This window comes from Proteus sp. CA142267 (assembly GCF_003336825.1).
GTDB classification, from domain to species: domain Bacteria; phylum Pseudomonadota; class Gammaproteobacteria; order Enterobacterales; family Enterobacteriaceae; genus Proteus; species Proteus terrae.
In genome coordinates, this window is sequence record NZ_QPMG01000010.1 from 1 (window position 1) to 57,671 (window position 57,671).

A 57,671-nucleotide genomic window follows, 5' to 3' on the forward strand; every position below is an offset into this window, starting at 1 on the left:
ATACAATAAATGAAGAACCTATATATGATACAATAAATGAAGAACCTATATATGATACAATAAATGAATATTTTTTAGATTTAATAATAAAACCTTCTGAGTCAAGGAATGAAAATAAATCATCAGCAGTTGAAGAGGAATATAGTAGTGTTATTGATAGTATAGCTGAACCTAGTGAAGATATTTATACTTTGCCTTACGATCATGTTCTTTCTGATAAAGATCTTCGTGATACTCTTCCAACGGGAAATGAAAATATAGAATTAGGGAGTTTTTCACCTAAAGATAAAACCAAATTTAATACCATTTAACTGGTGGTGATTCTATTTTTAATAAAAAACAGCAGTATAAAGATATAATGATCCAGATGAAAAAATAAGCGTAATTAAAAATAAAGAAATTAATTAGATATTGATTTCTTTATTTTTGCTAAATTGGTTTTTTAATTAAGATTATAAACATATTTGTTTTTTGATAAAAATCAAATTTTAGATCCCTTTAATTTTTAAATTAATTATTTAGATCAATCTTGTAAAATAAGTTTAATTTTTTAAATTAAATTTGATTGGGAAATAAAGGAATGTGAAGTCAACTGCATTATTTACATATAATAAGCCTCAGTCGAAATCAGATTGATTTCGATCAATAAGGAACATACCGACTGGTCGGTATCATCCTGTGCATGAATACAACTGCGCATCACCGAAAAAAAGACCCTATCCGAGTTCAAGAGCAATTATTGGAAGCGGCAAGTATTATTGTGGCTAATGAAGGAATAGCTTCTCTCTCTTTAAATGCTGTAGCAAAAGAAGCGGGTGTAAGTAAAGGTGGTCTACTTCATCATTTCCCCGGAAAATTAGAATTAGTGCAGGCAGTATTTAAACGGCTATTAGGTATTATGGATAGTCGCATTGCAGTTATTATGGAAAATGATCCTATTGAAGCGGGGCGTTTTTCTCGCGCATATTTAACTTATATTTCTGATTTAAAACAGTCAGACGAAAGTCGCCAATTAGCTATACTGTCTTTAGCAATGCCAAACGAGCCTATTATGCGTAAATGTTGGCGAGATTGGATGTTAGATCATTTAGCCAAAGGCGATAAATTAGATAATAGTTATTTAGGTACATTAATTCGTTATGCTGCAGATGGTCTTTGGTTATCTGAATTAACAGAAGGCCCTACGATTTCACAAGAAGAGCGTAACGCATTAGTTGAAAGATTATCTGAGATGACATTTGACTATATGGCAAACACAGCAAATCAGTAATTTTAATCAGGATGAATGAGGGCACAATGAAATACAAAATAAATGCCTTAATTTATTACGACGCAACGGATGGCGCGATATCGTTAGAAAAAGAGAGTGTTGATACACATCTTTCTATTACCGCAAATGCGTTACTGTTTTATTTTATTCAGCATCCAGGTGTTGTTAATCGTGACGAAGTATTAAAACGTGTTTGGGATGATAATGGGTTAGTCTCATCAAACAGCAATTTAAACCAATATTTGAGTTTATTACGAAAAACATTTCGCCATTATGGTATTGAAAATATCATTGTCACTATTGCAAAAGGGCGATTAGAATTTAATCCAGATATTTCAGTTGAACTTATTGATGACTCAACGCTGTTACCTTCAACTCAAACAAATGAAGAAGCACCTATTTTAGTTAAAGATGAAAATAAAATAGCTGTTGAAACAACGACACCTTCATCTTTAACGCAAACACCTTTAGAGTCTATACAAGAAGAAGCATCGCAACAAAAACAGAAACCAGAAATTTGTTGGTATTTAGCCAGCATTGGTTTTTTATTAGGTGCGGTATTTCTTGCGGTGATCATCTTTTTTAATCAACATCAATCAAAGCCAATTTCACTGACACCATTAACACATAATGATTGTGAATTACTTTCTAATGAAGCCATGATTAATTCTACGGTAAGTGATAATTATGTTCGCAATTTTGACGCAGTAAGAAAGAAGCTTAATTTACAGTGTGTGAAAGGTGAGCGATTTGTTTTCTTCTATGGTGATAAATTACAAACAAATGGATTGGGGCGAGTATTTTTAGCGCACTGTGCAAAGAATGAAGATAATCCATTTAGTTATTGCGACAATTACTTTTACTATTCTTGGAAATACTAATGAAAATCTCAGGGAAACTTTTATGTTTTTTATCGGCCCTGATTTTTATCTTGGTCGCCACTTATGCAGCAACAAGATTATTAACCATTAAAAATGAAGGTGTCATGGTTTGTTCAACCAAAGGCATTATGCGTTTTGAAAATATGGAAGATGAAAATGTAAATGGCAATATTCATTTTTCATTTGGTGCCAATGGTAAAGGATCAATTGTTGTTGAAGGCTATACCACCTCAAAAGCAGGATGGTTGTATTTACAACGCTATGTGAAATTTGATTATACGACCAAACGTGTTTCACCGACAGAACGCCACTATTTTGTTAGCCAATGGGATGCTAGTGCATCATCAATCGATGAATCTCCAGACGTTATTTTTGACTATTTTATGCGTGAAATGTCAGACAGTCATGATGGGTTATTTATTAATGCACAGAAGCTAAATGAAAAAACGTTACTATTAAGTTCGCTCAATTCACCGCTCTATATTTGTACCTTAAAACCGGGCAGTAAATTCGATTAATAATCCTGATTATCTGATTCTATTTTTGCAAGGTGGCTTCTATATAGTCACCTTTTTGTTTATCTAACACGCAATACATCCCATCCTTTTAATTAACTTTCTATTCTCACATAGCCTTAGGTTTAGCTCTTAGATTTAGCACTTTGCTTATTGTGTAATTTGAACGGATTGTCTGCATGACTTTTTATAGCGTAAGAGTGCCCACCTTTATTTTTTATACACCGCAGTGAAGGTTTAGATTTAATAAATACGTTATCAACAAAAAAATAGCACGATTTGTATATAGACTCGATTTAGCCTTTTTCAATTATTGATCTCATATTGAAATATCAGTGATATCTCGCACATCTTTTCCTCCAATATGTACTGCCTTTTTGCACCTTTTCAACATCTTCCTAACAAAGTTAATTCGCCTATTTTTTCATCTTTTTTTTGTGGTAAGCAATAAATTTATAACGATGAAAAAAGTAAATTAACAGCACGGATGTGTAAATAACGACATAAAAAACACTAAATAGTAGAGTTAAATTCTATATATCGCAATATTATGGATTTATATTTTGTTTTCGTTTTTACGCGTTATAGTGATTTTGAAACCAACGTCTGCGTTTAAAAAATCACCACGCAGACACAATGGGCAAACGTAAACCGTTAAACGGCTTCTCGGAGGAAATGAAAATGGGTGATGCATTAGGTCTGATTGAAACCAAAGGTCTGGTGGCATGTATTGAAGCCGCTGACGCTATGTGTAAAGCCGCGAACGTTGAACTTATTGGCTATGAAAATGTAGGTTCAGGTCTCGTGACTGCGATGGTGAAAGGCGACGTAGGCGCAGTGAAAGCTGCAGTAGATTCAGGTGTGGAGTCAGCACAGCGCGTGGGTGAAGTTGTTACATCGCTTGTGATTGCTCGTCCTCACAATGACATCAACAAGATTGTTATCAAACACAAGGCATAGTTTTGCCTTAGGAGAACGTATGGGTGATGCATTAGGACTTATTGAAACTCAAGGGCTGGTTGCTTGTATTGAAGCAGCTGACGCGATGTGTAAAGCGGCAAATGTTGAGTTAATCGGCTACGAAAATGTAGGTTCAGGTTTAGTGACTGCAATGGTGAAAGGTGATGTAGGTGCCGTTAAAGCCGCTGTGGAATCTGGCTTAGAAGCTGCTCAACGTGTTGGTACTGTTGTGACTTCATTAGTTATCGCTCGTCCACATAACGATATTCAAAAAATCGTTGCCCAGTACAAAGTGACTGAATAACGAAGGAAATAAATATGAAAGAAGCACTAGGTCTAGTTGAAACCAAAGGTCTTGTCGCTTGCATTGAAGCTGCTGATGCAATGTGCAAAGCAGCCAATGTTGAACTGATTGGTTATGAAAACGTCGGTTCAGGTTTAGTGACAGCAATGGTGAAAGGCGATGTCGGTGCAGTAAATGCAGCGGTTGAATCAGGTGTTGAAGCGGCAAAACGTATCGGCACTGTGGTGACTTCTCGTGTTATTGCAAGACCGCATAACGATATCGAGAAAATCGCACAGCAGCACAAAGCCTGATTTTTCAGGCGTGCTGTAAAGCAAAGAAATAAGTTATTCAGCTAAATTTTTTAACTCCTGTATGGGGGAAGACATGGTTGCATTAGATAAAGATTTGCAATCCAGACAACTGGCTCGTGAGCTAGTTCGTAACGCGAAAAATGCACAACTTGTTTATGCTAAATTTTCGCAGGAAAAAATCGACAGTATTGTAAAACACATTGCATTTGAAGCTGCTCGTCATGCAGAAGAGCTGGCAAAAATGGCGAACGAAGAAACAGGCTTTGGTAAGTGGGAAGACAAAGTTCTGAAAAATACCTTCGCGTCATTGCGTGTGTATGAACATATGAAAGACATGAAGACCGTTGGCATTATCAATGACGATAAAGTGAAAAAAGTCATGGATGTCGGCGTACCTTTAGGTGTTATCACGGCGTTAGTTCCTTCAACTAATCCAACATCAACCATTATCTATAAAACCCTAATTGCACTGAAAGCGGGTAATGCGATTATTTTCTCTCCGCATCCAAATGCAAAACAGTGTAGTTTCCGTGCGTTAGAAATTGTTAAAAAAGCTGCGCTAGAAGCCGGGGCGCCAGCTGGGATCGTTGATGGTGTGACATTACTAACACTGGAAGCGACGAAAGAATTAATGCACAGCAAAGATGTGTCATTAATTTTAGCGACTGGTGGTGAAGGTATGGTGCGTGCAGCTTATGCATCAGGCACACCGACAATCAGTGGTGGCCCAGGTAATGGCCCTGCCTTTATCGAACGCAGTGCCGATATCAAAAAAGCAGTTAGCGATATCATCACCAGTAAAACATTCGACAATGGGGTTATCTGTGCATCAGAGCAATCCATTATCGTTGAACGTTGCATTTATAACGAAGTTCACCGCGAGCTATTAGCGCAAGGTGCTTACTTTATGAATGACGAAGAAGCAACAAAAGTGGCTTCAATGTTACTGCGTGCTAACGGCACAATTAACCCAGCGGTTGTGGGTAAAGATGCGATTTATTTAAGTCAGCGTGCAGGTTTTAGCGTACCCACAAATACGCGTGTATTAATCGCATTACAAGATACTGTTTCACCAAAAAATCCGTATTCACGTGAAAAACTATGCCCAATCTTAGGGATGTATATCGAAGAAGATTGGAAATCAGCGTGCGATCGCGTGGTGCAATTACTGACTAACGAAGGTTTAGGTCATACCTTAGTTATTCACACCAAAAATGAAGATGTTATTCGTCAATTCTCTTTAGAAAAACCTGTTAACCGTATTCTGATTAATACCCCTGCGGCATTAGGCGGTATCGGTGCAACAACCAATATTACTCCTGCACTTACTTTAGGTTGCGGTGCTGTTGGTGGCGGTTCTAGCTCTGACAACGTTGGCCCAATGAATCTACTGAATATTCGTAAAGTAGGTTATGGCGTGCGTACCGTTGAAGAGTTGAAACAACCTTGTCCTTTAGCACAAGAAGTTGCTCAACCTGCTGTTTCTGCTTGTGCTGTTTCTAGCGCAAATCACCAGACCAGCATTCTTGATGATGATCGTTTTCGTTCACCTTCTTTAACTCCTGTTCATGCTGAATGTGCAACTGCACAACGTCAAACTCAAGGTGATGATCGTTTTGGTGCATCTCCTTATGCAGCAACGACGGTTAGTGCTTGTGCGCAACAAGTGATTGAACAAGGTGATATTACCGAAGAAAACGTGGAACGCATTATCAAGGAAGTTCTCGGACGTCTGAGTAAATAACTCATTGATATAAGGCGATATAAACCATGATCCTCGCAAAGGTAATCGGACACGTAGTAGCGACACAAAAAAGCCCAGAACTTAAAGGGAGCAATTTATTAATGATAGCGACCTTAGATGATGAGCTTAAGCCACTGAAAAACAAAACGTATGTTGCAGTGGATAGTGTGGGTGCAGGTATCAACGATGTTGTGTTGGCTGAAGAATACTTCGCACTGAACAAAGAACGTTACAAAGCGATGTCAGTGGTTGCCATTGTTGAGAAGGTTTATCGGGACAGTAAGGAGTAATAACGACATGAGTGAGTTTCTGATAAAACCCAAAATTCAGTTTGGCACCAATGCGCTGGATTTTCTTTCTGGGTTAACTGCCTGCCGCGCATTTGTGGTGACAGATAAAGCAATGGTGAAGTTCGGCTTTGCAAATAAAGTCACTGACAAGTTAATGCAACGGGGTATCGAGTTCCAAGTTTACGATGATGTTGCTTCAGATCCGGATATTTCAGCCATCGTAAGTGGTATGAAGATGATGGATGCGCATTATCCAGATTTGGTTATCGCACTCGGTGGTGGATCAGTGATTGATGCCGCAAAAGCCGTTATGTACTCCCTCTGGCATGCCCGTAAAGAGAGCAACAGAACAAAACCACAATTTATTGCTATCCCAACCACTAGCGGTACGGGCTCTGAAGTGACCTCTTTTTCAGTGATCAAATCACGCAGTGAAAAATTGGTCTTGGTTGATGAGTTTATGTTGCCTGATGTCGCCATTCTCGATCCTGAGTTGGTGAAATCTGTCCCCCCTGCAATTACGGCAGATACAGGTATGGATGTCCTTTGTCATGCACTAGAAGCTTATGTTTCTAAAGCGGCATCTGATTTTTCTGATGCGATGGCAGAAAAAGCCGTCAAGTTAGTATTTGGTCATCTTATTGATTGCCACCATCAAGGTGACAACTTATCTGCTCGCGAAAAAATGCATAACGCATCTTGTATTGCAGGCATGGCATTTACTAACGCTTCGTTGGGTATTACTCACAGTCTTGCCCATGCATTAGGTGGTGTATTCCACGTACCTCACGGTCGTGCAAATGCGTTATTGATGACACATGTCGTCGCTTTTAACGCCAATCTTCATGGTGATTGTAATAGTGAAGCAGCAAAACGTTACGCCTATCTTGCTCAAAGCTTAGGACTTCCAGCTAACACAGTAAGAGAAGGGGTAACCAGTTTAATCGTCGCCATTAATGTATTGAAAGATGAAATGGGTATGCCGAAGAGTATTCGCGATACCGGTGTCAGTGAAGCGGACTTTTATGCCCGTTTAACGGAAATGGTCGGACAGGCTTTACGAGATAGCTGTACGCCGACAAATCCACGTGACGTGAACACACACCAATTAGAAACATTGTATCGTCAGGCATTTGCCGGTGTATCACACAGTTAATGCTCAACCGAATTAATACCGATTAGGTCAAGTAAAGAACATCAGGAGAGCCTCATATGGCCAAATATTCTTTGACGCCACGCGTAAAAATGCTGGCAGAACGTTTAGTTTCACGTAATAGCTCAATCAGTACAGAGCGTGCGACAATTTTTGATTCATTAGACAACAGCATTGCAGGTGTTCCACAAGCGATTAAGCCGGCACAACGTTTTTATGAGTTTATCCGCCATTTTCCAAGCTATATTGCACAAGATGAACTGATTATCGGCAGCCAGTCATCAACACCACGCGGTGCGATTTTCCATACTGAAGAAGAAGTACGTAGTGACTCTATCTACCGTTTCTTAAGTATTAATAATAGCGTTGCATCACCTGATTACATGCTGGTGGTAAACCAAGGTTTCTTAGCCATCAAAGCACAGCTTGAAGACAGAATTAGAAGCATTGGTAGTGCCGTAAATCGTAGCAGTATGGATGAAGCTAATTACTGTAAATCAGCTATTTATGCATGTGATGCAGCACTGTATTTTGCACAAATTCTGTCTGCAAAAGCAGAGAATTTAGCTGCAATGGAAGGTAACCCATATCGTAAAGCAGAATTATTAGATAGCGCAGCGGTATTACGTAAAGTACCTGCAAAACCAGCAGAAACCTTTAAAGAAGCGGTTCAAGTATTCTATTTACTGCAATTAGTTTTACATCTGGAAAATGGTAGCTATGCCATTAATCCAATGGGATTCGATAAAGCACTTTATCCATTCTATCAACGTGATATCGACCAAGGTCGTTTAACACAAGCACAAGCGTATGAAATTGTTGAAAGTGTATGGCTGAAATTAGCTGAGCTTTCAGAAGTGCGTGCGACCAAAGAAGTTGATGGTTATCCAATGTTTGATGCTATGACGCAAGGTGTTGATATCAACGATCCACGTGTCAGCATTAACGAATTATCAGAAATGTTGCTATCAGCTCGCGCTAACTTGTCAACTTTGCACAGTTCACTGCAAGTGCGTTTATACAATGGCCGTATGAATTCACAGCCTCAATATGCCGCACCTTCTGCAAACGTTGTGGCACCAAGCACTGATGCGGGTGAATTTAAAGTGATGGAAGGCTTAACACCGCGTTTGCAACGCTTACGTAATCGCTATTTAGAAGCTCGCCCAAGTGTTTCTATCTACAGAGCATTAGCATTTACTGAAATTGTCCGTAATAACCCAGGTTTACCACCGATTTTACTGCGCGCTAAAGCATTCCGTCGTGCATGTGAAACTGCACCTATCTTAATTCAAGATGAAGAACTAATTGTTGGACACCCTTGTGGAAAACCGCGTGCGGGTGCTTTCTCTCCTGATATTGCGTGGCGTTGGGTTCGTGATGAACTTGATACCATGAGCACACGTCCACAAGATCCATTCCAAATTTCAGAAGAAGACAAAAAAGTTATTCGTGAAGAGATTGTTCCATTCTGGGAAGGACGCTCACTGGATGAGATCTGTGAAGCACAATACCGTGAAGCGGGTGTGTGGGAATTTAGTGGCGAAACTTTTGTCAGTGATCTTTCTTATCACCAAATCAATGGTGGTGGCGATACTTGCCCAGGTTATGACGTACTACTTTTCACCAAAGGTATGAACGGTATTAAAGCTGATGCGCAAGCAAAACTGGCTGAATTAAGCATGGAAAATCCTGCTGATATCGACCGTATCTACTTCTACAAAGCGTCTATTGAAAGCTGTGAAGGTGTGATTGCTTACGCCCATCGCATTGCAGAACATGCACGTGAATTAGCATCAAAAGAGAGCAATCCACAACGTCGTGAAGAGTTAATGACGATTGCTCAAGTTAACGAAAACGTACCTGCTAATCCACCAAAAACACTGCAAGAAGCACTGCAAAGTATCTGGACGGTTGAGTCACTGTTTGAAGTTGAAGAGAACCAAACGGGTCTTTCTTTAGGTCGTTTAGACCAATACTGCTTCCCAATGTATGAAAACGATATCAAATCAGGTCGTTTAACGCGTGAACAAGCACTGGAAATGATGCAAGCCTTTATCATCAAATGTGCTGAGTTAATGTGGATGTCGAGTGAGCTAGGAGCGAAATATTTCGCAGGTTATCAGCCATTTATTAACTTAACCATTGGTGGACAAAAACGCTCTGGTGGCGACGCGTGTAACGACTTAACTTACTTGATTATGGATGCAGTGCGCTTTGTGAAAGTGTATCAACCCTCACTAGCATGTCGTATTCATAACCAATCACCACAGCAATATATGGAAAAAATTGTTGATGTAGTTAAAGCGGGTATGGGTTTCCCTGCATGTCACTTCGATGACTCTCATATCAAGATGATGCTACGTAAAGGCTTCGACTTTGAAGATGCGCGTGACTACTGCTTGATGGGTTGTGTTGAGCCACAAAAATCAGGTCGTATTTATCAGTGGACATCAACAGGCTATACCCAATGGCCTATCGCGATTGAGTTTGTATTAAACCGCGGTCGTATGGTGTTGTTCGATAGCTATCAAGGTCTAGATACTGGTGATTTACGAGATCTACGTACTTATGAAGATTTCGATCGTGCCGTAAAAGAGCAAGTAGCACATATCGTTCGTTTATCCGCAATTGGTACTGTGATAAGTCAACGTGTTCACCGTGATGTTGCACCAAAACCATTAATGTCTCTGCTGGTTGAAGGCTGTATGGAACAAGGTAAAGACGTGACCGCAGGTGGTGCAATGGTAAACCATGGCCCAGGTCTGATCTTCTCTGGTTTAGCGACTTATGTGGACTCAATGGCCGCTATTCGCAAACTTGTTTATGAAGATAAAAAATACACCTTAGAACAAATTCGTGACGGTCTATTAGCGAATTTTGAAGGCCAAGAAGAGTTATTACGTGACTGCTTGAACGCACCGAAATTTGGTAACGATGATGATGTTGTTGACCAATATGCGTTAGATATTACGGAATGGACTGAGCGTGAATGTCGTAAATACAAGATGCTCTACTCCACATTCAGTCACGGTACGCTGTCTATCTCTAACAATACGCCAATTGGTGAGTTAACAGCAGCCACACCAAATGGTCGCTTAGCATGGAAACCATTATCAGATGGTATCAGCCCAACACAAGGCGCTGATAAACATGGCCCAACTGCGATTATCAAATCAATCAGTAAGATGAATGTTGAAACTATGAACATCGGTATGGTTCATAACTTCAAATTCCTGAAAGGATTGTTAGATACCAATGAAGGACGCCAAGGTTTAATTACCTTATTAAGAACGGCTTCAATTCTGGGTAACGGCCAGATGCAATTTAGCTATGTTGATAATGAAGTACTGAAAAAAGCACAACTTGAGCCTGAAAAATACCGCGATTTGATTGTTCGCGTTGCAGGTTACAGTGCTTACTTCGTTGAATTATGTAAAGAAGTTCAGGATGAAATTATCAGTCGTACTGTGATTGAGAAATTCTAATCATAGCCATAGGGATGGCTCAGGCTATCCCTTTAAATCGACAAGACAAGATTTAAATTTATCGAACAGGGATGTTTGATGCAGATTTGGAGGCGTAAAGATGGAGACGGCGGCAGAAACAAGAGGTCGGATATTTAATATCCAGAAATACTCTATTTATGACGGTGATGGTATTCGTACTCTCGTTTTTTTAAAAGGCTGTAATATCCGCTGCCCTTGGTGTTCAAATCCAGAAGGTCTTAGCAGTGAATTTCAGGTGATGTACTCTCACGACAAATGCGTAGATTGCGGTAAATGCGTTGATGTTTGTCCAGCAGGTGTGCATTACATGACAACCAATGAAAGTGGTAAACAAGTTCATCGTGTTGATCGCGCTGTTGATTGTATTGGTTGTCGTAAATGTGAAGAAGTCTGTATCTCTGATGCCCTTGATATTATGGGAAAAGATGTTTCAGTCTCTGAGCTAATGAAAATCATCATGCAAGATTATGACTTTTACATCTCTTCAGGAGGTGGTGTCACAATCGGTGGCGGTGAAATGAGTTTACAAACTGATTTTGCGGTCGCGCTTTTACGAGAATGTAAAAAAATGATGATCAATACTGCAGTGGAAACACAAGCGACCACTAATGTGGCGAATTATGAAAAATTAGCGGAAGTGGTTGATCAATTTCTGATTGATATCAAACACATTGATACCACTCAGCATAAAGCACTGTTTGGTATTGGTAATGAGAATGTTCGTCGTAACCTAGAACGTTTGATGGATCTTGGTGCAAATGTGGTGATCCGTATGCCTTTAGTGCGAGGCTATAACGACTCTTATGACGCGATCACTGGGGCGATTAACTACGCAATGGAACTCTCAAAACGTGGCAATATTCAGCGTATCGATATTCTTCCTTATCACCAATTTGGACGTAACAAATACGAAAAATTGGAAATGATCTACCCGATAAAAACCGATCCAAGTTATACGCCAGAAGAGTTAGACAGTTTAGAAGCCTTCTTTAAGAAATTTGATTTCGATATCCGTCTTGTCCGTCACTAAGTAGGAGAGAAAGATGAACAGTTTAGGTGTAATTGAAACGCGAGGATTAACCGCAGCTATTCAAGCCGCAGATGCTGCTTGTAAAGCGGCAAATGTAGAAATTATCGGATACCGAAAAGTGGGATCTGGCTTGGTATCAATCTGTTTTCAGGGAGAGATCAGTGCAGTAAGAACAGCAGTTGACCATGGCGTTGATGTGGTGAGTCAAAAAGAGCTGGTGATTGGTTCATTGGTTATCGCAAGACCAGAGCCAAGCGTTATTACTAAACTGCTTACAGTTAAAGGTAAGAAAAAAGCCCCTATTGTTGCTGAAAAAGTGCAAGAGGCGACTATTGAAAAAGTTGTTGAAACCACCGTTGAAACAGTCGTTGAGACAAGAGCTGAAGCTCCTGTTAAAAACGAAATTGAGCACATTGAAGCCACAAAAGAAGTTGCGGATTTGCAGGCTCAAAATATTGCTTCTGAAACTAAAGCAGTAACAGATAAAGCACAAAGCAGTAAAAAAGAGCTCAAACCAGAAAGCCGTAAAGGTAAAAAATAATGATTAATCAACAACTCATGGGAAAAATTCTCTCTCGTTTACCTACACATGGTGTAATGTTGGGAGAGACGCAAGGAATGGCTATCCCTGTTGGTATTTCTAATCGTCATGTACATCTTTCACAGAAAGATGTTGAAGCGTTATTTGGTAAGGGTTATCAGCTCACGCCGTTTAAAGACTTAAAACAACCAGGTCAGTTTGCAGCAAAAGAGTGTGTGATGGTTGTGGGGCCAAAAGGCTCGATCAGTAAAGTTCGTGTTTTAGGGCCGGTTCGTCCACAAAGTCAGTTAGAAATTTCAAAAGCAGACTGTTTTGCATTAGGTGTTAAAGCGCCAGTACGTGAGTCAGGTGATTTGGTTGGTTCTGGTCAAGCTGTATTAATGGGCCCTGCGGGTCATGTTGAATTACAAGAGCAAGTGATCTGTGCTCAACGCCATATTCATATGAGTGAAATTGACGCCAGAATGTTAAATGTCACCAATGGGCAAAAAGTACAGGTTAAAACAGAAGGTGAGCGTAGTCTGATTTTTGATGAAGTTGTTGTTCGTGTTAGTGAAAAATTTGCTTTGGAATTTCATATAGATACTGATGAAGCTAATGCTGCAGGACTTCGTAACAACGATAGCGTATTTATTGTCAGCTAAGACAATGAGGTGACGTAATGGACAATCAGTTAATTGAAAGGATAGTGGCTGAAATAGAAAAAAGAATGAAAAAGTCGGTGTTGTTGGCACTTACACCTGCGCCGGGATATCAAGATGAAATCTGTCAGCGTATTAACACTTTTTCTCATATTCGATTTTCTCTTTTTGTTACAGCATCGGCACAAGTCAGTCATGATTTGTCGAAATGGCGTCATCTAGGGGAAATATATAATGCGAGTGAGTTCGATTGCCAGCAGTTATCGACTTATCACGCACTGTTTGTTCCTTATTTTGATAAAAAGCTGGTGGGTGAAATTATTAACGGATTATTTATAAGTGAAGAAGGAAAGCTAATTCATTCTGCACTTGCTCAAAATATTCCTGTTATTGCATTACCTTATTTTTGCCAACCAGAAAGTGAATTAAATGAGATTTTAGGTTTAAATAAAAATAAAGAGTACAACCTGCTTATTCAGGAAAATATTAGTCGATTAAAATCAATGGGTATTATGTTTCACTCTATAAATGATGTTGAAGCTAATTTAATAAACCATGATGTTAAGCATCAAACTAAATCTGAATATAAACCTAAAATTAAACAAGAGAATAATAATCGCTATATTACTTTGAAAGAAGTAATGAATAAGCCTGGAGAATATCATTTATCGCAAGATAAATTGACGGATTCTGCTATTGAATATTTAAAAAGTTTGAAAAATTAATCTTAAATTATATCTGATAACTCAGGAGTCTTATTATGTCACCAAAAGCTAAATCATGGCTTTGGATGCTGGCGGTTATTATTTCAGAAACCTCAGCAACCTCTACTTTAAAAATGTTTGATAATAGCGAAGGAACAACCAAAACATTATTGTTAGGCTTAATTGTTGTTTTATACGTTATTTGTTATTACTCATTATCGCGTGCAGTGAAAAATATTCCTGTTGGTCTGGCTTATGCAACATGGTCTGGTACAGGTATATTAGTGGTTTCTTCTTTAGGTATGTTGTTTTATGGTCAACATCCTGATACTGCTGCAATTATCGGTATGGCTGTTATTGCCAGTGGTATTGTGATTATGAACCTCTTCTCCAAAATGGGATCAGAAGAAGAAGAGACAACTGAAACTCCGAATATTAAACAGGCAGTATCGCCAGTTAATAAATAAATCTATTTCTTGATAAATCTATTTTTAATAAAACTATTCTTTGATAAATAAGTATTTATTAAAATAAATAAGGATAACAATTATGTTTACCGGATTCTTATGGCTGGCGCTGTCTATTGGTTCTGAAATCACTGGTACTTCAATGATTAAAAAGACCAACGGCTTTAGTAAATTAGCCCCTTCTGTTTTAGTTATTGCTGCTTACTGTATTTGTTATTTTGCTTTAACACGTGCAATGGGATATATCCCTGTTGGTGTCGCTTATTCACTTTGGTGTGGGTTTGGTATTGTGGGTGTAACGTTAGTTGCGATGATTTTATATAAACAAAAACCAGATTTACCAGCTATATTCTCTATGGCATTGATTATCTCTGGTGGGATAATTATGAATACATTCTCTACCATGTAGTTGCATATTAATTATTTTTAATAGAAACACTGAGTTTTAGGTAAAATAGATTCAGTGTTTCTATTTTTTGAAATATAAAAATCACAATATGTTATTTTTATACAATGATTTCAGTTAACGATTTTATTTCAAAACGGATCTGAGTTTATCTTGATAACTTTAAAGATAAAATCCCCATTGCATTCACAAAGGGGATGGTTTATGACATTACTGTTTATTATTTATCTAAATTTAAAGATGAAATACACGACCTTCACCAGTAGGTAATTCAATCGTTAAGCTAAGTTTACCGCCTAAAGCTTCAACATAGCGTTTTAATGTTGCCAGTTTTAGATCGTTACCTCTTTGCTCGATTTGGGTAATCGCAGGTTGAGAAATCCCTAGGTGAGTAGCAAGTTCTCTTTGTGAAATATTTAACTCTTCTCTTAAGATTTGTAGTCCTGTTTCTAGTATCAATTCATCAGCCATTTTTTTTATACGCTCTTGGCTTTCAGGAGAACGTTCAGCGATAGCTTGTTGAAGTGTTTTCATTGTCTTCTCTTATTGATAAAAGATATGAGGTAAATTCTCGATCCGCTATATGGATCATCGTTTGGTAAAATTTCTTATTGTTAGTTTTATTTCCTGCGCACAGTACAACGGCTTTTCTAGTTGGGTCAAACGCAAAAAATATTCGTATAGGCTTCCCTATGTGTTGTATCCGGAGCTCTTTCATATTGAGATATTTTGAACCTTTAATGGTATCAGCATGGGGTCTTGGTAACCTAGGCCCATAAACTTCTAGATTCTGTAAGGCTGCTAAAATTCGTTCTTGTAACTCGCTACTTTGTTCTGATAACCAAGAATCGAAATTATTTGTAAATAATACATTCCACACAGTTCACCTCATATAAGTTATAGCTTATTTTTAGAGTAATAAGCTACAACTTATATTTCAATGCTCGTCAGAGTAGCAAGGTAGTGTTTATTTTTCAAAGTATTCCTATTAATAAATAAAATCCCCATTGCATTCACAATGGGGATGGTTTACGACATTATTGCTTTTTATTTTTTAGTTTTACGGCTCACTAACTTGCTGTAACTGCTTTTGACGCTCAGTTTGAGCGCTGATTTGATGGTTTCGAGCCAAGAAACTATACATCGTTGGTAACACAAACAGGGTAAACAGTGTGCCGACTAACATGCCTGACACAATAATCAGCCCTAATCCATAGCGACTATTAGCACCTGCGCCACTGGCAAATAACAATGGAATAAGCCCAATAACCATTGCTGCCGTGGTCATTAAGACAGGACGTAAGCGGATTTTTGCTGCTTCAATAATGGCATCCCGACGGTTTAGATTTTTATGAACTTGCAATTCATTAGCGAATTCCACCATTAAAATGCCGTGCTTACTAATAAGTCCTATTAGTGTGACTAAACCAATTTGAGTGTAGATATTTAGCGTCACCATCCCTAAAGCGAGAGGGACTAATGCGCCACAAATTGATAGAGGTACAGTAATTAAGATAATCAAAGGGTCAACCAAACTTTCATACTGTGCAGCTAACACTAAATAAATAATGATAAGTGCTGCAATAAAAGCAAAGACTAACGTATTTCCTTCTTGGGTAAATTGGCGAGAATCAGATTGCCAATCATGACTAAAGCCCGCTGGTAATGAATCTGCTACAGTTTCAAGAAACGCGACTGCTTGTCCCATCGTGACACCTGGCGCGGGGATCGCTTGAAATATGGCGGCATTTTGTTGATTAAACTGTGTCAGTTTATTGGGTTCAACTTGAGTTGTGATATTCACAACTGTTGATAATGGGATCAACACGTTATCTTGAGTTCGAATATAGTGCCCAGCAAGAGCTGCAGGCGTTAAACGTTGGTGACGTACACTTTGTGGAATAACATCATAAGAGCGACCATCCATACCAAAACGATTGATATAGTGTTCACCGACTAATAATGAAAGTGATTCACCAATATCCTGCATGCGAATACCTAAACTATTGGCCTTAGCTCTGTCTATGGCAACTTGAACGACAGGATTGTTGTAATCTAAATCGCTATCCACCACGACAAACAAACCACTTTCTCTCGCTTGCTGTTTAATGTTTTCCATTGTTTCAAATAAAACGGGATAACCTAACGGGCTACGTAAAACCATTTGTACAGGTAATCCACCTACCGAGCCGGGTAAAGAGGCTAATTGGAAAGCAAAAATACTAGTGCCTTCAACATTATTGACGCGGTTTTGTAAGTCGGCTTGAATTTGATCTGCATTGCGATCGCGGAGATCCCAACCATCAAAGTTAATACCACCAAAGCTGGCTGAAGGCCCATCTGTACCGTTAATTATCCACGTGCTGTCTGTTTCTGGCAGACTCATATAAATTTCATCAAGCTTCTGATTAAAGCGTTCAGCATAAGCAAGATTTGCATGTTGCGGTGCTTTTACGGCGGTTAAGACACTCGCTTGATCTTCTGAAGGAGCCAGTTCTTGTTTTGTCTGACTATACAAAAACGGTAAGCTGACAAACACAGCTAAGGCAAAAACAATGGTTAACCAGCGATTAGCTAAAGAAAAATTGAGTACGTAACCATAATAATGAGCCAGTTTATCAAAGACATATTCGGCTATTTTAGACATTCTGCCTTCATTTTCTTTTGGTTTTAGCATTAACGAGCTCATCACTGGCGACAAGGTTAATGCCACAATACCGGATACAATCACACTACCTGCCAATGTTATGGCAAATTCTTTAAATAATGCCCCCGTTAATCCCGCCATTAAACCAATAGGAGCATAAACGGCGGCTAACGTGATCGTCATTGCAATAACTGGGCCGGCAACTTCTCTCGCACCGACTAAAGCGGCTTGAACAGGCGATAACCCTTCTTCAATATGGCGATGTACGTTTTCAACAACCACTATCGCATCATCCACAACTAATCCGATTGCTAAAACCATTGCCAGTAGAGTGAGCAAATTAATACTAAAACCAAAGGCAAGCATTAAACCGGCAGCACCTAACATTGATAATGGAATGGCAAGTACAGGAATAAGAACAGAACGGAACGATCCCAAGCAGAGATAAATAACCGCAATAACAATTAAAATAGCTTCAATTAAGGTTTGTACGACTTGGTTAATAGAGGCTTTGATAAAACGTGAAGTTTCAAATGCCAGTTCTACATCGACACTAGGGGGTAAGGTCTTTTGAATATCAACAAGATGTTCACGAATACCATCAACAATGACTAATGGATTACCCGTCGGTGTCGGAAACAGACCTAAGAATACGGCTTTTTTACCATTCATAATACCGCTGGTTTCAGTAGCTGCAGCACCTAATTCGACAGTACCGACATCACGTAAACGAACAAGATTATTGCCATCATTAATGATAACCATGTCTTTAAATTCTTCGACATTAGTGAGATCAGTATTGACATAAACATTGGCAATCACAAACTCGCCTTCGACTTTCCCGGGGGCAGCTTGATAGTTATTACGGCGTACTGCATTTGCAACATCGCTTGCCGTTAAGTTACGACCAGCCAGTTTGTCTGCATCTAACCACAAACGCATCGCTAATTGTTGTCCACCAAAAACTTGTACTTTGGCAACGCCATTGATGGATGAGAACATTGGTTCAACAACACGAGAAAGGTAGTCAGTGAGTTTAGGGATAGAAAGCTGTTCACTTGAAAATCCGACATAAGCCACCGCAGTAGATTCACCAGATGAAAGCTCGATAACGGGATCATAAGCTTGCTCAGGTAACTTATAACGTACCTGATTCACTTTCGCCATTACCTGCGTTAAGGCTTGAGTTGGATCGCGATTTAATTCCATTCTGACGGTGACTAAGCTTTTCCCTTGAACAGAAGAAGAGGAAATATAATCAACGCCCTCAACAGAGGAAACGGTTTGAGTGATCGGTTGTGTCACAAATCCTTGCATCAGTTCAGATGATGCTCCGGGATAGTCTGTTGCAATCGTAATAGTTGAATTTTGCAACATAGGGTACTGGCGAATAGGCAGTTTACTGAACGCAAATGCGCCCAGTAAAAAAATCAGTGTGCTAACAACTAATGCCAAAACAGGGCGCCGAACAAAAATATCGGTAAACTTCATTATTAACTCCCGTTATGGTTTAGTTGTCGCTGATTGAGCTAACGTTAATGTATCTTGCTCAATAGGTTCAATTGAGATCCCATCACTTAACTTAATTTGCCCTGATGAAACAATTTGATCCCCAAGGGCTAAACCTTCTTTTATTTCGATCATGCCGTTGTAGCGCAATCCAACTTTCACAGAGACACGCTTAGCGATAAGGTTTTTTTGATTGTCAGATTGCGCTACAAACACGGTATCTCCATAGGCAGTATAAGTGACTGCCGTTTCCGGTACGGTTAATACCATAGGACTATCAGGAGAAGTAACTTGAACGCGAGCAAACATGCCCGCTTTTAATTTATTGTCAGCATTTGGTAAAACAGCCTGTATTTGCACTGTACGAGAAGAGCCAATAAGAGGATCAATCGCATTTATAGAGCCTGTAAATACCATTTCTGGATAAGCATCGACCTCGATATTGATAGGCTGTTTTGTGGAAATTTTGGGTGCTGTTTGTTCATCAAGTGAGAAATTGAGTTTTAAATGGCTCGCATCGACAAGTGAAGCAACACGTTCACCCGCATTTAGATATTGACCTTCATGAACCAGCTTTATCCCAACGATACCGTCAAAGGGGGCTTTAATTGCTTTTTGTGCAATTCGCGCTTTCACTTCTCGAATAGAGGCCACAATCATGTCGCGCTCTGATAAGGTGCTATCTAATTGCGCGGCAGCTGCGACATTTTTACTATAAAGTTGTCTTGTTCGAGAATAGAGTTTTTCTGCATTGGTTAATTGCGCTTGTAAGCGTAATAACTCGGCTTGTTCAGGCTCATCATTTAATTTAGCTAAAACTTGGCCAGCTTTAACGGTTTGCCCTGACTCAAAATTAATCACAGCAATTCGACCATTAGTTTCTGCTGCTAAATAGACTTGGCGTGCGGCTTCTAATTCCCCAACACCTTGCATATTGTTGGGTAATTTTGATGATTGTACAGTTGCCAATGCGACTTTTGTCGGTGGATAAGCAAATTGCTGTGTTTCATCATCTGATGATGTGGTTGCGTAAACCATTGCACCTGCACTGAGTAAAAAGAGTGAGGCACATACTGTAATAGTCAGTTTTTTATTCATTTTATTGTCGATCCCATAGTGAAAGTTTTTATATTTCTTATCGTTTTATGCGTTAGTTTTTATCCATAACGCTCTGAAATGACTTGCTATTGCCGTAGTGATTAATCCACCAATAACAGCGAGATGTTCTATTGCGAAATACATCGACAACATGGCCTTATCTCCCGTCATATTCCAAAAAGTATGAACAATCACGATAGTTAAAAATAAAAAGAGAGCTAAAGCGCCTGCACCTAGCCATAAATAGCGATCGAAAAGCACTAAAAGTGAGCCACAAAATAAAATGATCGCGGTGGCAATATTAAAAAACCAATCCGGATTTAATCCTGCTGCACGCATTTCAGCCAAACTATTTTGGTAATCAAACACCTTGGCAAAGCCAGAGGAGAGAAACAAAACAAGAATAAGTAATCTGGCGATAAGCCACATAGAGCGACTTTCGAGAATACGTGCAATTGAATTAGGCATTCATCTGATCTCAGCATTCTTAAAAAATAAAAGTCAGCATCCCACTGACTTGACTTAATTTGAGGAGAGGACTATAAAACCTCAAGTTAAGTTGAGGTCAAGAGGAAAAAATGAAAAATGAAAAAAGAAAAAATAGATTTCAATAGAGCACTTACCGTCGGAGAGGTAGCAAAACGAAGTGGTGTTGCAATTTCAACGTTACATTTTTATGAAGAAAAAGGGTTGATAGAAAGTTATCGAAGTGCAGGTAATCAGCGTCGTTACCCACCAGTTGTATTGCGTTACGTGGCGATTATAAAAGCTGCGCAAAGTACAGGTATTCCGTTAAAAGAAATTCAGGAAATACTAGGAAAATATCCACCAAATAGTAAATTGACCGCAGAACAATGGCACGAAATATCAACGGATTGGAAAGTGCGATTAGATGAACGTATTCGCCGTCTTAAGAGACTACGTAATGGGTTAGATCACTGTATTGGTTGTGGTTGTTTATCGTTAAGTGACTGCCCATTACGTAATCCTGATGATATTTTAGGTGAGAAGGGTGCGGGAGCTCAGATCCTATAGTTTCCGTTAAAACGAAAACGAAGCGCTATCAGGTTTAAAAAATTCCTCATAGTCTTCTTGGTTATCGTTCATGCCTAATAAATCGAGAGTAAATTGATGATAAAAACCTTGATAAGAAAGGATTGAAACTAATGCCTGATTAATAGCCTCTTTATTATCGCTATTTTCCAATTCACTTGCTTGGCGCGCATAGATTAATAGTGCAACTTGACGCTTCTCTTTTAAGGTTTGGTTATTTTCATTTTTGACATCAAATTGGTTTAATAATGCTAATACATCTTTAGCACTATTAATGTTGTCCCCTTTTAAAGATTGATAAAAAGAAGAATTTAATATGGGCATTAGAGGATCGGATACTTTATTGTCGAGCTGTTTTGGTTCGAGCAAAGAAGGTTGTGATCCATATAACGCTTGTGATTTTAAAGTATCAATCTTCATCTTCATTATTCTCACTAGAGATGTCACTTTGAGAGGAAATATTATTGAATACATCGAATGTATTAATGTATTTCAGTAGAATTTCTTTAATTTCTTGAGTAAAAACAGGTTGGTAAGATTCAGTATAAGGGCGATGAAATTGAGCCTTGAGATCATCAATTAATAGAGTGGGATCAAAAAAAGTAATTTGATCACCAGCATGAACAGCAATTGTTTTACTTTCATGAGAGATCAATTCAATATCAAGCTTATTGAGCTTATTCTCAATATAACGGCGTAATGTTATAGGGATATCGAGCGTAATTTTTTTTTCTGAAGGTATTGTTGAAATTAAACGGTGTGTAAGTTCAGTTTGAATTTCAGGTGAATCAAAAAGTTGAGCGACAACTGCTATTAATTGTTCTCTTTGCTGAAACTCATATTGTGTCAGTTTCTCTTGATATTGAACTACAAAATTTAAGATATCCCCTAATAATACCCTTAATCCTTTGCTATAGGCTTGGTTTGCTATCTTCTTATCATGCTCTTCTAGTTTACTATTAAAATCTCTAATTATTTTTTTTGCCGCGTGTTTGGCAGCTAATTCTGTTTTATAAATATTATCAAGCTGTCGAACATAACGAGTTCGTATTAATACACCTTCACAAGTGTATGTTAAAAGATCTTTAGGCAGAGAGCGCAGCATAATCTAATACCAAAAGGAAAAGTGAACGAGATAAAAAAAGTGATTGAGGTAGCTTAACTGATAAGGATTGTGGTGCAAAAAGTAGTGTAAAGCGTTGAGAAAGTGCAATTGAAATTGAATTAATAAAATCAAATAACAATTGATAGCCGATATTTATTGGTGCGATATTTTTCTGTAGGGGAGTTATCTTCTTATCTATATTTAAAACAGGGTAGAGTGATAAAAACGCTTTTAATTGTGGCTCTAGTTGATAGTAATCACCCGATAATAAAAGCGCTTCTCTAGAGTGCAAATAACCTAAAAATAGAGCACAACGAGGAAGTAATGCCCAATGGGTGAAAATTTTTTCTACAATGATATCGATATCACAATCAAGCTGATTAATAATTTGATATTGTTGAATTAATTGTCGATTAGCTAATTTCTGCCAGATTACACTATCTTCTTTTGAAGCCAATACGTTGTAATCTGTATGAAGATAACTAAGGGGGTCATACATCACATTAGATATCATTTCGAATTGCTCAGACGTCAGATTTGTCATTATTCTCTTCTTTCAGTGTTTTTTTGCGTCGAAATATTATCAATGAAACTGTAATGATAGCGACGATCACAGCCAATACTAAACTTAGAAATAACCAAGAATTAAAGAATGAATCAGAATTATTTTGATAACTCTGATTATTTATCATATTGAATTTATTTATGTTTCTTGGATATGACAAAACGGTAATATTATCCTCATTCATATCGTTAAAGGCATTATGAATAAAAGCACGAACATCATCAGTTAGCTGGTTATTATCAAGCATACCCTCTTCATAAAAAACCAATGCTGAAGCATGAGGTGTTGGAACAATACGTTCAGTAGGAGAGATGGGATAACTCACATGAACTCTAGCATCAATAATATGATCAATAGTGAGTAATGATTGTTCTAATCGTTGCTCAATCGCTGAAATTAAACGTGCTTTTTCGGCTTGTGGCGATGATACCAATGCATCTGATGGAAATAGCTGTGTCACTTCAATTCGAGATAGTGTGGGTAATTGATATTCTTCTAGAATTTGAATCGCAATTCCCATATCTTCTTTTTTAACAGAAACATCAAATAATCCTTTTCCTAACGCTTTACGCGTGCTGGTTATTTGGTGCTTCTGTAGAACAGCTTGAATTTCTGTTGCTTGCCTCTGATCCAAATTAGTGAGTAGCGATTGATCTTTACAGCCACTTAATAATGGAAATAGGCAACATAATAACGCCAATAACAAACATCGCATTTTCATTACTATTGAGCCTTGAGTAATGTTTCAACAATGTTTAGTGACTTTCTGGCTAAAGTACTCGCCAAATTCATTGTGATTGTATAGTCATTAAGTGTGGTTTGTAGCTTGGTATAACTTTGAACATCACTTAATTGACTTAATGTTGTTAGTTTTTCTTGGATCTGTTTTTCATACTGAAAGCCGCTTGTCACAGTGTTAATCATCATTGAAGATAAATTATTATCACTATCACTGTTATCATTTTGCAGTGTTGCTAAATGCACTGGAACAACAGGGGTAATCGCCATATATAATCTCCATTATATAAAAAATTAACGCATATTCCCGATAATGCTCATTGCTAAATCTTTCACAACTTTAATCGATGTTGATTGTGCATTACGCGTAATATTATATTCAGCGAGCTTGGCTTGATAATCAGCCAATGCCGCAGCATTTGATGTATCGGCTTTTAATGCATCTAGTGCAGTTTTTAATGCATCACTTTGGTTTTTAACAGGCTCTTGAAAATAGTCATCAACTTTCTCAATGGAGCTTACATCGTCGGCAACTGGATAGGCTGGCATAATATTATTCCTCTAATTTCAATTCTAAGTTATTGCTTATAAATACCACTATTAACCCTGAGGAAAATAACGGTGTTGATTATCAAGAAAGATATATCCACGATCTTCTTGTAAGGTTGCTTTATTTTTTAATATTGGATTACTTATATTTTCACGGTAGAAGATGAATTTTCTTCCAAAAATAGCCGTTTGTTTTTTGATATAAGTATCAAGTTTTGCTTTGTTTTTCGTATCTAATAAATCATCAAAAATAAAGGTTAAACCATTGTTTTTTTCTTCAATGGTATAACTTATTGTTTTTGTTAGTTCTAATTTATTTATATCATTAATGATGCTTGGAATTGAAATTTCGTTAATTGTTGGGTAACAATTTTCCGAAAAATAATTCTTTATAGCACCAATAATCTTTAGTTTTTCATTATCATTATGATAAATGAAGTTAACAATGGGTTTGGTTTTATCTCTCAAAATTAAATTTATTTTTTTATGGCTATTTTCAATCACTAAATTTTCTATTTTTCTTTTATCTATGTAAAAATTTTTACTTTCTAAATTAATGTCTTCTTTTGATATGATATATGAATCATCAAAAATGCAATAATACCCATTTTTCCCTTGAAAACCTTTAAAATTTAGACTTTTTGATACAGTAGGTGTAATTATTTTTTCTTTTGGTTTATTTATATAAAATATAAATACCATGATAAATGAAATTACTAGTATTAATGATATAAATATTTTTTTACGAGTCACTAACTTCATCTTATTTTTTTTAAAATGAGATGAGTTAAGAGGAAAATCGCTTCTATTACTGACTAAAAAGATAGGAATATCATTGGAATATACGGGTTTGTTTAGTGGTAATGTATATTCCTTATCCACTTCTTCTGATATAAAACTACTCTCAATTATATATTTATTACTTTCACTATTATTTTCATCAAGTATAATAGCGAGCTTTTTTTTACATTCCTTATTATCACAAGGAATGTAAAGTGCCGTTTTTTCATTTTTTTCTTTATTATCATTGGGTTCTTCATTTTGTAAGAAAAATGAATAATGATTAGGCGGCAAAGGAACAATAGCTCCTTTTAATGGGCCAGAAAGAATATAAATGTAATACAGCATAGATTTAGCCTAATGATAAAATGTTATTAATTCATAATATAAATATAGTTTAGTGAAATAGTCATTAAAATTCTTTTAAAAAAAAGCACATGTTTTTTATTTGATAGTGGGTGTTGATATATTACTAGTACTTTTTTTAAATAATAAACAGAAAAAATTTGCTATTCATCTTTATAGTTAATAATTAGTAATATTATTGTAGTGTTATATAAAATGAAAACATAAGAATAAGTTTGTTGATAGTTTTCTATCTTTAACTTTTTATTATTTAACAAGATAAAGTAAGGTGTTTTTTATGTTAATAAATGATATAAAAATAAGTGGTGATAAAAATATATTACTGGGAAATTCATTGTTCTTTTGTATTCCCTTGAAGAATGATTTTCCAGTAATAATATATGATGAAAAAAAGACTAAAATTATAAAAGGAAAGGCTTTTATTTATAATTCAAAAAATAAAGATGTTATTTTCCAATCTGAAAATCAGTCATGGAAAATTGAGAAACGATCATTTTTTATTTGTGCAAGATTATTAGCATTTATTGATTATGCTCGTGATTTTTCCAAAATGACGGCAATAGGATCTGAATTTGATATTAATCAGCAGATTTTTTATATAGAAGATACTAATAAATCCCTAGAATACGTACTAATAAATGAAGCAATAAAAGCAGAAAGCCAATTAGAACCTCTATTTGTCACGATAAGACATAGTGAAAGTTATTGGCTTATTTTACATCTCATCAGTTATTTAGATGAGAAGAAAAGTAATATTGCACAAATTGGAGAGCGATATGGGGTATCAGGCACACATTTTAGACGACTGTGTAAACGTTATTTAGGTAATTGTGGAAAAAGTCAATTACGTTCATGGCGTGCGGCATCTTCCATTTTAACCACGCTATCAACTGATGAATCATTAACACAAATTGCCGTCGATAATGGATTTAGTTCAGCGTCACATTTCTCAAATGAAATCAAAACGCTATTTGGTATTACACCAACAGAATTTCGTCGAATTGGTCAGCATCTTTATGAAAATAAAAAATAAGATTTATTGTGTCCTTGGGCTAGTACTTTATTGTAGTTTTTCTTTTCAAATCCAAGCTACGCAAGGAAAGGTTATCTATACACATCAGGTAAAAAAACCTGATGTGTTTATCGCTGTTGATACTCGGGTAGAACAATTCTTCCTTGTGCTATCAGATAAATTAAATAAACCTTTTATTCTGAGTAGTGCTGTAAAAAAGGAGAGAGTAACTGGAAATTTTGATATTTCCTCACCAGAGGAAGCATTTGAATTGATGGTGAAACGTTTGTCATTACTCTATTTTAATGATGGAAAATCAATCTATATTTATGAGAGTAGTGAGATTTTACAAGAACTCTTTCAGGTAAAAAATATAGGTTTAACCGAGCTAAAAGAGTATTTACAAGATGTAGGATTATATGATCCGCGTTACCCACTACGCGCAGGTCGAGATCAACGTACTTTTTATATTTCTGGCCCTCCTGTTTATATTAAATTAGTCAAAGCCGCGGCTGAGTTTTTAGATAATGATGTACAAGATCAAATTAACGAAAATACAAATAACCAAGTACCAGTGGGAAGTTCTCGTTATGGTGATGAATTTGTACAGATATTTCCATTAAAAAATACTTTTGTACAAGACAGAACTTATACCTTACGTGATGAAAAAGTGGTATTGCCTGGAATTACTTCTGTTTTACAGCAGTTATTTATGACATCTAAAGAAATAAGAAGAACAGCAGTGGAGCCTCGTCAAACGCTAGAAAATAGCGATAGTCAGAAATACGATGAAGCGATAGATGGTATTGACGAAACTAATGCTCCGATTATAACTAAAGTAGGGCAATATAATGTCGAATTAGTACCATTACCGGGTTCAAATAGCCTTTTAGTGAAAACAAGTCGAGAGGGATTGGTATTAATAGGCTCTCTTATTGCTCAATTAGATAAACCTAAAAGACAAGTCGAATTGTCATTATGGATAATCGATATTTCTAAAAGTAAAGCAGATAGTTTAGGTGTTAATTGGCAAGCAAGTTATGGCTCAGGTAAAGGCAGTTTCTTTTTTAATACAGCAAGTTTGAGCGCCGCATCTGGCTTTAGTTTTTTAGGTAAAATTAAAGCATTGAGTGAAGATGGCGAAGCTCAAATGGTCTCTCGTCCGATCTTATTAACACAAGAAAATACTCCCGCTATTTTTGATAACAATACGACTTTTTATACTCAAATAAAAGGTGAGCGTGTTGCTTCATTAGAATCAACAACATTTGGCACGATGATCAGTGTATTACCACGTATCGGTGATTCAAATAAAGATATTGAGATGATCATTAATCTTGAAGATGGCGCAGAAAAAAAAGATGACAACGGCAATGATGAAAGTGTTGAAAAACTACCTGTGATCAATCGTACCAATATTAGCACCGTTGCTCGTGTTTCTGAGGGTGGAAGCTTGTTAATTGGTGGATATACACGAGAAGACAACGTGAAAGCAGAAAGTAAAGTTCCTTTTTTAAGTGCAATTCCTTTAATAGGTGGAGCATTCAAATACGAGTCTGACAATAATAAAAAGATGATCCGAATTTTTATGCTACAACCCCGTTTATTAGAAAAAACACAAATTGAATCGTTAGGATCTGTCACTGAAAATCCCTTTGAACCGATGGATAAAAAAACATCTCAGGCATTAAAGCAACTTCAAGCTTTTATGAGGTAATGTCATGATTGGGCCAATTAATACCTTTACTTCAACACATTCTACGTCTGGCAGTATTGGTAAAAAAAGCCAACAAGAAACCGAATATAAACAACCTAAAGTCAGTGAAAATCAAAACTATCAAAATCAATTAATAGAGATATCCGATGATATGTCTATGGTTGCCACTCTTTTTTCGCAACGTTTTGGTCAAAGATTAGAGCAAAAAGCAAATAGAGGACAAAACACATTATATGTTGCAGAAGAGGATGCTGATAAAAAGCTAGATAAAGTCATGATGCTGTTTAGAAAATCAGGACGAAGTTTGCAAGAATTGCTTCAATATTTACGTAAAATGTTCCCCGATGAAAGTGATCTCGTGATGGTTTTACGAGAATTACTGAGGAAAAAAAAACTAGGTGCACAATTAAATGCCGGAATTGAGAATGAGATAAATAATCTACTTGAAGGTGAAAATGGAAAGCAAATTCGAGCGGGTATTAATATTGCTTTGCAAGCAAAAGCATTCGCTAAATTACTCTCTCTTGATGCTTCAACATTAAGAAATATTTATCGTAGCTATATCAATCTTGATCTTGAACCTATTTATTTTTTTCAAATGTGGATTGAAGAATATGACCTTAAACAATGTATTATCATTTTAAATTTTTTAACACAAAGCTTAATTTGTGATATGCAATCATTAATGCCAAGTTGTTCTCAAAGTTCAGAGTTTGGTTATTTTCTAGAGAGAGTTAATAAGTTACGCATTTTATATAGCTTTATAGAAATAAATATCAAAAAATTAGAAAAAAAAGATTTGAAAAATACAATAAATGAAAAAGATCTTTATCAGTTGATTTTTTATGGTGTGACATTTCCTGATGAAATGGAAAAGTATTTAATGTCTCTCTTAGAAAATAAATGGCGTAATTACTTAACTAATATAAAAATGAAGCTATTACAAGGGTTAAAAACAATGTTTAATGAATATCCAGAGTCATTGTATTTATCTTATGACTTTAGAGATGAGTGCCAAATAATCATACAAAAATTTATAGATAATTATCTTCGACTAGAACAATATCAACAAAGAAAATAATTCACGGGTAATTTCTATGATTTATAGATTTCTTTTGGCAATAAAAAATAGACCAGAGTTAATTGTATTATCGGTTATGGTTTTGGTTATCATGATGTTAATTATACCTTTGCCAACCTATATTGTGGATTTTCTTATTGGACTCAATATTACTATTTCCTTACTTATTTTTATGAGTTCATTTTATATTACTCGTATATTGAACTTTATGACTTTCCCTGCATTATTGCTTATTACGACACTTTTCCGGCTTGCTCTTTCTATTAGTACAAGTCGATTAATATTATTAGATGCCGATGCAGGTGAAATAATTACTTCATTTGGTGAATTTGTTATCGGTGAAAATTTAGTGGTCGGTTTTGTTGTTTTCTCTATTGTTACTATTGTGCAATTTTTAGTTATTACTAAAGGTTCAGAGCGGGTTGCAGAAGTAGCAGCTCGTTTTTCTTTGGATGGAATGCCAGGAAAACAAATGAGCATCGATGCTGATTTAAAATCTGGCATTATTAATAACGAAGAAGTGAAAATAAGAAGAAAAGAATTAGGACAAGAAAGTCAATTATATGGTTCATTTGATGGTGCAATGAAGTTTATTAAAGGTGATGCAATTGCCGGTATTGTGATTATCTTTGTTAATCTAATTGGGGGGATCTCTGTCGGCATGGCTCAAATGGATCTCTCTATTTCACAGGCACTACATACTTATACACTTTTAACTATTGGTGATGGACTTGTTGCGCAAATTCCAGCATTACTTATTTCTATTAGTGCGGGTTTCATTGTCACTCGTGTGGGAGGGGAAAATAATAATCTTGGTTTTAGCATTATGAACGAGTTGCTTGCTCAAGATTTTGCGCTATTAGTGACAGCGATCCTTGCTTTTACCATTGGTTTTCTACCTGGATTTCCAACACCTGTATTTCTTATTTTATCTGTAATATTAGGTGGGTATTTTTTTAAAAAACAATGGAAAAATAAGAAAAAAGAAACGATAACAGATAAGGATGAAGATAGTGATACTGATAGTAAAAAAGGGCTGATTTCGAATATATTTTCAAATAAAAATGAAGCAGAAGATGAAAATAGTTTATCAAAAGAAAATATTACATTATCTCAAGCGGAAACATTGCCTTTAATTGTTACTGTATCTTCTAAGAAAAAGACATATCTTTCAAAGCTTATTTTTGAAAAATGGTTAAAGAAAGAATTTATTTTACAATATGGAGTATTACTCCCCGATATTATTATTCATTATTCAGATAAAATTGATGATAATAGGATTATTATTTTAATAAACGAAGTCAAGGCTGATGAGTTTGATTGTCCTTTTCCCTTTATTCATATAGAAAATCCTAATGATGAGTTTTTAGCTTTAAATTTTAAAACGATAGAAACACAAGATAAAGATATTAAAAATTACTGGGTTGATAAAAGTGATAAAGAAAAAATAACATTATCAGGTTATCAATTGGAATTACCAGAGGCTTATTTTTATAGAAAATTCTCTAATTTAATTACATTTAATATCGTTGAGTTTCTTGGAATACAAGAAACAAAAAATATTCTTGATAAGATAGAAGAAAGTTCACCAGAACTTTTAAAAGAGTGTTATAGGCAAGTTTCAATTCAACGAATTAATGATGTTTTACAACGTTTAGTGCAAGAAAAAATTCCTATTAGAAATATAAAAACAATTATAGGAGGGTTAGTACAATGGGGAAGTAAAGAGAAAGATCCGATACTTTTAACGGAACATATTCGCACGTTACTTTCGCGTTATATTAGCCATTTTTTTTCAAATGATGGAAAAATTAATGTAATCATTTTATCTCATCATGTAGAAGAGATTATTCGTGATGGAATAAGGCAAAGTTCTTCAGGTACATTTTTAAATTTAGAACCTGCTGAACTTGACATGATAATAGAAAAAACATCTGCAGCTATTGATGAAATTAAATATGTACAAAATTATATATTTTTAACAGCAATAGATATAAGACGATTTGTTAAAAAGCTAATAGAAACACAATATCCACACTTATCTGTATTGTCTTATGATGAAATTACATCAGATATTGAAATCAACGTTCTACAATCTATTTAGGAGAAATTATGTCTTTTGATCTAGCAAGTTTGATTATGGATGCTATGAATGTAATTGGGAGAAGTGATTTGTTCTCAGAAGGAAAATCTGTGGATAACCATTCAACAATAACAATCAGTTTGGGAGATATGCCAGATATAAATTTATTAGTGGTTGATGAAGTTCCAATGATCTGGTCTGTACTTGGTGAATATAATGAAAATTTATTATCACAAACCAGTACTTCATTATTATTAAATAGTATTAATAATCAAACGGAAAGCTTTTATCCCGGCCAACCTGCTTTGGTGAAAGTAGAATCTGAATTAGAGCTAAGAGCTTCATTTATGCCTATTGCTTTACAAAATGGTGAATCAATGGCAAAAGCAATAGATGAATATTTTCAAATGATGAATACTATTCACCAACAATTTATCGATTAAAAATGAATAACGTATTTTCAATATTTCATCATGCAGCTCATCCGATACGAATCCAAGGCAATATTCTTGAAGTGATGTTGCGTGGTGTATTTATTGGAGAAATTTGTTTATTAAAAGATTCTATTATTAATGGGCAAATTATTGGTGAAGCGATTGTCATTGGCTTTCGCAACGGTATTACGATCTTAAGTATGATGGGGAGTTCACAAGGTTATTCTTTGCAAATAATAGTAGTACCAACAGGAAATGCTTTTTCTGTTGCTTTAAGTCCTAATATTTTAGGGAGTATGATTGATATTAATGGTAATTATTTATTACGCTTCAACGATAAAAAAGTGGTAGAAGAAAATTTCTATTCCTATTTACCTATTGATGGTCATCCTCCCTCATTTAATGAACGATGCCCTATTACAGAAATATTTGAGTCTGGTGTGCGTGCTGTTGATGGATTACTAAGTTGTGGATTAGGGCAGAGAATGGGAATTTTTGCCAGTGCAGGAACGGGGAAAACCATGTTAATGAATATGTTTATTCGTTTCTCTCAGGCTGATATTTTTGTTATTGGACTTATTGGTGAAAGAGGGAGAGAAGTTACCGAATTTGTCGAGGAACTAAAAAGAGACAAACGCTGTGAAAAAACAGTATTAATTTGTTCCACCTCCGATCAACCTGCAATAGAACGTTGTAATGCCGCATTAGTTGCTACTACAGTTGCTGAATATTTTAGAGAGCAAGGTAAAAATGTCGTGTTATTTATTGATTCAATGACGCGCTACTGTCGAGCTTTAAGGGATGTGGCACTTACGGCGGGTGAGCTTCCTGTTCGTAAAGGCTATCCAGCTTCTGTTTTTGATAAATTACCCGCAATTTTAGAAAGACCAGGGGTAACCCATCAGGGGTCTATTACTGCGTTTTATACTGTTTTGCTTGAAAGTGATGATGAGCCTGATGCTATAGGTGAAGAAATTCGTTCTATTCTAGATGGGCATATTTATCTTTCGCGAAAAATAGCCGCTTCAGGTCATTATCCGGCTATTGATATTTTGGGTAGTGTGAGTCGTATATTTCAGCAAATAACGAGTACTGAACAACAAAAAGCAGCATTAAAAATAAGACAAATATTGATGCGTTTGCAGGATATTAAGTTATTACAAGAATTGGGCGAGTATCGTGCAGGAGAGAATGAGTTAAATGATCTGGCCGTCAATAAGCAGTCAGAAATAGAGGCTTTTCTTATACAATCATTTAAAGAAAAAGCAGAATTTCAAAAAACACTGAATCAACTTTATGCGCTTACCTCTTAATCAGCAATATTTGCTAAATGCAATTGTGAAACGTCAACAACGAGTAGAGAAAGAACAAAAAAAGCATCAAAAATTAATAAAAGAAGCGGAAAATAAAAAAGAAGAGCAAACTTTATTGGCATCTGCATTAGAAAAAGAGATCCCTTCTTATGAAAAAGTAGGAAGTTATTCGACACTTTCTTTAAATCAACAAAAACGTAAACAAGCTATTTTATTAGCTTCGTTAAATATATCTATTAGTCAAATTAAAGAAATAGAATATCAATTAGAAAAACTAAAGAAAGGTAGCTTATTTTTAAAAAAAGAAAGAGAAAAAATAATCAAAAAACAAAATAAAATGAAGCTTTATCTTGAAAGAAAAGCACTAGAAAAAGAGTTATATATTGAAAGATTAGAGCAAAACGAAATTCAGGAGATGGTGTTATATGATGTCCATAAAGACAGATAATGTAAGATTAAATAAAGGTTTAATCACTGAACAAAATAGTGAGAAAAAAACTGTTTTTTCTAAAAAATCATCATCACTTTCTACCGCAGTAGAGTTATTATATCTTAAAAAAGATCAATTTTCTCCTGAAGAACTAAGTGAAATAAAACAAAAATTGGCTGATTTTTATCATCTTGATTGTAAGAATTTTATTGAATTAAAAGATGATTCAAAAGGGAAATTAAAAATAGAGTCGGATAAATCAATTAATGGTTTAGACGATAAAAATGAAAAAGATGAAGAAAGTGACTATTCAAATATAGAAGGGTTATTATTAACGCAAAGAAAAATATATTCACAAATTTGTTCTTTCAAAAAAGGAAGTAAAATAGAAAAAAATGGTTTATTACATCATGTAAGTAAAAAAAATAATACGGACAATGAAATTGTCATTAAAAATGATCTAACTCTTAAGAGAGAAAGAAATATTGATATTTTTGAGGTTAAGAAAGAAATAATTAGCAATTATAATTATTCAACTATTAGAGTAAAGAAAGATAAATTTAACCAAGAAATAGAAAGGCAAAATTCGACAGATAAAGTCGAGGAACATATTGGAAAAAAATATTTTACTAATAAAGAAAAAGTTATAAATTTTAAAAGTGAAATTTTATTAAAACATGAAGAAGATAAATTAAAAACAAAAGATGGTGTTACTATTGAAAATAATAAATCACCTGAAAAATTTAATTACTCAGATAGTAGAGAAGTAAATAAAAATGCTGCTGTAATGAATTTTGAAAATGACAATTCAAATATAGATGATTTATATAAAGAAAAAATAAAAGAAAATATCAGTGATATACTTTCATTAAGTAGCATAAAGCCAGAATATCAACAAATGCTATCAGAACCATTATCGGATAGAAAAATACTTGATATACCAGCCTTCAGTATTCTTTATAAAAAAGTATCTACTTTATCTCAACCCCCTTGTATTACTTATGTTTTTAAAAAATGGGGAAACGAATTTCATCAAATGAAAGTAAATTTTGATACTGATAAAAAAATTCAATTAATTGCTTCTACTGGACGTGTTTATCAATCTTCTTTAGAAAGTTTTAGCCAATATCAAGGAAGATTATCTCTTTCATTAGAGAATGATAATAACCATTGGTATATTAATGGGATAGAATCTTCTTCTGATAATAAAGAAGATGAAAAATGATAATTTCAAATTCTAAAGATAGTGTTGATAGTAAAAAAGATAGCCATTCAATGGATGTTTTATCATTTCTATATACACCTCAGTCACCTATTTCTTCGGCTCATTATTTTAAGATAAAGGGTAATAATACATTAGGTTCATTTACAGGGCTTGTCGAAGTGGGCCAAGTAATGGATAAAATTTACCCTGAGAAAAAAATAGATTGGGAGCTTATCCCGGAAACTTATCTCCATACACTTTTCTCACAAAAATGTTCACAAATATTGTTTCCTTTTTCGAAAGAGCCAGTGCCATTAATCGTTGATAATATCTGTTTAGGAGAGCAAGAAAATTTTAACTATCCCGTTATTAATACTGAAATTGGTGACATATTTATTTGTTCTTTTGAAAAATATTATGAATGGGCATTGTCATTAAAAAATAAAATTGGTGCTATTGCTCAATTTAAATTTGGCAAAAGTACAATGTCATTTTCATTATTAAAGACACTTTCTTTGGGTGATATCGTGCTGATTGATAGCATGGATTTTTCACTTATTATTGGTGAAAAAAGATGGATGCGTTATCGGTGGCAAGAAGGAGAAAATACGGTGGTTTTAGATGAAAAGTTATTTACTCATGAAACAGAGCGTGAAGCATTAGCCGAAGATACTGAAATATCATTACAAAAAAACATAGAGTTAAAAGGGATCCAATCTATTCCTGTTACTCTCTCTTTTTTACTTGCAAGTCAGGTGATGTTACTTGATCAAATTGAAGAATTATCACCAGGGCAACAAATTACTTTACCAGATAATGCATTACGCCATATTACGTTAATTGCTAATGGTGTTGCTATCGCTCAAGGGGAGTTAATAAAAATTGGTGAGCGATTTGCTGTTGAAATTCAACACACTTATGTACAGCAAGATTAAATGATATGGAAAGTTCAACAACACTCATTTTAACATTGTCATTAGCCACATTGGCACCCTTTATTATTGCTGCGGGGACTTGTTATTTAAAATTTTCTATCGTGCTGGTGATGACTCGTAATGCGTTAGGTGTTCAACAAGTACCTTCAAATATGGTACTTAATGCAATTGCATTAATGATGGCCCTCTTTGTAATGACACCAATAGCAAAAAACACCTATCAATATCTTATTGAAAACCCAATTGATATTACTTCTTCTGATTCGTTTGAACGATTCTCTGATAATGCATTAGTGGAATATAAGCGATACTTGTATAAATATTCTGAGCCAGAATTATTAGATTTTTTTGAACAAGCACAAGGTAATCGACCTGATAGTTATGGAGATAAAGAAAATATAGAAAATTCTTTATTATCACTACTTCCCGCATATGCATTAAGCGAAATAAAATCTGCATTTATTATTGGTTTTTATCTTTATTTGCCTTTTATTGTTATTGATTTAGTTGTCTCTTGTATTCTACTAGCTCTAGGTATGATGATGATGAGTCCAATTACATTATCAGTGCCTTTGAAATTAATTTTATTTATCGCTATGGATGGTTGGACTCTTCTGGCTAAGGGATTAATTAATCAATATCTTGACCTCATGGCGGTAAGATAATGGGTATGGTCTATGCTGCAAATAAAGCTGTTTATTTAGTGATATTGCTTTCGGCTGCACCTATTGCTATAGCAACCTTTATTGGATTGGCAATAGGCCTTTTACAAACCATCACCCAAGTCCAGGAACAAACATTACCTTTTGGTGTAAAGCTTGTTGGTGTTTTTGTTTGCCTGTTAGTTACTATGGGTTGGATGGGCGATAAGGTGCTCGTGTATGCCAAAGAGATGATGACGCTAGGATTAGCTGCAGGATAAATAACATGTTAATACTGCTAGGGTATATACAGGTTTATTTAATTGATCTTTTCTTACTTGTAGCAAGGCTATTTCCTACTTTTCTTTTTATTCCTTTCTTAAATAGCAGAGTGCTAAATAGTCAATTATTAAAGTATATTATTATATTTTATATTGCTATGGGAATAAAACCAAGTATTTTAATTACTGATGAAATAAGAAATACATGGGAAATAATAATCTTAAGTGAGTTAGCTCTTGGTGTTTTAATTGGGCTTCTCTTTGCTACTCCTTTTTGGATCGCTTCTGCTTTCGGCGAATTTGTTGATAATCAGCGAGGAGCAAGTATTGGCGATACTATTAATCCAACAACAGGAATTGAATCCTCTGAATTTGCTTCGTTAACAGGATTGTTCTGTGCAGCTTATTTTCTGTCGACGGGAGGGTTAACCTCATTGATGATCACGATAAAAGATAGCTACGACGTGTTTCCTATCGGTTATTTTAATAAAGAGATTGGTTATTCGTTTATTGGCCATTGGCTTAATGACATGGTTCGTACTGCTATCGTTTTAGTATCACCCGTTCTTATTATTATGTTTTTAAGTGAGGTTGCATTGGGGGTTTATTCATTATTTTGCCCTCAATTAAATGCATTTTCCTTGTCATTATGTATTAAAGGCATTATTGCATTTATATCACTACTTCTTTTTTTTGCTTCTGCAATGACTTCAGAACTTTATGAGTTTTTTAATAATAGATACTTTTATACAATTTTTATGGGTATTTATCATGGCTGAAAAAACAGAAAAACCAACTCAGAAAAAACTCGATGATTCTGCAAAGAAAGGGCAAAGTTTTAAGAGTAAAGAGCTAACATCGGGGCTTGTTTATCTTATTGGTGTTATGTACTTATTTCATCAAGTTAATTTAGATGAGTTTAGTCGTTTTTATCAATCTCTTTTACTTCACCCAACTAATATTACTTTAAAAAGCTATATCAATGTAATATCAAAGTTATTTTTTGATATTATATTACCAATACTTGCTGTTACTTTTTTATCTGGCGCAATTCCTTCTCTATTTGAATCCCGTTTTAAACTTGCTACTGAAGCTATTAAACTGGATCTTAATCATATAAATCCAATCTCTGGATTTAAAAAAATATTTAGCATAAGAACAATAAAAGATCTTTTGAAAACATTATTATTCATAGTTATATTTTTAGTTACTTGTTATATTTTTATTATTTTACATGGTTCCGAAATATTTATATTATACCGCTCTGATTTAAATTTTGTTATTGATAAGTGGTGTTCACTTGTTATTGGTTTTATATTTATTTTTTTTATTCTCTCAATACCTATTCTTATTCTAAATATTATTGCTGATTTCTTTATTTTTATGAAAGATATGATGATGGAGAAACATGAAGTTAAGCAAGAAAATAAAAATATGGAAGGTGATCCTGAAATAAAATCAACACGTAGGCAATTACATCAAGAACTGCTTGATGAACCAATGAAAAAAGTCATTCGTGATTCATCAGCGGTTATTGTTAATCCAACTCATGTGGCGGTAGGTATTTATTTTGATCCCGATAATGGCGTTATGCCATTAGTTTCACTCAGATGTATTAATGATAAAGCATTGGCTGTGAAAGCTTATGCCAAAAAAGTGGGTACACCTGTTGTTCGTTATCCTGAGCTCGCAAGAAAATTTTATCATAAATATCATTTGTTTGAGGTAATGATAGATCAAGATTTATTAGATATTATGGATATTCTTATTTGGCTTAAGAGAATAGAAATTGAAGGCTTGTTAAGAGAGGAAGTGGATTATACGTGCCACAAATAAATTCCTCATGTACATCCATCTATTAATTATAAAAATAATGCATTTATATTTATAAATATAGGCGTGTGTTTTATTAAAGTAATTAATTAAGAATAACTTTATAATTTAATTATTAATTATTCATCATAGATGAAAGGATTAACATTATGTCAGTATATGAAAAAATGTCAGAAAAAGAGCTTGATCAATTAGCAAACTATATTGTTTCTATTGTTCAAAATGGGACATCACTTAAGGATGAAGGCGCTATTCCTGAAGGATTTATGGAAGGAATTTATTCATTTGCATATGACTTTTACCAGAAAGGAAAACTGGATGAAGCAGAAGCTATTTTTAAATTTTTATGTCTCTATGATTTTTATAATGTTGATTACATCATGGGGCTAGCTGCTGTTAAACAATTAAAAAAACAGTATCAAGCGGCGATTGATCTTTATGCATTAGCGTATTTAAATGCAAAAAATGATTATCGGCCTGTCTTTTATGCCGGACAATGTAATCTATCATTAGGTGAAAAAGAAAAAGCAAAATATTGTTTTTATCAAGTTTCAAAAAATATCAATGATCTTGCTATAAAAGAAAGGGCCAATGTTTATTTAGAATTATTAAAAGATATTCCTCTTATTGTTTTGAATACAGAGAAGGAAGAAACAGTATGATTAAAGTTAATAATGATGGCACTGTATTATCTACCCCTTTAATGTCTAAAGAGGTAGATAAAGTGACTAAAGATAACGTACAACAAGCGCAAAAAATTAATGCGGCAAGTGAGCATCTTGTCGTATCGCAGCTCAAGGATAAAGAAAATAATTTTTTAGCTCCTTCTCTTCGTGTACCTCTCGAACAGAAAAAGAATAGCCAGAGAATTAATGTTCAAGATGATATTAAATATAAGATAAATGTTTTTCCTTCACAAAGTGAAAAAAATGATATTCTTACTAATAAGAAAAATTTGTATGATCAAAAAATAGTAAGTAGTGTTAATATATCTGAAAATAAGTCGTTGTCATCTATATCTTCAAAAGCAATTCAATCAAAAAATAAGGACTATGATTTCTTATTTTTACAATTATCCTACCAAAATATTATTAATAAAAATGTTTTAGATAAAATCAAAGATCCAGAAAAGTTTGATTATTATCTTAATAAGCTGAATGTTTTATCTAAAGGTATTGATGGTTTAAGAAATCAAATAAAATCAGTGTTAAATGAAATTAAAAATAATAAAGATGCTTATATTGACTATTGGATGGAAATATATAATCAAATAAAAGAAAATAAATTTAAAACAGAATCTGAAATTGAAACTTTCTTAAATAACAAAGAAATTCCTCATACCTTAATAAAAAAATTACTTTCTGAAAAAATTGAATCTAAAGAAAAAATGGGAATGTTACTTGAAAAAACTTTTCCATTTATGAAATTTCCTGATGCCATTTCAAAAATGGCATTAGATGAGTTGGATACATTATATGAAAAGTTATCCGATTTTTTTGATAATATTCATGAATATATGCCTAATGTTCCTATGAGTGACGATAAGATAAATAAAATCACGTCACATAGAGCGGAATTAAAAGCATTAATAAATAAGGAAGAAAATAAGCCTTTCAAAGAAAAATTGGAAAAAATACAAGAAACCTATAGAACACTGTCTTTTTCACAAAATGCATTAGAGATTGAAATAATATCTGATTCATTATCAGGAATGGCATTATTAACTTTCTTGTTGGCTAAAACACGAGAATTAACACTGAAAGTAATGTTACGGCGAACTGAGAGTGAGCAAAAACTTTTTGAAGAAATGCAGAAAGTAACAGAAAAATCATTAAAAGATAAAATTGAAGACCAAAAAGCTCAAATTAAAAAGCAAGAGGAGATCCAATACTGGGCGGGCATTGGCTTAAAAATTTTAGGTGGATTACTTGCTCTTGTCGCAGGTATTGCTTCTATTTTTACAGCGGGTGCTTCAATGGCATTAATGGCCGTTGCAGTAGCATTATTCGTTGCTGATGTAGCATTAACAATTGCTGATGAAGCGTATCAAGCTATACATGGAGAATCATTTATGGATGAAATCATGCAGCCTATTTCTAATGCTATTATGGATGCTATAGATAAAATTGTTGATTTTCTGGCTGATGTGATAAATAGCACATTAGAGGGATTAAAAGTATTTGGTATAGATAAGAAAGTTATTGAGGAGATGAAAAACTCAATTCAAGAAAAACTAAAAATGGCACTAAAAATAGCCATTACTGTTATTTTATTTGTTGCAGCAGTAGCATTAAGTTTTGTTATTGGACCTGCAATAAAAGGTCTTACAAATGTTGCAAAAAAAATATTTAATCAACAAGTAAGAGAGACATTAAAAAGAGTATTACATGATGCACTAGAAGCAATGCTTGGCAAAATGATTAAAGAAATAATTGTGCAAGCACTTGAAGAAGCCATGGAGAAAATTAATAAACAATTAGCTAAAGATATTTCACAAAAAGCTATTACCATGCTGAATCGTACAGTAGTTATTTCTAAATTGGTAAATTCAACAGCAACGAATGCAGTTAATATTTACAGTAGTGTTATTTCAGCAAAAATATTGCAGTCTATGGCAGACAGTAAAAAATTAGAAACCATATTAAATCTTATTCAAAAATTAATGGATAAAATAATGGAAAGCTATCATGAAAATATTGATGCTTTAACCGAAATTTTAAAAAGCATGAGTGAAAAATCTTCAGTTAGTAATAAGTTAAGATCTGATGTAATAAAAAACATATCTATTTAGTAAATTGAATTTTATTGAGGTTTTTATATGAACATTAAAGTAAATAATGACAATTTAATTAATAATTATAAATTGGAAAGTGATGATATTATTGAAAATAAAAGTTCTATTGATGCAGATAAACTGAATAAATTAATTGAACCTAAAATTTCAATTTTTATTGAAAAGGTAAAAGATAATATAAAACCTATTTTGTCAGAGCCGAAAATAAAAACACCTAATATAAAAGAAATATTAAAGTCGCTTGAAGTGGATAACGATAGTGATATTTATGATCATATTAGAGTTGAAAATTTAGGAACATTTAATGTTTTATCCGATGATATGATGAAATTAATTAATTTAATAGTTAAGTATCGAGGTGCGATGATTAAAAATTTTGAATCAAATAGAGAAATCGGTGTTATGTTAATGAATGTGGAGTTAAATATAGCAGAACAAATAAAAGACAATCTTAATAAAAAAGCAAATATTATGATAGGTGTCGCTATTACTAGTGCAGGTATTTCAATGGCAATTCATGGTATGGGGGCATTTATTTCGATTAAAGGAATGGGAGAAAATTTAATAGGACACTCTAATCCTACTATGATCACAGGGAACTTAGTGACTTCAACCGCTGATCCTTTGGCAAGAGTTGCAGATCAAACTCTGCAATCTCAAGGAATTATACTTGATGGTAAACAAAAAGTATTAGAAGCGAGAGGAAGTATTAATAATCATGTTATTAATAATAACAATGAAATGCAACGAGAAGCCGCTGAAATTATAAAGGCTTTATTACAAGCTATTGAGGCTGTTATTCATGTTCAGCAAGAAGCCGCTTCTGCTATTGGTTCGAATGTAAAAGGATAACTTTATGCCTAAAGTCCTCTATTCAAGAATGTATAATAGAGCTGAAAAATTAAATGTATCTTCATCAGCCAGTGATAATGTTTCCACTTTTAAAGATAAAATAGAAAAGTTTGATGAAATAGATAACCTACTAATAAATATAAGACGAGATTATAAAGATTTTGATCTTAATAACTGGTTGAATTGCAATAATCTAAATGGAAAAACAGAGAGGGAAATATTTATTTCTCTCTCTGAGCAATATAATAAAAATCTTATAGGTAATAAGAAATGTTTGAATTTGATAGATGAATTATCACCGTTAATAAAAAATAAACTCTCTAATGAAAATTATCCTACTGATTCATTAAGTGATTTCTTTCATGAGGTAAAACAATCCATTATTGTTGGTAAAAATGACTATTTAGATGTTTTAAAATCTATCTTTTCAAACTATATGGACTATGTAAGAGAATTAAGAGAAGAGTTAACATCTATAACCCAATATACTAAAGCGGGTTATAAAGATGGAACTATCTTAGTCAATTACTGTGACTTTAGGGCAAAACTAGAAAGTTTTAAAGAGAGGTACAATAAAAAATCAGAAGATAAAAAATTTTTTCATATTGAGATATTATTTGAAAGTGAAAATAAAGGCGGTTATAGTAGGAAGATAGATAACCAAAAGATATATTATAAAAATAAAGAACAAATTAATAGTGCAATGAATATAATAGATAAATTTTTAAAGGAGATAAAAGGTATTAAAATAGATAAATCAGGAAAAGATTTGAGTTTTAGTTTTACCGGCTCTATAGTATTCGAAGAATTTGATAGATTTCTAAATATAATAGCAGAAAAAGAATCGAAAGAAAAAAAACTGACAGAAGATGAATTACAAGAAAAAAGAAAAAATTATATAAAAGATCTTAAAGATGAGCTTTTTTACAAAATGAGTTTTGGAAATACAAAAAAAATTTTGGAACAATCATTTGAAGCTCAGGCTGATGAAAAAATGAAGGAATGGAGAAAAGAAAATGATGAGAGAGTAATGAGTAATGTTTTACAAACAGAATTTGATATTTTCAAAAAATCACTTGATGCATTAGAAAAAAAAATGAATACAAATCTTGATGAATTATCTAAAAAATATAGTTCTGCAAATAGTAATTATGATAATTTTGTAAAGATAGTCAGCAATACCATGAATACATTATTAGAAATGGCAAAAGGATTTTTACGTTTTTAAACTATATTAAAAATAAATAAACGGTATTTTATAGAAAATAAACTAATGTTTCTAATAATATATAGCTTTATTTGTTACAGTTTTACTATGACAAAAGGTTAATATTATGGCTACTGTTAGTAATTTAATTAAGACAAATGATAATTTAAATATAGGTGAGCATTTTTATACTAAGAACGGTGTTAATGATCCCTCCAACGTCATGGAAAGAGAAAAATTTTATAATGAAGTTGATTACTTATTAGTAAATATAAAAAGAGAGTACCAAGATATTTGTATTAATAAATATCAAATTAATAACAATTTAGAAAATATATCAAATAGTAATATGGTTATTTGTCTAAATGAACAATATGTAAAGAACACTATTAATCAAAAAAAAAGCCTGAATACAATCAGCAGTGTTGCTCACTCTATTGCAAATGCACAATCGGGCAATAGCTATCCCACTGATTCACTGAATGATTTGTTTAATGATGTAAAACAATCGATTACAGCTGGTAAGAATGATTATCTAGATGTTTTAAAGAATGTTTTTTCTCAGTATATGGACTTTGTAAAAATGGCGAGAGAAGCATTATCTAAACTAAGTGAGTCAGTAAAGGCGGGTAGTAAGGATGGATATATAAACATAGATATTTCTATTATAATTAATAGTTTGAAGAATCTAAGGACATCTTTTAAAAATAAGGATGTTCTCAATCTTAAAACGCATTTTAAAAAAGAGAGTGATGGTCGATATTATAGGGAAATTAATGGGGAAAAAATATATTATAAAAATAATATTGAAGTAGATGCTGCTGCTCTTGTAATAGAAAAATTATTGGGTCAAATTAAAGGTGTAACATCAAACAAGGAAGACCAATCACCATCTGTTCAACCTGATATTTATTTTTTGTTTCATGTAAATATAGAATCATTGAAATTAAATAAATTAATTTATTATTTAGAAGGGATGCCTGAAGGTCCTCATGATATTTTACAAACGGAATTTGAGCTAATTAAAAAAACATTAGATACCTTTGAGAAAGATATTAACACTAATTTGGATGAACTTTCTAAAAAATACAGTTCAGTAAATAGTAACTATGATAATTTCGTAAAAATAGTCAGCAGCACCATGAATACATTATTAGAAATGGCAAAGGGGTTCTTGCGTTTTTGATTTTTTTGTAGAGTGATATTATGGAAAATAAATCTATTTTAGGGATAACAAAGAGCTGATATATTAATAATATCAGCTCTGGAACCTATAAATAATGGCTTAAATTAGAATTTATACTCGATACCTAACCAGTAATTACGACCATCTTCCATATAACCTTGAGTGTATTCATAAGACTTATCAAAAAGATTATTAACAGAAGCATTAGCAGAAACACCATAACCAAAATCATAATCTAAACGAAGATCAGTTTTAGCATAGCCTGCTAATTTGTCATTTTCATCAATACGGTTATAAGTCCAACCTTGCGCTTCTTCCATAATCGTAAAGCGAACTTGTTCAACAGGAATAAATGTCATCCACATATAGGCTTTATGTTTTGGTAAGCCTTCAACATGTGCTACTTGTTTAGGATCACTATGGATATAGCTATAGTTTAAGCCAAGCTCTAACCAATCAGTCACGTTTCCTTTCGTACCTAAATCAAGACCAACATAGTCAACACGTCCGCTATTTTGGTTTTGGAAGAATGCTTTTCCACCACGATAAACAGTGTGTGCCATAATTACATCACTGACACGGTTATAATAAATGCTGGTTTGGTAACCCCATTTATCCGTAATGTGCCCTTCATAGCTTAAGTCGAACGATAATGCGCGTTCAGGATCTAAATCGGGATTGATGATCCCTTTAGAGCCATCTTTGGGTTTTTCAGTTGTGTAACGCTCTTTTTGTGTCGGGAAGCGGCTACGATCAGATACAGAGAAACGAACGTTATCATTATTGGCTAATGAATATTTAGCCATCATCTCCCAGTTAAAGGCGGTTTGCTTGTTATCATCAGCGCCTTTGTCAGTCTCAACACTGTCGCGCCAGTCATAGCTAATTGCACCTACTAAATCGAGATCATTAGTGGCTGCCCATTGATATTCTGTGGCTAAAGACCATGTTCTGTCTTTATAACGCATCCAATCACCATTTTTCACTTTTTGAGAACGGTGAACGTCATCTTTCCAGTGAGCAGCAAAAGAGAGCAGATCATTTTCACGCGTATCGATGCCTAATTGTAATGCGGCACCTGTGCTGTAGTCGTCATAGTGACTGTAATCAGGGGTATCACCTTTTTTAGGGTACATATAAAGGGTATTTTCAAATTTATCGTGATAAGCACGACTTTGTAATTTCATACCATCAGTAATTTGAGTAATACCGCTATAGTAATAGCTTTCTTTATTGTAATCCGGCCATGCCCAATATTTATATTTACCTTTTGCGTTAGCAGAAGTATTTGGTGGGCTATTTTTTTCACCATCTTGTTTTACATAAGTCAGGGTATATTCGTCAGAAGCACGTGGTGTCCAACCCACTTTGATCATGCCACGTTTATCATCTGTTGCTGAATTATCACGACGTCCATGAGTACCCGCAGCTGCATTATTTTCATCAGCACTAGGAATTGGCGTAAAGCGTTGTTTTAATTGGCTACCACTGATTTGAATAAATCCTAAATCATTACGCGCACCTAAGCGTGCACTCATATTGTGTGAATAATCAGCACCACGAGCAAAACCTTGAGAATAAGCAATGCTTCCTTCTAATGGTTTTTTCGGTGTCGCAGTAGTGATATTAATTGCACCCCCCATTAAATTAGGGCCTTGCAGTAATGAGGTATAGCCTTTGTTGACTTCGATACTTGCCAGATCGTTTGTGGTAAAACGTGCCAAGTCTAAATTGCCATCATAAGGAACATAAGTCGGGATACCATCAAAGAATACAGGTACTTGACGGCTATCAAAGCCGCGTACTTTAATGGTGTACTCATTACGGTTACCCGATTTTTGCATTACAACACCAGGTAATGTTGCAATGGCTTGCGCTGCATTGACCTTATTTTGTTCAAGCATTTGTTCTTGCGTTAATATATCTGGATTTGCTGCAATTGGGCTACTCCATACGGTTAATAAGTCGGGAGTAGATTGCCCATAATTGGTGTCAGCAAGAGCAATACAGGGTAATAGAGCAAGGGATAAACAGTAGCATAGAGGTTTTAATTTCATCATTCCAATCTCAGTTTATAATCTATATATAATTTTTTATATAACGATATGCGTAAAAATAAATGAATAAAAAGAGCACTGACATCTGTTAGCGCTCAATTTTTTTATAAAGTAAAGCAACAAACTTATATAAAAGAAGCTCAGCAAAGATATTCCTCTATGCCACTACAACCATTTCCTTGTTATAACTTCTTTTACATTGAGTCGATGTTGTCTTTATTTATTATTGATTAAATATGTAAATACTCACTTACTTATAAGTTATTATTTTTATTTAATCTTTTGGGTAAAGACGAACTTTAATATCCGTCGGTGGTGCATAATAAGGTGAAGACGTTACCATTAAGGTAATGCCTGTTTGTGCATATTTCTCGATAGTATTAAGGTTAATACCGCCAGCCACAGATAAGTGACAATGAGGTGCCAATTGGGGCGCTTCTTGTTGTAACTGTGAAATATCTTCAATGGAGAACTTATCGAGCTGTAAAATATCAGGTTGCGCTTTTAACGCCTCTCGTGCTTGTTCAATATCATCAGCTTCTACAACAATGCATTTTTCAGGCGCCGCTAGGCGTAACTGTTTAACATGTTGTGCCCAATTATCAGGCTCTGATAAAAATCGACGATGGTTAGCAAAGAGCAAAATAGTTTCAGAGCAACCTTGGCGATGAATGACACCACCGCCCGCCAGTACCGCTTGAGTTGCCAGTAATTTGGTATTAGGTATATTTTTACGTGTACACGCAATTTGTCCTTTAGGTTGATAGCGGTGATAGATTTCTAGCATTCTTGCCATATAGTCACTAACGCCACAACTCCACTCAAGCACGTTTTGTACGACTTTCCAGCCTTGGTGTAGTGCATCAGCACGACCTTCAGCGGTGATTAAGCAATCGCCTTTATCGGCAAAATCACCATCTTGTAGATGTGCTGTTACTACCAATCCTAATTTTTCTAGTAAACGACAACCTAGCGTGATCCCACTGACACAACCAGCTTCACGGCGTGTAAATGTCATTGTACCTAGCTGATCACAAATATTGAGTGCTCGGCTAGTGAGATCGCCATATTGGATATCTTCCATCAATAAATTATCAAGAAAGGTATCAGGATAATAAATCATAGAGTTAGCTCACTTTCAGGAACAACATCCCAAGAAACCATCGCCCAATCACGAGTTGGTGAAATCAGTGAAACGCCTTTTTCAATGCTTTCATGATAGTAATTTGTTAGGTGTACAATTTCGTCTTCGCTTAAAGGCCCTACGGAGAAATTAATGCCTTCAATAAATTGCTCAAGGCTATTGAAATTACTCTGACAATTACGGCTACGGATATAATCCACTTTAGGGTGAATACCCATTTGGTTTAGCATATTCACAGCATAAATGTACGTTGGAAGCGTAGGAACCTCACGACCCAATAAGCGAATAATACGTTGATCAACAAAGGTTGGAGAAACCGTGTGAGTGGTATAAACACGTAATTTAGCTTGGCGATTCAGCTTTAAGAGTGCGGCTTGTAAATCCATCACTAAAGTTGAGCGTGAAGCAACGGCGATATCACAACGAGGAAGTTGGTCCCAACTATCTTCCCATGAGCAAGTGATAAATTCAGCGTGGTTGATACCTGCTTGTTCAGCTCTGCGTTTAGCAACGGCTAACATACCTGTACTGTAATCAATACCAATGGTTTTTTTGAATTTATCCGCCACATGAATGCTGATAGAGCCAGGGCCACAACCTACATCTAATAGGGTTTCAGCACCGGTAAAATCCATCATTTCACGAAATTTTATTAAATAAGGATCATTAGGATTGGCACAAGTTTCTGCCATTTTTTCAGCACGTTTATCCCAATGTTCAGGCTCTTTTTTGGTTCTTTCCGCCTGTACCATGTGGTTTTTATAAAGTTCAGCAAAATCGGTGGTTTCAATAGTGTTCATATTCTTGCCTATGGTCATTTTTATTATCAGAGTAGGCGTGAAAATGCGCCTGAATATCTGTTGGTTGTACACCATAAAGGTGCGCTAAATTATCGGATGTCAGTAAAACTTCAGGACTGTTTTGCAAAACAGGGGTATGTGGCGTCAGTAAAATAACATTATCCGCCAAAGAGGCAGCATGTTGAGGGTGATGTGTAGACATAAAAACACTGATCCCCAATGCTTTTAATGCCTTAACTTGGGTAAGCAATTTGATTTGATTACCAAAATCAAGGCTTGCTGCAGGTTCATCCATGATCAGCAACTTAGGTTGTTGCACTAACGCGCGTGCAATCAAGACCATCTGTTTTTCACCACCACTTAAAGTATCAAAAGTTCGATGAGCAAGATGAGAAAGTGAGAGCATTTCTAAGGTTTCCATTGCCATTACTTTATCTTGCGAGCTAGGCATAGAGAAAAAGGAGAGATGCGCACCTCGACCCATCACAACCATATCGATGACATTAAAAGAAAAGGGGATATGTGTGGCTTGAGGAACATAGGCAACTACTTTGGCAAGCTCTGTTGGTGACCACCCACTTAATGTTTTACCCGCAATATTAATCTCACCATCAATACAAGGTATTAGCCCTAATAGTGTTCGCATTAGCGTCGTTTTACCGCAGCCATTGGCACCTAATAAGCAGATGATTTGCCCTTGTTCGATGTGAAAGGAGAGATCTTTAATTAAGGCTTTGCCTTTATAACCAATGGCGAGTTGCTTCGCATTAGCAATGATCATCAGCTTTTCCTCGTTCTAAGTAACAACATTAAGAAGAATGGCGCACCAATGGCAGATGTTAAAATGCCTAGTGGAAGTTCAATATTGGCAATTGTGCGAGCTAATGTATCGGTAATTAACAACATTATGGCTCCCACAAGTAAGGAAACAGGGAGTTGTTGACTAAAGTTAGCGCTCACTAACAGCCTTGCAATGTGGGGAACAATTAAACCTAGCCACCCAATAATACCCGCGATAGAAACCGCACTTGCGGTGATTAATGTGGCTGACAAAATAAAGACAAGTCGGGTTACTTCGACGTTTAAACCTAACGCTCTGGCTTCTTCATCAGATAAGCTGAGAATATTCATACGCCAGCGTAATAAAATGAGTGGAATAAATCCGACTAACATTAAAGGCGCGACAGAAATTAAATCAGAAGCAGTAATGGTCGAAAGCCCACCTAAGAGCCAAAAGGTAATGGAAGGCAATTGAGTATAAGGATCAGCAAGAATTTTCATTAATGAGATTGCTGAGCCGCATAATGCGCTAATAGCAATACCAACCAACACAAGGGAAAGCACCGGATCGTGTTGTTTCGCAAGCCTCGCAATAAAGTAGACTAGGGCCACTGTCGCTAAGCCGCCAGCAAAGGCAAAAAGTTGAATCGACAACATGGATTGCCCAAGAAAAATACCTAATACAGCACCCACGCCAGCACCTGATGAAACGCCGAGAATATCGGGTGATACCAAAGGATTACGGAACATACCTTGATAAGCCGCACCCGCAATCGCAAGTCCTCCACCAATTAAAATTGCCGCCAGAACGCGAGGAAATCTTATTTGCCAGAAGACAGTTTCAGTGCGGTTATACTCTACATTGCCCGTTAATTTATTACTTACCAGTGTCCACAGCTCACTAGTAGTAAGTGAATACTTACCACTAGTAATCGCAATTAACGCAACGATGGAGAATAATGCAAATAAAAGCGTGATGCGTACCGATTGACTCATGAATACCTCAGCAATTGCTGACATTGTTCAGCACTTAATTGCGTATGATAAAAATGAGCAAAGTAATTTTGCAGATCTTGAGTGGCTTGTTTTTCTATTCGAGCGTCAAAATGGCTTTGTAAGCGACGCATTCCCATTAAACGGTTGATCCCCGGAGGACCATCTAACCAACCAAATGGTAAGCCTTTAAACAGTAGCACTTTGTTGTTTTTAACGGCTTGAATACTTTTCCATACAGAGTCCTGCATAATTTGCTGATAGGCATTTTCATCTTGTGTGATGATGATTTCAGGGTCCCACATCAGAAGTTGCTCTGGTGAAACATCTGTTAACCCAGTGAAATTGGGAATATCTACTACGTTTTCAAAGCCTAATATTTCAATCGCTTCGGTATGAATAGAGCTTCTTGCTCCCGTTTGTAACCCTTTTGCACCACGCGCAAGGTAAAAACGAGGGCTTGTTTTTTGTGTCGAAGCAAATAAGGCAGCATCACTAAGATATTGCTCGGCAATAATCGCTAATGTTTCTGCTCTTTCTGCAACACCTAATAAAGCACCTGTTTGGCGCAACTGAGCTGGACTATCTTTTAATGTGCCATCAATTAATACATAAGGTACACCGGTTTGATCAGAAACACGTTTTGCCAATGAGCGATAGGTTTCATCGACATTGCCACTATCAATAATGAGATCTGGCTCTAACGTCAGTAAAGCTTCTAAAGAGAGTGTACTTCCTCGTCCAGATAAGCGCCCTAAACGAGGTAATTTACGTAGTTCATCTGAAAACAAAGGGCTTTTTTCTAAATTAAGTGAAGAAAAGCCCAATAATTTTTCAGGCGCTAATGCAAGTAACAATTGATCAGTCGGAGGCCCTGCACTTATTACGCGATGGATCGCGGTTGATGCTGGAACATGACCGAATTGTGCTGCAATACGTGAGGTTATTGCTGCTCTTACAGAATGCGGAAGCGCTGATAATGCCGCAATTGTTGTGAGGTAAGTTAGAAATTGTCGTCTACGGATCGCCATAAGTTCACACTGTTTATTGTTTTATATTGGTATCGTTGTTTCATTTATTATATAGCGATGAATACTATATTTCCTTTGGCTTAAGTCAAGGGATCATCAGTCAAAATCAAATCTAAGCACACATCTGCAAAACTTTATTCGAAATAGTGTATAACCTAAGGCTATAATCAGCATTCTTGGAAAATTAAAGCGCGTATTAATACGAGTGTTTTTGGATAGTTGCGATATAAAATGAAGAAAAAACGCCCCTCATTACAGGATGTCGCTTCACGAGTTGGTGTTACCAAAATGACAGTGAGTCGTTTTTTGCGTAATCCCGAGCAAGTCTCTGAAGCTTTACGAGAAAAAATTGCGCGCGAATTAGATAGCCTCAATTATATTCCTAATCGTGCCCCTGATATTTTATCGAATTCGACCAGTCATGCGATTGGGGTATTGCTACCTTCTTTAACTAACCAAGTTTTTGCTGAAGTTATTCGTGGCATTGAATCAGTAACCGATAAATACGGTTATCAAACCATGTTAGCACACTATGGATATCGTGCTGAAAAAGAAGAAGAGCGCCTACTTTCACTACTCTCTTATAATATCGATGGGCTAATTCTCGCTGAAAGAACGCATACACCAAAGACAATAAAAATGTTAGAAACTGCAGGTATTCCTGTGGTAGAAATCATGGATAGCGTTTCACCTTGTTTTGATTCGGCAGTGGGATTAGATAACGTTGACGCTTCAGAACAGATGGTCAATGAAATGATCAAACGTGGATGCAAACGGGTTATCTATCTTGGTGCTAGACAGGACGAACGAACTTTAATGCGTTTACAAGGTTATGAAAAAGCAATGCAAAATGCGGGCTTACCTATTGGCAATGTGATGACGCCAAAAAGCTCATCTTATTCGCTAGGGGCTGAGTTATTACATGCTGCCCGTAAGCAATATCCTGATTTAGACGGACTTTATTGCACTAATGACGATATCGCAATTGGTGCCATTTTTGAGTGTCAACGTTTAGGTATGTCTGTGCCAGAGGATATTGCGATATCGGGTTTCCACGGGCACGATGTTGGACAAGTGATGACGCCTCGTCTGGCGAGTATCTTTACCCCTCGTGATGAAATGGGGCAACAAGCTGCTGATTTATTGCTTAAGCGAATGAAAGGCAAAATTGCTCGTGGCCAAGTGATTGATGTTGGTTTCCGCATTATTACTGGCGAAAGTATATAATAAATTAACTCATTGATAATTTAGAAAATAATGTTTTTAAAACCCTATTGTTACGTTTGTAACAGTAGGGTTTTTTTATTTGATATGCCTTCTTTCTTTCAGTGTTATTACTCCCAATTTGGCTGTGAATAAAAAGAAGTTGGTCAGATATTTTGTTGTCATTTTGTAGATCATCTTACTTTCATTTGAGAGTAGCTTCACATTTTCACTTCTTAGTTGATCTTCGTTGTTGTATTTACCTTGCCACTTCGGATATGTTACCCGTAACAGTTACGGGTAACATTACAAAAAAGACTTAATATCTGCCTTAAAGGAGCATTCTATGAACGATACCCAATCCCTACACCATGTTTTCATCTTAATGGGGGTATCAGGCAGCGGTAAATCTGCGGTCGCAAGTGGTGTAGCACAACGCACAGGTGCTGCATTTTTGGACGGTGATTTCCTCCATCCTCGCTCAAATATTACTAAAATGGCATCAGGCCATGCTTTAAATGATGAAGATCGTAAACCTTGGCTACAAGCATTAAATGATGCCGCATTTGCAATGCAAAGAACCAATAGTGTTTCGTTAATTGTTTGTTCTGCATTGAAAAAACAGTATCGCGATATGTTAAGAGACGGCAATCAATGCCTGCACTTTTTATATTTAAAAGGTGACTATGCGCTGATTGAAAGTCGTTTAAAAGCGCGTAAAGGGCACTTCTTTAAACCTCAAATGTTAGTGACACAATTTGAAACCTTGGAAGAGCCAACAACAGCTGAAAACGATGTGTATGAAATTGATATTTCAATGCCACTTGATGATGTGATTGAAAGTGCAATTAATAAGATAAATTCAGTCACTCAAGGGACTTTTGAAGGGGAAACGGTATGAGTACATTAACACTTGTGCTAACGGCAGTTGGCTCTGTTTTATTACTGCTCTTTTTTGTTATGTATGCACGTTTACATGCTTTTATTGCATTAATGATTGTAGCCATTGGTGCGGGTATTTTCTCAGGCATGCCTTTGGAAAAAATCACACAAACCATGCAAAACGGAATGGGAGGTACTTTAGGTTTCCTCTCTATTGTTGTCGCACTGGGTGCAATGTTTGGTAAGGTGCTGCATGAAACTGGGGCATTAGACCAAATCGCAGTACGATTATTAAAATATTTTGGTGAGAAACGTGCCAACTATGCATTAGGTATCGCAGGTTTAATTTGTGCTTTACCTCTGTTCTTTGATGTGGCCGTTGTCTTATTAATTGGTGTTGTATTTGCTGTTGCTCGCCGTACAGGTGGCAATGTAGTGAAAATGGCAATCCCTTTATTTGCAGGTGTTGCAGGTGCAGCCGCCTTCTTATTACCGGGGCCAACACCGATGTTGTTAGCTGACCAAATGAATGCAGATTTTGGTTGGATGATCTTAATTGGTCTGTGTGCGGCTATTCCGGGAATGTTATTAGCAGGTCCTATCTTTGGTAACTTTATCAGCCGTTACGTTACCTTAGAATTACCAAAAGATTTGTCTGAACCAAGTTTAGGTCAGAACAAAATGCCTTCCTTTGGTTTTAGTCTTGCACTGGTGTTATTACCTTTAGTGTTAGTGGGATGCAAAACCATTGGTGCACGTTTCGTTGAGAAAGGTTCAGAGCTGTATAACATTCTTGAATTTGTTGGTCATCCATTTATCGCTATTCTTGTCGCGTGTTTAGTGGCTATTTACGGCTTAGCAATCCGTCGTGGTATGAGTAAAGAAAAAGTGATGGAGATTTGTTCTGCTGCAATCCAACCCGCAGGGATCATTTTACTGGTAACAGGTGCTGGTGGTGTCTTTAAACAAGTGTTGGTAGATTCTGGTGTCGGCCCTGCATTGGGTAATGCTTTAATTGGTGCAGGTATGCCAATCGCAGTCGCATGTTTTATTCTGGCTGGTGCAGTGCGTGTTATTCAAGGTTCAGCAACAGTTGCTTGTTTAACTGCTGTCGGTTTAGTTTTACCTGTTATCAATGAGCTGGGTTACAGCGGTGCTCAAATGGCTGCATTATCAATCTGTATTGCGGGTGGCTCTATTATTCTTAGCCACGTTAATGACTCTGGTTTCTGGCTGTTTGGTAAATTTACGGGTGCAACAGAAGCTCAAACCTTAAAAACATGGTCATTAATGGAAACTATTCTTGGCACAACAGGTGCTGTGATCGGTATGATTTTCTTCACATTCCTTTGATATCTAATCTTTATTTTTCATATTATTAGCGCGTCCTTTGACGCGCTTTTTTCATTGCTATAAATGACTATCAAATATGACAGAAAATACCTTGTGTCTCATTAACCTATAGGTTTCTTTATTCGGTGGGCATATTGGGGTTGTCATATTATGGTTGACTATAATTCGCTTTTTATTAAACACACAGATTGTAATATTCACACAATCACACTTATACGTGATTCGATTTTAGCATCAAGCAATAAGCTACAAGATAAGCTTAATTTGCTCGATGAGATGGAACATCTATTTAGCAAGATGCTGGATAATTCCCGCTTATTAACTCAATTTTTAAATGAGGTTGATACCCATTTTACGCATAGTCGAGAAGAAATAGAAAATTTCTCTAGTTGGCTAAAAAAGATTAAAGAGAGCGCCAGCAATATTGATAGGCTTTCCAGTCAGGCGAACCTTTTATCGATAAATTCAGCGATTGAAGCCGGACATATAGGGCGAGAAGGCGCGGGATTTTCAGTCTTAGCCCAAGAGATGAAAAAGTTGTCATTAGAAATCCAGAAACAAGCTTCTTCTATTGCCAGCATAAATAATAATTTAGGTGCTCGTTTTATTCCTGTTAAAGAAACCACAGAAAAAAACCAAGAACAGGTTCAACAAATCAAAATACAGGTAGAAGAAGGACATCAAAATTTAACGTCATTGTCAGAACAAGTGAGCGAGCTTAAACATATTTTTACTTTTATTTCGATGCAACAGTTTTTTAATACCGTCAAACTCGATCATGTTTTATGGAAAGAAGCTATTTATATTCATTTATTAAATAATGATGATGAGCACTGTGTTAATCAACACACTGAATGCCGATTAGGGAAATGGTATTACCAAGGTGATGGTCGGAAATTTGCTGGTACAGAGGCTTTTCGTCGTTTAGAAGAGCCTCATAAATTAGTACATGAATGTGGGCGTTTAGCGCTAAGTGCCAACATAAATGGCAATCAAGAGGCTGTAACGCAATATATAGAACAAATGGAACAAGCTAGTGTTGGTGTTATCAAATATGTGGATGCGTTATTAAATTCAGAGTCTTACTAATTAAATAATAAAAATAAGAAAAGCAAAAAGGAGCGATAAGCTCCTTTTTGTGTATTGAAAAGAGAGAACTAGCCTTTGTTCATTAATGTGTTCAATTGGCTATAAAGTGTGTTGGCACTGCTTTCATAACCTTCACGAGAAAGATGAACACCATCAGGTCTTGCTAAATCATACAATGCCCACGCTTTTATAGAGCACTCTCCACCCATATAATCACGCCAATCCCAAAACAGCGTTTTCTCTTGTTGGGCGACTTCTTTTTGAATTCTGATTATACCACTTAGCCATTGGGGCTGTTGTGAACGGCAGTCAGGGGCTTCTTTATTTTTGATTGAGTCAGATGGCCCAATTAATAAAATAGCGCTATTAGGAGCTTGCTGGCGAATTTGGCGAATTTTATCCGTAAGCTGTTGGCGATAAGCACTTAAATCAAAAGTGTCATTAAAGGCTTCGTTCGTACCATAAGCCAAAATCACCATATCAGGATGTAATTGTCCTAACGTTTCAGTCCACTGTACGCCCCATTTATCCATCATGTTAATAGTGGCACCGTTAATGCCTAATGAGGAAAGCATGACGCCAGGTTGTTGATTGGTGATCAACCAACCGCCTAATTTAACCGGCTGATTTTTGCTAACTGTAATGCTGACGGGGAATGTTATGGCTGTTGGAACCGAAAATTGCCATTTACCTTGTGTTTGCGATAGTGAAAGAACTTTGCTTGTCGATGACTGAACATTCACTTGCGCTGTCGTTGGCGTTTTATAAAGTGCTTGTAATTGATAGCGTTGCTGAGTTACTGGGTTTTCAGATAACTGCAATTTTGCCCATTTAGCTTGAGGTTCACTAATAAAACCCCCTAATGGGAAATCAGGATCGCTATCTTTCCTGCTTGAAAGCAGTGTCCAAGCTTTTTTGTCACTTTGGTATTGTACGTTCGCAATACGCTGGCCTGCGATATTCGTTGGAGGAATAAAACCAATACCGCCATTACCATAGTCAGCCTGAAAACGTTCACGCAACTTACCACTGAAAAAATCAGCCGCAGTATGAGAATCCCCTAACTGAACGATATGCACCGTTTGGCGACCTTGCTGTAATTTCTTAACAAAGCCCGCAAAATGGGGATCATGGTAGTTATAAAGCTGTCTTGAACCATCAGCAGGTAATACTGTGGGTGTTGGGAGCTTTACTGTTTTTTCAGTGTCTTGGTTACAAGCAACTAAGAGCGAAACTAAAGCCAGTATGATTGAGCTACTGACTAAAGTTTTACGCTCAAGGATGTGCGTTATTTGTTTCATTTACAATAACCGTGTTTTTATCTTTTACATCATCGACTGCATTATCTTCTTTAATTTCTTCTTGAAGATGAATACGTGAGAATACGTGTTGAGCAATAATTTGCTGACCTTTTAAGCTAAAATGAATGCCATCACCGGCTCTTAACTTAACACGACTGCTACCATCGCCCATATAATCAGAATAAATATCTTTCTCATATTTAAACATATCATTGACGGAAAGGTAAATTTCGCCCATTTTCTCAGCTTCTTCACGGTAAAGTTTATCAAGATATGCCATACCTTCAGATAACTTCTGTTTACGCATATTAGGAGGCCCAACCCAAATCACCGTGACATTATTCTGTCTCGCATTTTCTATAATGCCTGCAATACGTGATCGGTAGGTAGATTCCCATGCTTCACTGGCAAATTTTAAGTAGCGTCCTCCACCATCAGGCGGCATATCCCAAGGATCGTTAGGGCCTAAAAAGACCACTAATAATTTGATAGAGTCGTCACTGGCTAAACGTGTCGCAATGGTTTGTGGCCAATTGAAAAAGCGTGGATAGGCAAGTCCTGTACTTTGTTTACTTAAATCGATACTGCTGATGTTGTAATCCGTTTGCAGTTGACGTTTAAGTAAAGGGGCAACACCTTGCATCATTGAATCGCCTGCAAATAACACTTTATCTTCTGGTGATAAGATAATTTCTGTTTTTGGGACGATAGGTTTTAAGGCTTCTAATGCCGCATCAGAGACGTCAGTAACAGAATGGTAAGGTAATCCACCCATTGCTTGCTTGCGCTCTAATAATTGAGGAAAGCGTTGCGTTAATTGAGTCGCTGGTCGTGTGTACCCATTAAAGAAGTGTAAGCCAACAGCAAAGCCTTCAGGAAGCTGCTCAGGGGCTGAGGTTTGCACTATTGGTTTAGCC

At 35.5% G+C, this 57,671-nt stretch carries 60 protein-coding genes (1 of these 60 running past the window's edge); 40 read left to right on the forward strand and 20 right to left on the reverse strand.

Going from position 1 to position 57,671, the window contains the following annotated elements; genetic code table 11:
• The 17 genes from C0T34_RS14845 to C0T34_RS14925 all read left to right on the forward strand — a co-directional run.
• Window positions 1-311 (forward strand): hypothetical protein (locus tag C0T34_RS14845; RefSeq protein ID WP_162556835.1); only part of this gene is annotated, 311 nt, incomplete at its 5' end.
• A 371-nt stretch (window positions 312-682) separates the two neighbouring features.
• Entirely contained in the window at window positions 683-1,270 is a 588-nt protein-coding gene (locus tag C0T34_RS14850; RefSeq protein ID WP_036934524.1) for a TetR/AcrR family transcriptional regulator, read from the forward strand.
• 26 nt (window positions 1,271-1,296) lie between these two features.
• The gene (locus C0T34_RS14855; RefSeq protein WP_098941773.1) at window positions 1,297-2,151 is read left to right on the forward strand and encodes a winged helix family transcriptional regulator; all 855 of its coding nucleotides are present in this window, start codon (window positions 1,297-1,299) and stop codon (window positions 2,149-2,151) included.
• Window positions 2,151-2,669: a FidL-like protein gene (locus C0T34_RS14860; RefSeq protein ID WP_006536331.1), complete on the forward strand. Its 519-nt coding sequence runs from the start codon at window positions 2,151-2,153 to the stop codon at window positions 2,667-2,669. Before C0T34_RS14855 ends, C0T34_RS14860 begins: the two co-directional genes overlap by 1 nt.
• Window positions 2,670-3,347: 678 nt before the next feature.
• Window positions 3,348-3,626 carry a BMC domain-containing protein gene (locus C0T34_RS14865; RefSeq protein ID WP_004249182.1) on the forward strand — a complete coding sequence of 93 codons (279 nt, stop codon included), beginning with the start codon at window positions 3,348-3,350 and terminating at the stop codon, window positions 3,624-3,626.
• Between the two features lie 19 nt (window positions 3,627-3,645).
• Window positions 3,646-3,930, forward strand: coding sequence for a BMC domain-containing protein (locus C0T34_RS14870; protein WP_006536329.1), 285 nt, complete (start codon window positions 3,646-3,648; stop codon window positions 3,928-3,930).
• 14 nt (window positions 3,931-3,944) lie between these two features.
• Entirely contained in the window at window positions 3,945-4,223 is a 279-nt protein-coding gene (locus C0T34_RS14875) for a BMC domain-containing protein (protein ID WP_006536328.1), read from the forward strand.
• Between the two features lie 73 nt (window positions 4,224-4,296).
• Complete coding sequence (locus C0T34_RS14880; protein WP_109850391.1) at window positions 4,297-5,967, forward strand: acetaldehyde dehydrogenase (acetylating); 1,671 nt, start codon at window positions 4,297-4,299, stop codon at window positions 5,965-5,967.
• 26 nt (window positions 5,968-5,993) lie between these two features.
• On the forward strand, window positions 5,994-6,257 hold the full coding sequence (locus C0T34_RS14885) for a EutN/CcmL family microcompartment protein (protein WP_036934514.1): 264 nt from the start codon (window positions 5,994-5,996) through the stop codon (window positions 6,255-6,257).
• A gap of 7 nt (window positions 6,258-6,264) precedes the next feature.
• A complete protein-coding gene (locus C0T34_RS14890; protein WP_109850392.1) occupies window positions 6,265-7,413 on the forward strand; it encodes a 1-propanol dehydrogenase PduQ in 1,149 nt (382 codons plus the stop codon).
• Window positions 7,414-7,469: 56 nt separating this feature from the next.
• Window positions 7,470-10,898, forward strand: coding sequence for a choline trimethylamine-lyase (gene cutC, locus C0T34_RS14895; protein WP_109850393.1), 3,429 nt, complete (start codon window positions 7,470-7,472; stop codon window positions 10,896-10,898).
• A gap of 100 nt (window positions 10,899-10,998) precedes the next feature.
• Window positions 10,999-11,949 (forward strand): choline TMA-lyase-activating enzyme, encoded by a 951-nt coding sequence (cutD, locus tag C0T34_RS14900; RefSeq protein WP_109850394.1) that lies wholly within the window; start codon window positions 10,999-11,001, stop codon window positions 11,947-11,949.
• Window positions 11,950-11,962: 13 nt separating this feature from the next.
• Window positions 11,963-12,490 (forward strand): BMC domain-containing protein, encoded by a 528-nt coding sequence (locus C0T34_RS14905; protein ID WP_098941779.1) that lies wholly within the window; start codon window positions 11,963-11,965, stop codon window positions 12,488-12,490.
• The gene (locus C0T34_RS14910) at window positions 12,490-13,134 is read left to right on the forward strand and encodes a phosphate propanoyltransferase (RefSeq protein ID WP_098941780.1); all 645 of its coding nucleotides are present in this window, start codon (window positions 12,490-12,492) and stop codon (window positions 13,132-13,134) included. Before C0T34_RS14905 ends, C0T34_RS14910 begins: the two co-directional genes overlap by 1 nt.
• A gap of 17 nt (window positions 13,135-13,151) precedes the next feature.
• A complete protein-coding gene (locus C0T34_RS14915; RefSeq protein WP_098941781.1) occupies window positions 13,152-13,856 on the forward strand; it encodes a hypothetical protein in 705 nt (234 codons plus the stop codon).
• A 35-nt stretch (window positions 13,857-13,891) separates the two neighbouring features.
• Entirely contained in the window at window positions 13,892-14,302 is a 411-nt protein-coding gene (locus tag C0T34_RS14920; RefSeq protein WP_098941782.1) for a multidrug efflux SMR transporter, read from the forward strand.
• 82 nt (window positions 14,303-14,384) lie between these two features.
• Window positions 14,385-14,711, forward strand: coding sequence for a multidrug efflux SMR transporter (locus C0T34_RS14925; RefSeq protein WP_004245856.1), 327 nt, complete (start codon window positions 14,385-14,387; stop codon window positions 14,709-14,711).
• Window positions 14,712-14,942: 231 nt separating this feature from the next.
• Here C0T34_RS14925 and C0T34_RS14930 read toward each other — a convergent pair whose 3' ends face one another.
• The 5 genes from C0T34_RS14930 to C0T34_RS14950 all read right to left on the reverse strand — a co-directional run bounded on the left by C0T34_RS14930 (window position 14,943) and on the right by C0T34_RS14950 (window position 20,430).
• Window positions 14,943-15,242, reverse strand: a complete 300-nt coding sequence (locus C0T34_RS14930; protein WP_075673532.1) for a helix-turn-helix transcriptional regulator — start codon at window positions 15,240-15,242, stop codon at window positions 14,943-14,945.
• Window positions 15,214-15,588 (reverse strand): type II toxin-antitoxin system RelE/ParE family toxin, encoded by a 375-nt coding sequence (locus tag C0T34_RS14935; RefSeq protein ID WP_098941783.1) that lies wholly within the window; start codon window positions 15,586-15,588, stop codon window positions 15,214-15,216. The genes C0T34_RS14930 and C0T34_RS14935 overlap by 29 nt, the downstream gene beginning before the upstream one ends.
• A gap of 180 nt (window positions 15,589-15,768) precedes the next feature.
• On the reverse strand, window positions 15,769-18,846 hold the full coding sequence (locus C0T34_RS14940; protein WP_109850395.1) for a MexW/MexI family multidrug efflux RND transporter permease subunit: 3,078 nt from the start codon (window positions 18,844-18,846) through the stop codon (window positions 15,769-15,771).
• 12 nt (window positions 18,847-18,858) lie between these two features.
• Entirely contained in the window at window positions 18,859-19,962 is a 1,104-nt protein-coding gene (locus C0T34_RS14945; protein ID WP_098941785.1) for an efflux RND transporter periplasmic adaptor subunit, read from the reverse strand.
• A gap of 45 nt (window positions 19,963-20,007) precedes the next feature.
• Complete coding sequence (locus tag C0T34_RS14950) at window positions 20,008-20,430, reverse strand: DoxX family protein (protein WP_075673528.1); 423 nt, start codon at window positions 20,428-20,430, stop codon at window positions 20,008-20,010.
• Window positions 20,431-20,547: 117 nt separating this feature from the next.
• On the opposite strand from C0T34_RS14950, the gene soxR reads away from it, so the two are divergent.
• A complete protein-coding gene (soxR, locus tag C0T34_RS14955) occupies window positions 20,548-20,997 on the forward strand; it encodes a redox-sensitive transcriptional activator SoxR (protein ID WP_075673527.1) in 450 nt (149 codons plus the stop codon).
• Between the two features lie 6 nt (window positions 20,998-21,003).
• Here the strand turns inward: soxR and C0T34_RS14960 are convergent, their stop codons facing one another.
• Genes C0T34_RS14960 through C0T34_RS14990 form a run of 7 tightly spaced genes read right to left on the reverse strand, consistent with a single transcriptional unit; the run spans window position 21,004 to window position 25,100 of the window.
• Window positions 21,004-21,435, reverse strand: a complete 432-nt coding sequence (locus C0T34_RS14960) for a hypothetical protein (protein WP_098944039.1) — start codon at window positions 21,433-21,435, stop codon at window positions 21,004-21,006.
• Complete coding sequence (locus C0T34_RS14965) at window positions 21,425-22,120, reverse strand: type III secretion protein (RefSeq protein WP_098941786.1); 696 nt, start codon at window positions 22,118-22,120, stop codon at window positions 21,425-21,427. The genes C0T34_RS14960 and C0T34_RS14965 overlap by 11 nt, the downstream gene beginning before the upstream one ends.
• A complete protein-coding gene (locus tag C0T34_RS14970; RefSeq protein ID WP_109850396.1) occupies window positions 22,101-22,664 on the reverse strand; it encodes a type III secretion protein in 564 nt (187 codons plus the stop codon). Before C0T34_RS14970 ends, C0T34_RS14965 begins: the two co-directional genes overlap by 20 nt.
• The gene (gene sctJ, locus C0T34_RS14975; RefSeq protein WP_098941788.1) at window positions 22,645-23,406 is read right to left on the reverse strand and encodes a type III secretion inner membrane ring lipoprotein SctJ; all 762 of its coding nucleotides are present in this window, start codon (window positions 23,404-23,406) and stop codon (window positions 22,645-22,647) included. The genes C0T34_RS14970 and sctJ overlap by 20 nt, the downstream gene beginning before the upstream one ends.
• 2 nt (window positions 23,407-23,408) lie before the next feature.
• Window positions 23,409-23,693: a type III secretion system inner rod subunit SctI gene (gene sctI, locus C0T34_RS14980; RefSeq protein ID WP_109850397.1), complete on the reverse strand. Its 285-nt coding sequence runs from the start codon at window positions 23,691-23,693 to the stop codon at window positions 23,409-23,411.
• Window positions 23,694-23,717: 24 nt separating this feature from the next.
• Window positions 23,718-23,972 carry a type III secretion system needle filament subunit SctF gene (gene sctF / locus C0T34_RS14985; protein WP_098941790.1) on the reverse strand — a complete coding sequence of 85 codons (255 nt, stop codon included), beginning with the start codon at window positions 23,970-23,972 and terminating at the stop codon, window positions 23,718-23,720.
• Between the two features lie 51 nt (window positions 23,973-24,023).
• Window positions 24,024-25,100 (reverse strand): hypothetical protein, encoded by a 1,077-nt coding sequence (locus tag C0T34_RS14990; protein ID WP_109850398.1) that lies wholly within the window; start codon window positions 25,098-25,100, stop codon window positions 24,024-24,026.
• A 295-nt stretch (window positions 25,101-25,395) separates the two neighbouring features.
• Between C0T34_RS14990 and C0T34_RS14995 the strand changes: the two genes are divergently transcribed.
• The 18 genes from C0T34_RS14995 to C0T34_RS15080 all read left to right on the forward strand — a co-directional run bounded on the left by C0T34_RS14995 (window position 25,396) and on the right by C0T34_RS15080 (window position 44,121).
• Window positions 25,396-26,151: a helix-turn-helix domain-containing protein gene (locus C0T34_RS14995; RefSeq protein WP_109850399.1), complete on the forward strand. Its 756-nt coding sequence runs from the start codon at window positions 25,396-25,398 to the stop codon at window positions 26,149-26,151.
• Window positions 26,135-27,847: a type III secretion system outer membrane ring subunit SctC gene (gene sctC, locus C0T34_RS15000; protein WP_098941793.1), complete on the forward strand. Its 1,713-nt coding sequence runs from the start codon at window positions 26,135-26,137 to the stop codon at window positions 27,845-27,847. The genes C0T34_RS14995 and sctC overlap by 17 nt, the downstream gene beginning before the upstream one ends.
• A 4-nt stretch (window positions 27,848-27,851) precedes the next feature.
• Complete coding sequence (sctW, locus tag C0T34_RS15005) at window positions 27,852-28,928, forward strand: type III secretion system gatekeeper subunit SctW (protein WP_098941794.1); 1,077 nt, start codon at window positions 27,852-27,854, stop codon at window positions 28,926-28,928.
• A 16-nt stretch (window positions 28,929-28,944) separates the two neighbouring features.
• A complete protein-coding gene (locus C0T34_RS15010; protein WP_109850400.1) occupies window positions 28,945-31,032 on the forward strand; it encodes an EscV/YscV/HrcV family type III secretion system export apparatus protein in 2,088 nt (695 codons plus the stop codon).
• 8 nt (window positions 31,033-31,040) lie between these two features.
• Window positions 31,041-31,454, forward strand: coding sequence for a type III secretion protein (locus C0T34_RS15015; RefSeq protein WP_098941796.1), 414 nt, complete (start codon window positions 31,041-31,043; stop codon window positions 31,452-31,454).
• A 2-nt stretch (window positions 31,455-31,456) separates the two neighbouring features.
• A complete protein-coding gene (gene sctN, locus C0T34_RS15020) occupies window positions 31,457-32,758 on the forward strand; it encodes a type III secretion system ATPase SctN (RefSeq protein ID WP_109850401.1) in 1,302 nt (433 codons plus the stop codon).
• On the forward strand, window positions 32,742-33,206 hold the full coding sequence (locus tag C0T34_RS15025) for a type III secretion protein (RefSeq protein ID WP_098941798.1): 465 nt from the start codon (window positions 32,742-32,744) through the stop codon (window positions 33,204-33,206). Before sctN ends, C0T34_RS15025 begins: the two co-directional genes overlap by 17 nt.
• Window positions 33,184-34,413 (forward strand): hypothetical protein, encoded by a 1,230-nt coding sequence (locus tag C0T34_RS15030; RefSeq protein WP_109850402.1) that lies wholly within the window; start codon window positions 33,184-33,186, stop codon window positions 34,411-34,413. Before C0T34_RS15025 ends, C0T34_RS15030 begins: the two co-directional genes overlap by 23 nt.
• Window positions 34,410-35,327 (forward strand): FliM/FliN family flagellar motor switch protein, encoded by a 918-nt coding sequence (locus C0T34_RS15035; RefSeq protein WP_109850403.1) that lies wholly within the window; start codon window positions 34,410-34,412, stop codon window positions 35,325-35,327. The genes C0T34_RS15030 and C0T34_RS15035 overlap by 4 nt, the downstream gene beginning before the upstream one ends.
• Before the next feature lie 5 nt (window positions 35,328-35,332).
• Entirely contained in the window at window positions 35,333-35,992 is a 660-nt protein-coding gene (locus C0T34_RS15040) for an EscR/YscR/HrcR family type III secretion system export apparatus protein (RefSeq protein WP_098941801.1), read from the forward strand.
• The gene (gene sctS / locus C0T34_RS15045) at window positions 35,992-36,249 is read left to right on the forward strand and encodes a type III secretion system export apparatus subunit SctS (RefSeq protein ID WP_109850404.1); all 258 of its coding nucleotides are present in this window, start codon (window positions 35,992-35,994) and stop codon (window positions 36,247-36,249) included. Before C0T34_RS15040 ends, sctS begins: the two co-directional genes overlap by 1 nt.
• A 5-nt stretch (window positions 36,250-36,254) precedes the next feature.
• Window positions 36,255-37,028, forward strand: a complete 774-nt coding sequence (gene sctT, locus C0T34_RS15050; RefSeq protein WP_098941803.1) for a type III secretion system export apparatus subunit SctT — start codon at window positions 36,255-36,257, stop codon at window positions 37,026-37,028.
• Entirely contained in the window at window positions 37,021-38,085 is a 1,065-nt protein-coding gene (locus C0T34_RS15055) for an EscU/YscU/HrcU family type III secretion system export apparatus switch protein (protein ID WP_109850405.1), read from the forward strand. The genes sctT and C0T34_RS15055 overlap by 8 nt, the downstream gene beginning before the upstream one ends.
• Window positions 38,086-38,231: 146 nt before the next feature.
• On the forward strand, window positions 38,232-38,744 hold the full coding sequence (locus C0T34_RS15060; RefSeq protein WP_098941805.1) for a SycD/LcrH family type III secretion system chaperone: 513 nt from the start codon (window positions 38,232-38,234) through the stop codon (window positions 38,742-38,744).
• Complete coding sequence (gene sctE / locus C0T34_RS15065; RefSeq protein WP_109850406.1) at window positions 38,741-40,873, forward strand: type III secretion system translocon subunit SctE; 2,133 nt, start codon at window positions 38,741-38,743, stop codon at window positions 40,871-40,873. Before C0T34_RS15060 ends, sctE begins: the two co-directional genes overlap by 4 nt.
• A 27-nt stretch (window positions 40,874-40,900) precedes the next feature.
• Window positions 40,901-41,728, forward strand: coding sequence for a type III secretion protein (locus C0T34_RS15070; protein ID WP_109850407.1), 828 nt, complete (start codon window positions 40,901-40,903; stop codon window positions 41,726-41,728).
• Between the two features lie 4 nt (window positions 41,729-41,732).
• On the forward strand, window positions 41,733-42,956 hold the full coding sequence (locus tag C0T34_RS18345) for an IpaD/SipD/SspD family type III secretion system needle tip protein (RefSeq protein ID WP_239450335.1): 1,224 nt from the start codon (window positions 41,733-41,735) through the stop codon (window positions 42,954-42,956).
• Between the two features lie 106 nt (window positions 42,957-43,062).
• Window positions 43,063-44,121, forward strand: coding sequence for an IpaD/SipD/SspD family type III secretion system needle tip protein (locus C0T34_RS15080; RefSeq protein WP_098941809.1), 1,059 nt, complete (start codon window positions 43,063-43,065; stop codon window positions 44,119-44,121).
• A gap of 104 nt (window positions 44,122-44,225) precedes the next feature.
• Here the strand turns inward: C0T34_RS15080 and C0T34_RS15085 are convergent, their stop codons facing one another.
• From C0T34_RS15085 to C0T34_RS15110, 6 genes are all read right to left on the reverse strand, one after another.
• Window positions 44,226-46,178 carry a TonB-dependent receptor gene (locus tag C0T34_RS15085; RefSeq protein WP_098944040.1) on the reverse strand — a complete coding sequence of 651 codons (1,953 nt, stop codon included), beginning with the start codon at window positions 46,176-46,178 and terminating at the stop codon, window positions 44,226-44,228.
• Between the two features lie 274 nt (window positions 46,179-46,452).
• Window positions 46,453-47,301: a ModD protein gene (gene modD / locus C0T34_RS15090; RefSeq protein WP_098941810.1), complete on the reverse strand. Its 849-nt coding sequence runs from the start codon at window positions 47,299-47,301 to the stop codon at window positions 46,453-46,455.
• A complete protein-coding gene (locus tag C0T34_RS15095) occupies window positions 47,298-48,122 on the reverse strand; it encodes a class I SAM-dependent methyltransferase (protein ID WP_109850408.1) in 825 nt (274 codons plus the stop codon). The genes modD and C0T34_RS15095 overlap by 4 nt, the downstream gene beginning before the upstream one ends.
• Entirely contained in the window at window positions 48,109-48,903 is a 795-nt protein-coding gene (locus C0T34_RS15100) for an ABC transporter ATP-binding protein (protein WP_098941812.1), read from the reverse strand. Before C0T34_RS15100 ends, C0T34_RS15095 begins: the two co-directional genes overlap by 14 nt.
• Window positions 48,903-49,898, reverse strand: a complete 996-nt coding sequence (locus C0T34_RS15105; RefSeq protein ID WP_098941813.1) for an iron ABC transporter permease — start codon at window positions 49,896-49,898, stop codon at window positions 48,903-48,905. Before C0T34_RS15105 ends, C0T34_RS15100 begins: the two co-directional genes overlap by 1 nt.
• Window positions 49,895-50,926 carry an iron ABC transporter substrate-binding protein gene (locus tag C0T34_RS15110; RefSeq protein WP_098941814.1) on the reverse strand — a complete coding sequence of 344 codons (1,032 nt, stop codon included), beginning with the start codon at window positions 50,924-50,926 and terminating at the stop codon, window positions 49,895-49,897. Before C0T34_RS15110 ends, C0T34_RS15105 begins: the two co-directional genes overlap by 4 nt.
• Window positions 50,927-51,157: 231 nt before the next feature.
• Here C0T34_RS15110 and gntR point away from each other — a divergent pair, with 231 nt between their 5' ends.
• The 4 genes from gntR (at window position 51,158) to C0T34_RS15130 (ending at window position 55,453) form a co-directional block, all read left to right on the forward strand.
• Complete coding sequence (gene gntR / locus C0T34_RS15115; RefSeq protein ID WP_098941815.1) at window positions 51,158-52,153, forward strand: gluconate operon transcriptional repressor GntR; 996 nt, start codon at window positions 51,158-51,160, stop codon at window positions 52,151-52,153.
• Window positions 52,154-52,475: 322 nt separating this feature from the next.
• Window positions 52,476-53,030: a gluconokinase gene (gene gntK, locus C0T34_RS15120; RefSeq protein ID WP_098941816.1), complete on the forward strand. Its 555-nt coding sequence runs from the start codon at window positions 52,476-52,478 to the stop codon at window positions 53,028-53,030.
• Window positions 53,027-54,364 (forward strand): gluconate transporter, encoded by a 1,338-nt coding sequence (gntU, locus tag C0T34_RS15125; RefSeq protein WP_098941817.1) that lies wholly within the window; start codon window positions 53,027-53,029, stop codon window positions 54,362-54,364. Before gntK ends, gntU begins: the two co-directional genes overlap by 4 nt.
• A gap of 150 nt (window positions 54,365-54,514) precedes the next feature.
• Entirely contained in the window at window positions 54,515-55,453 is a 939-nt protein-coding gene (locus C0T34_RS15130) for a methyl-accepting chemotaxis protein (RefSeq protein ID WP_098941818.1), read from the forward strand.
• A gap of 68 nt (window positions 55,454-55,521) precedes the next feature.
• On the opposite strand, the gene C0T34_RS15135 is transcribed toward C0T34_RS15130, so the two are convergent.
• On the reverse strand, window positions 55,522-56,754 hold the full coding sequence (locus C0T34_RS15135; protein WP_098941819.1) for an SGNH/GDSL hydrolase family protein: 1,233 nt from the start codon (window positions 56,752-56,754) through the stop codon (window positions 55,522-55,524).
• A protein-coding gene (locus C0T34_RS15140) for an SGNH family hydrolase (RefSeq protein ID WP_098941820.1) crosses the window boundary here: on the reverse strand, window positions 56,729-57,671 show its 3' portion. 260 nt of this gene lie beyond the right edge of the window; the window shows 943 of its 1,203 coding nt (coding positions 261-1,203); its start codon lies beyond the right edge, outside the window; its stop codon occupies window positions 56,729-56,731. Before C0T34_RS15140 ends, C0T34_RS15135 begins: the two co-directional genes overlap by 26 nt.

Bases quoted from the DNA above. Each gene is read 5' to 3' on its own strand.
- C0T34_RS14850 (WP_036934524.1), top strand. From the start codon at position 683: ATGAATACAACTGCGCATCACCGAAAAAAAGACCCTATCCGAGTTCAA.
- C0T34_RS14855 (WP_098941773.1), top strand. From the start codon at position 1,297: ATGAAATACAAAATAAATGCCTTAATTTATTACGACGCAACGGATGGC.
- C0T34_RS14860 (WP_006536331.1), top strand. From the start codon at position 2,151: ATGAAAATCTCAGGGAAACTTTTATGTTTTTTATCGGCCCTGATTTTT.
- C0T34_RS14865 (WP_004249182.1), top strand. From the start codon at position 3,348: ATGGGTGATGCATTAGGTCTGATTGAAACCAAAGGTCTGGTGGCATGT.
- C0T34_RS14870 (WP_006536329.1), top strand. From the start codon at position 3,646: ATGGGTGATGCATTAGGACTTATTGAAACTCAAGGGCTGGTTGCTTGT.
- C0T34_RS14875 (WP_006536328.1), top strand. From the start codon at position 3,945: ATGAAAGAAGCACTAGGTCTAGTTGAAACCAAAGGTCTTGTCGCTTGC.
- C0T34_RS14880 (WP_109850391.1), top strand. From the start codon at position 4,297: ATGGTTGCATTAGATAAAGATTTGCAATCCAGACAACTGGCTCGTGAG.
- C0T34_RS14885 (WP_036934514.1), top strand. From the start codon at position 5,994: ATGATCCTCGCAAAGGTAATCGGACACGTAGTAGCGACACAAAAAAGC.
- C0T34_RS14890 (WP_109850392.1), top strand. From the start codon at position 6,265: ATGAGTGAGTTTCTGATAAAACCCAAAATTCAGTTTGGCACCAATGCG.
- cutC (WP_109850393.1), top strand. From the start codon at position 7,470: ATGGCCAAATATTCTTTGACGCCACGCGTAAAAATGCTGGCAGAACGT.
- cutD (WP_109850394.1), top strand. From the start codon at position 10,999: ATGGAGACGGCGGCAGAAACAAGAGGTCGGATATTTAATATCCAGAAA.
- C0T34_RS14905 (WP_098941779.1), top strand. From the start codon at position 11,963: ATGAACAGTTTAGGTGTAATTGAAACGCGAGGATTAACCGCAGCTATT.
- C0T34_RS14910 (WP_098941780.1), top strand. From the start codon at position 12,490: ATGATTAATCAACAACTCATGGGAAAAATTCTCTCTCGTTTACCTACA.
- C0T34_RS14915 (WP_098941781.1), top strand. From the start codon at position 13,152: ATGGACAATCAGTTAATTGAAAGGATAGTGGCTGAAATAGAAAAAAGA.
- C0T34_RS14920 (WP_098941782.1), top strand. From the start codon at position 13,892: ATGTCACCAAAAGCTAAATCATGGCTTTGGATGCTGGCGGTTATTATT.
- C0T34_RS14925 (WP_004245856.1), top strand. From the start codon at position 14,385: ATGTTTACCGGATTCTTATGGCTGGCGCTGTCTATTGGTTCTGAAATC.
- C0T34_RS14930 (WP_075673532.1), bottom strand. From the start codon at position 15,242: ATGAAAACACTTCAACAAGCTATCGCTGAACGTTCTCCTGAAAGCCAA.
- C0T34_RS14940 (WP_109850395.1), bottom strand. From the start codon at position 18,846: ATGAAGTTTACCGATATTTTTGTTCGGCGCCCTGTTTTGGCATTAGTT.
- C0T34_RS14945 (WP_098941785.1), bottom strand. From the start codon at position 19,962: ATGAATAAAAAACTGACTATTACAGTATGTGCCTCACTCTTTTTACTC.
- C0T34_RS14950 (WP_075673528.1), bottom strand. From the start codon at position 20,430: ATGCCTAATTCAATTGCACGTATTCTCGAAAGTCGCTCTATGTGGCTT.
- soxR (WP_075673527.1), top strand. From the start codon at position 20,548: ATGAAAAAAGAAAAAATAGATTTCAATAGAGCACTTACCGTCGGAGAG.
- C0T34_RS14960 (WP_098944039.1), bottom strand. From the start codon at position 21,435: ATGAAGATTGATACTTTAAAATCACAAGCGTTATATGGATCACAACCT.
- C0T34_RS14965 (WP_098941786.1), bottom strand. From the start codon at position 22,120: ATGCTGCGCTCTCTGCCTAAAGATCTTTTAACATACACTTGTGAAGGT.
- C0T34_RS14970 (WP_109850396.1), bottom strand. From the start codon at position 22,664: ATGACAAATCTGACGTCTGAGCAATTCGAAATGATATCTAATGTGATG.
- sctJ (WP_098941788.1), bottom strand. From the start codon at position 23,406: ATGAAAATGCGATGTTTGTTATTGGCGTTATTATGTTGCCTATTTCCA.
- sctI (WP_109850397.1), bottom strand. From the start codon at position 23,693: ATGGCGATTACCCCTGTTGTTCCAGTGCATTTAGCAACACTGCAAAAT.
- sctF (WP_098941790.1), bottom strand. From the start codon at position 23,972: ATGCCAGCCTATCCAGTTGCCGACGATGTAAGCTCCATTGAGAAAGTT.
- C0T34_RS14990 (WP_109850398.1), bottom strand. From the start codon at position 25,100: ATGCTGTATTACATTTATATTCTTTCTGGCCCATTAAAAGGAGCTATT.
- C0T34_RS14995 (WP_109850399.1), top strand. From the start codon at position 25,396: ATGTTAATAAATGATATAAAAATAAGTGGTGATAAAAATATATTACTG.
- sctC (WP_098941793.1), top strand. From the start codon at position 26,135: ATGAAAATAAAAAATAAGATTTATTGTGTCCTTGGGCTAGTACTTTAT.
- sctW (WP_098941794.1), top strand. From the start codon at position 27,852: ATGATTGGGCCAATTAATACCTTTACTTCAACACATTCTACGTCTGGC.
- C0T34_RS15010 (WP_109850400.1), top strand. From the start codon at position 28,945: ATGATTTATAGATTTCTTTTGGCAATAAAAAATAGACCAGAGTTAATT.
- C0T34_RS15015 (WP_098941796.1), top strand. From the start codon at position 31,041: ATGTCTTTTGATCTAGCAAGTTTGATTATGGATGCTATGAATGTAATT.
- sctN (WP_109850401.1), top strand. From the start codon at position 31,457: ATGAATAACGTATTTTCAATATTTCATCATGCAGCTCATCCGATACGA.
- C0T34_RS15025 (WP_098941798.1), top strand. From the start codon at position 32,742: ATGCGCTTACCTCTTAATCAGCAATATTTGCTAAATGCAATTGTGAAA.
- C0T34_RS15030 (WP_109850402.1), top strand. From the start codon at position 33,184: ATGATGTCCATAAAGACAGATAATGTAAGATTAAATAAAGGTTTAATC.
- C0T34_RS15035 (WP_109850403.1), top strand. From the start codon at position 34,410: ATGATAATTTCAAATTCTAAAGATAGTGTTGATAGTAAAAAAGATAGC.
- C0T34_RS15040 (WP_098941801.1), top strand. From the start codon at position 35,333: ATGGAAAGTTCAACAACACTCATTTTAACATTGTCATTAGCCACATTG.
- sctS (WP_109850404.1), top strand. From the start codon at position 35,992: ATGGGTATGGTCTATGCTGCAAATAAAGCTGTTTATTTAGTGATATTG.
- sctT (WP_098941803.1), top strand. From the start codon at position 36,255: ATGTTAATACTGCTAGGGTATATACAGGTTTATTTAATTGATCTTTTC.
- C0T34_RS15055 (WP_109850405.1), top strand. From the start codon at position 37,021: ATGGCTGAAAAAACAGAAAAACCAACTCAGAAAAAACTCGATGATTCT.
- C0T34_RS15060 (WP_098941805.1), top strand. From the start codon at position 38,232: ATGTCAGTATATGAAAAAATGTCAGAAAAAGAGCTTGATCAATTAGCA.
- sctE (WP_109850406.1), top strand. From the start codon at position 38,741: ATGATTAAAGTTAATAATGATGGCACTGTATTATCTACCCCTTTAATG.
- C0T34_RS15070 (WP_109850407.1), top strand. From the start codon at position 40,901: ATGAACATTAAAGTAAATAATGACAATTTAATTAATAATTATAAATTG.
- C0T34_RS18345 (WP_239450335.1), top strand. From the start codon at position 41,733: ATGCCTAAAGTCCTCTATTCAAGAATGTATAATAGAGCTGAAAAATTA.
- C0T34_RS15080 (WP_098941809.1), top strand. From the start codon at position 43,063: ATGGCTACTGTTAGTAATTTAATTAAGACAAATGATAATTTAAATATA.
- C0T34_RS15085 (WP_098944040.1), bottom strand. From the start codon at position 46,178: ATGAAATTAAAACCTCTATGCTACTGTTTATCCCTTGCTCTATTACCC.
- modD (WP_098941810.1), bottom strand. From the start codon at position 47,301: ATGATTTATTATCCTGATACCTTTCTTGATAATTTATTGATGGAAGAT.
- C0T34_RS15095 (WP_109850408.1), bottom strand. From the start codon at position 48,122: ATGAACACTATTGAAACCACCGATTTTGCTGAACTTTATAAAAACCAC.
- C0T34_RS15100 (WP_098941812.1), bottom strand. From the start codon at position 48,903: ATGATCATTGCTAATGCGAAGCAACTCGCCATTGGTTATAAAGGCAAA.
- C0T34_RS15105 (WP_098941813.1), bottom strand. From the start codon at position 49,898: ATGAGTCAATCGGTACGCATCACGCTTTTATTTGCATTATTCTCCATC.
- C0T34_RS15110 (WP_098941814.1), bottom strand. From the start codon at position 50,926: ATGGCGATCCGTAGACGACAATTTCTAACTTACCTCACAACAATTGCG.
- gntR (WP_098941815.1), top strand. From the start codon at position 51,158: ATGAAGAAAAAACGCCCCTCATTACAGGATGTCGCTTCACGAGTTGGT.
- gntK (WP_098941816.1), top strand. From the start codon at position 52,476: ATGAACGATACCCAATCCCTACACCATGTTTTCATCTTAATGGGGGTA.
- gntU (WP_098941817.1), top strand. From the start codon at position 53,027: ATGAGTACATTAACACTTGTGCTAACGGCAGTTGGCTCTGTTTTATTA.
- C0T34_RS15130 (WP_098941818.1), top strand. From the start codon at position 54,515: ATGGTTGACTATAATTCGCTTTTTATTAAACACACAGATTGTAATATT.
- C0T34_RS15135 (WP_098941819.1), bottom strand. From the start codon at position 56,754: ATGAAACAAATAACGCACATCCTTGAGCGTAAAACTTTAGTCAGTAGC.